Consider the following 55902-nt stretch of genomic DNA (forward strand, 5'->3'; position numbering starts at 1 on the left):
TCCGACCGCGGGCCCCGACGAGCTCTACGAACTCGTCGGCTCCGACTGGCTGTTCCGCATGCCGTCCCTCCACCTCGCCGAGGCCCAGACCGCCGGGGGCGGCCGTGCCCACGCCTACGAGCTGACCTGGCCCGCCCCGGGCATGGGCGGAGTCCTCGGTGCCTGCCACGGCCTCGACGTGCCGCTGGTCTTCGGCAACCTGGATCGCGGTCAACCCGCCGTGCTCATCGGCGAGAGCCCGTTCCCGGAGGCGGAGGAGCTGTCCGCACGCATGCGGGGCGCGTGGACGGAGTTCGCCGCCCACGGCGACCCCGGCTGGCCCGCCTACGACACCGGGCAGCGCCTCGTACAGCTCTTCGGCACCCGCACGACCCTCACCGCCTACCCGGAGGAGGCCTCCCGCCGGATCTGGCAGGACCACACCTTCCCCGCCCTGCCGCTGCTCGACACACCTTAGGCCGTGTCCGCAAAGTCCCGCCTGCCCCGCGACGCCTGGCACCGCACCTCGCTGCGTTGTCGGGCACGTCCGAGTACGTCCAGTACACGGACGGCCCTCCGCCTTGCGATGCACGGCGCCAGACGCCGCGTGGCCCGCCCTTCGGGCGGCCGGCGCTACTGTGCGGACACGGCCCAGTCCGATTCCTGAGGATCATCCGATCGTTGGTTGACGTGTGTCGTTGACCGACGCCCAGTGGGCCCGCATCGAGCCGTTACTGCAGGATCGGACGCCGAAGCGGGGTGGGCGGTGGCGGGATCACCGTCAGGTGCTTGACGCGATCGCGATCAAGTACCGCACCGGGACGCCGTGGATGGACCTGCCCGGGCACTTCGGGTCATGGAAGGGCGTCCACAACCGGCTTCGGGCTGGGCCGCCGACGGCACCTGGGCGAAGGGTGTTCACGGCTCTGCTCGCCCAGGCCGACGCCGAAGACGGCCTGGACTGGGTCGTCGCGGTCGATTCCACGATCGTGCGAGCACATCAGCACGCTGCCGGGGCCCGTCAAAGGGGGCCCCGGCCGACGGCCGTTGCCGGCCATTGCGGACACGCCCTAGCCGCTCGCGGGATGGGGGGCGACGACGCAGTTGGACTTCGCGGACTCCAGGGTCCCGTTGACGGCGGTGACGCAGAACTCGTAGTTCCAGGTGCCGGGGAAGAGGTACGCGATGTCACGGTGCGTGGTGTCGACGATGAACTCGTCGGCGGAGGACTGGCTTCCGTTGTTGATGTTGCGGACCCAGACGCGGTATCCGGCCGCCTGCGGGGAACCCGACCAGGTGAGTTGCACCGTGGTGGCGTCGGTTGAGGTCACCTGGAGGCCGCCAGGCGCAGGCGGGCTTCCCGCCCCGATGGTGACGGCACGCCCTGCGCCCGGCAGGCCGCCGCCCGCGGCATTCCACGTCACGACGGAAACGGCGTAGTGGTGGCCGGGTGTGAGGCCGTCGATGTGGACGGACTTGCCGGTGACCGAGGTGCTGTCGATGAAGGCCCCCGGGGTGTCCTTGTCGAAGGTGATCACCTGGTAGCGGTCGATGGTGTCGGTGTACGGGCCGGTGGGTGCGCCCCACACGACATCGACGCCGGTCGCCGTGGCCGTGGTGACGATGCCCACGGGCGGTGGAGCGGTTTTGGGATGTGCGGTGGCCCTGACGGTCGGCGACCAGTCCGACTTCACCCTGCCGCCGTTGTCGGTGCGGACCTGGTACTCCCACTCCATTCCGTCCTCGGTCCAGGTGGTGTCGAAGCGGTTCACCGAGACAGGGAAGTCGGTCCAAGCGGTCACGCCGACCAGCCGGTAGCGGACTTGGTATCCGATGGCCCCGTAGACCGCGTCCCAGGTCACCTTGATGCCGCTGTCCTCGGAAGAGGCGACGACGTTGCCCGGCACGGGTGTCGCCCGGGCGGGCATGTCCGCTGGGACGGCCGGTACGGAGGTGCCCAGGTGGTAGCGGTCGTGCAGGGTCTTCTCGAAGGCGCGGGCGATCTGGTATTCGCCCAGCGCGTTCGGGTGCAGGCCGTCGTAACCGGCGGGGCATCCGTCCGGCTCGCAGGAGTACTCCCCGCGCCAGTCGACCAGCTCGACCGGGGACCGGCCGGTTTTCCACTGCGAGATCGCGTCGCTCAGCAGCAGGTTGTAGGTGTCGGTGTTGGCGATCAGGTCGTCCCGTCCGCCGATCCTGGTGCGCTGCGGGACGTTGGCCAGCGCGAACTTCAGGTCGGGATCGGCGGCGCGGGCCTCGTCGACCAGCGCCTTCATGCTCGCCAGCGTGCCGTTCGCATCGCTGACGAACCAGCCCATGTCGTTGAACCCGAGCCCGACCAGCAGCAGGTCCGGCTTGAACTTCTTGACCTGCTCACGGATCAGGGTCTTGTCCTGGGCCGCCTGCCTTCCCCACACGGCGAAATGGTCACTGTCGAACTCCTCCGCGCCCTTGGCGTACCCGCCGGACGTCCGTGGCGGTCCCGTGACCGGTTGCTGCTTGCCCTGGAGCGGGGGAGGCTGCGGTGCCGACGCGGCCTCGGGCGGCATGGTTCCCGTGTACGGCCCCACGAAGTCCACCGATACGTCCTGGTCCCTGAACCACTGCCACAGCCGGTATCGCCAGGTCCAGTCGCCCTCATGGCCCTGCGTCATCGAATCGCCCACCACCATCACCTTGAGCGGATCGGTGGGCCGCGGCGGTTCCGGTGGCTCGACGGGCGGGTTGGGGTCGCCCGGTGCGTTCTCGTCGCGGCTGTAGTCGAACGGGAACATCGGGTTCTTGATCTCGCTACAGGTCGTGCCGCCTTGCGAGTTGGACTTGCATTCGGTCGTCACGTAGAAGGGCATGGCGCCTTTGAGATCGCCCGGGTGGCTCGAGTCCTTGATGGCGATCGTGGCGTGGTCGAAATCGTGGGCGAAGAGCTTGTCGCGCAGCCCGCGCGGGAAACCGTTGTACGACACCAGAGGCGAGCGTATCCACCGGTGGTAGTGGTTCTCCGGCGGCTCGTCGCCTGATGACGCGAAGCGGAAGTTGTGCGTGGAGGCGCCGTCCTTGTGATAGACGAGCTTGGGGTGGGTACCGTCCCACAGGACGTCGCCAGCCGCTTTGATCTCGTAGTTGCCGTGCTGGGACGCGGAGACCCATTTCGCCTGGTCGTTCTGGACCCAGACGGCGATGTGCTCCCAGTCGTGGACGTGGCCGCCGGCGTCCTGCCAGAGCTCGGTCGCCACGTCTTTCTCGAAGTAGTAGTCGTAGAGGTAGACACACCAGCCGGAATTGCACCGCTGACGTGCATAGGCGTTGCTGTTGTCCAGGTCGGACTGGTCACGGCAATGCGCCGAAGCGGTCGTGCCGTTGTGGTCGAGGCCCTGAGCGATGGTCCCGTCGGGCCCGATCGCCGGAACGCTGTAGCAACCGTCCGTGTCGTAATCCAGGGCAGGCTGCCATTTCGCATCGTTGGCGGTGGCGTTCTGTGGCAGTGCCCGCGGCGGGTCGGGTTCGGCCGCGCTCGCCTGCGAAGGCGCGGCCAGCAGGCCGCACACGACCAGGACGATCGTGAGACCGGCGGCGATCAGACCGCTGGGACGACGGTTGCCGCCCAGGGGGAAGGGCCGTAACCAGGAGGTTCTCAGAACATGGGGAAGGCCGGACATCAAGTGACGTCCTCTCGTGGAGGCGGATTGGTTTCCTGCCCGCGCGGCACGGCCGAGCGCGCCGCGCATCATCGGCGGGGTTGCGGGACCAGGGGGGATCGCAAGCGGTCGCTGCGGGGTCTCACCGTGCGATTCCCGCGCGCCCGCCGCTCCGAAGCCTCAGACCGGTGCGCCGGTGTCGTAGAAGGCGCGGGCGGCGAGGCCGATCCATTCGGGGCGTTCCCAGGACGGCCAGCGGGTACGGGCGTTCTCGTCGACGGTGGCGGCCGTCTCGTCGGCGGTGGCGCCGCGCTTGCGCAGCCGCAGGGCCTCGTCGCGGACGTAGACGAGGTAGTCGCGGACGTCGTGGATGAGCGAGGCGTCGGTGACCTCGCCGTGGCCGGGAACGACGGTCTGCGGGGCGAGTGCGGCGAGCCGGTCGAGCACGCCGATCCAGCCTTCGCCGTCCACATCGGTGTCGTGGGGCGGGAAGTACGGGGCGATCGGGAAGATACGGGTCTCCAGCAGATCGCCGGCGAACAGCACCCGGCCGTCCACCAGGACGATCTGGTCGGACCGAGTGTGCGCGGGACCGACCTCGCGCAGCAGCACGGTACGGCCGCCGAGGTCGATCTCTGCCTCGCCCTCGTAGACCAGATCGGGGTCGACCAGTTCGGCTCCTTCGAGTTCGGCGGCGACTGCGGGGCTCAGGCCCTTGAACATGTCGAGGTAGCCGGCCCCCTTGCGCCGAAGTTCGGCGCGCTGACCGCGGTTGTAGACGATCGTGGCGGCGCCCTTGAACGCCTGCGCGCCGAAGCCGTGCTCAGGATGGAAGTGGGTGAGGGTCAAGTACAGGTGGCGGCCGCCGGCCAGGCGCCGGGCCTGCTCCAGCACCAGTGCACCGTTGCGGGGGCCGAGGCCGGTGTCGATGACCAGCGCGGCCTTCTCCCCGAGGACGATGCCGACGTTGGGGACCAACTCGACGCGCTGGTCCGGGATGACGAAAACGCCCTCGGACACTTCGACGGGAGGTCCCGTCACGACGGGCGGGGGGCTGCGCAGGACATCCGGCGCGCCGTCGGAAGTGAGGGGCGCGGGGTCGGTGGCGCACATGACACAACTCCGAATCTGAGCAATGTTGAGATCTTGGCCGCGACTGTAACACCCGATCTGAGCAGAGTTAAGATGAAGTCATGACGAAGGAGCGATATCACCACGGGGACCTGCGCGGCGCGTTGCTCGACGCGGCAGAGACCCTGGTACGGGAGCGGGGGGCCGATGGCTGGTCGCTGCGTGAGGCATCGGCGCGGGTCGGTGTCAGCCCCAGCGCGGCCTACCACCACTTCGGGTCGCGTGACGCACTCGTATCCGCCCTGTCCGAGATCGTGCTGGCCCGGCTGGGGCATCGCCTGCGCGACGCCGTGGAGGCGGCGCAGGAGCAGGGTCCCGAACGTCTCGCCGCATGCGGGCGCGCCTATGTCACCTGGGCCGTCGAGGACCCGGCCGTCGCGCGGCTCGTCTTCCGCGGCGGCGCCACAACGGCGCAGTCCGCCATCTCACCCCACCCGCACGACGTGCTCACGAGGGAACTCGACCGCTTGACCGAGTCGGGGCACCTGCCTCCGGGAGCCCGCCCGGGCGCCGAATTCGTCGTCTGGGCCGCCATCCACGGCCTGGCCGTCCTGCTCATCGACGGGCTCGTGCACATCGACGACAGGGCAGGCGTCGAAGGCCAGACCGACCGTCTGGTCTTCGCCACCTTCCACGGCCTGGCTCGAGAAACCGCCCCCGAGCCGGACCGGCCCACGCCCACCACCACGCACACGCGACGCCTCACCCAGAGCACGGCCTAGCCTGGCACCGCACGCGTCCTCGCCCTCACCTTCACCCTGAAGCGCCCGCGGAAGAGCTTTGACGGCCCGGGTGGATCCGGGGCGCACACAGGGGGCGATCGGATGATCCGCCGGAAACGGCCTAAGGGAGTGCGCCGGTCACGCCGTCGACGATCATCATCCACATGGGCTGGGCGCCCGTGCCGAACGCCGAGGCCAGCGCGTACCCGATCGCCGCGTCCGCCGGCCTGATCTCGCGGTCCTCCCGCCATTCGGCGATGACCGTCTCGTCACCGTCCGAGGAGAAGTCGCCCAGGTGCACGCCGTCGCGGGTCAGGCGGCTGCTGGGTACGGAGTCCGGGACCAGGCGGTAGTCCGCCCCGTCGTACTTGACCTCCACCCGGTAGGAGTGCCTGCTCAGCCGGCCCTTCGCCGGCAGCAGCCGGGCCGTCGCGCCGCCGACCCGCATCGTGAGGTGCGCCGGGTCGCGGGTGCCGATGGCGATCTGGGGGTCCGCCTCCGTGGCCGGGTCGCGCTCCAGGGTCACGCCGGGGATCGCCTCGCCGTCGACCTCAAGGCGGATCTGCCCGTCCTGGCGGACGGTGATCGCACCGAAGAGGGTGTCCTCGATGGGTGCTCGGTCTGTCTCGTTCACAGGTGCGCGTCGCTTCGGTGTGGGATGAACTACGGCAGGCATAAGGGACTTTCCACATCACCCTACCGGTAGCGATCATGGTTCGTGCCGGGGGATCCGTCGCGCTTTCTGCGGGCGTACGGGCCACGGCCGCGCCCGGTGGCGGGACTCTCAGGTGAGGCTCCACGACCATGTCCCGTCGGCGGTGACGAGGCACGCGAGGATCGCGAGGTCGGCCAGGCCGAGAGCGATGCCCAGGCGGGCCCGGCCGGGCCGGGTGGTGTGCCGGTGCAGGGCGAGGGCGCCGAGTACGACGGCGGTCGGACCGAGGATCAGGTTCATCACGAGCAGGCCCACAAGACCCAGCACGAAGGCGGTGACGGCCATCGCGTCGGCGTCACGGGTGCGGGTGCGGGGCGTACGGGTACGCGTGCGGGGCGGGGTCGTCCCGCCTCCGGTACGGGCCCGGGTACCGGATTCGGTCCGCCGGCTCATCGCAGACCTCCCCGGCGGTGGCCCGCGAGTCGCTCGCGTGTGGCGAAGAGGGCGAGCCAGAGGGCGATGGCGAGAGCGGCGACCACGCTGACGGGCCCGGGTACGTGCGCGACGGCGCCCAGGACGACGCCGAGCACCAGCAACGCACCTACGAGGAAGAGCATGAGACGTCCTTCCATTCAGGTAACAGTTGTTCACTGACTACCCAGTTCAGTTGCCCTCATGCTGGCGGCGCACAACTGTGACGCGGTTGACTTCGCGTCATGAGTCCGCACACCGGCATTCGTGAGAACCAGCGCCGCCGTACCCGGCGCGCCCTCCTCGACGCGGCCTTGTCCGAAATGGAGGAGCGCAGCCTCGGCAGCCTCGGCCTCAGGGAGGTGACCCGGGCCGCCGGAGTTGCCCCCACCGCCTTCTACCGGCATTTCCGGGACATGGACGAGCTGGGGACCACCCTGGTCGAGGAGGCGCTGGCCAGCCTGGACGAGACGGTCCGGGGCATCCTCGCCGCGACCGGCGACGCCGACCGGCGCGGCGACGCCGTGGTGCGGCTCGTCGCCGACCTGGTGCGCGGCCGGCCCGCGCACGTGCGCTTCCTGGTCCGCGAACGCCACGGCGGGGTTGCGGCGGTGCGCGAGGCCATCGCCGGGCAACTCGACTTCCTCGCCCACGAGATCGGCGGCGCGCTCGCGGCCGATCCGGTGAGCGCGGGCTGGGACGCCGACGACGTGACGATGCTGTCCCGGCTGCTGGTGGACCACATGTTCATGACGGCGTCGGCGTTCCTGGCCGCCTCGCTCCGCGGGGAGGACTGGTCGGCCGCCACCCGCACCGCCCGCGCCCAGCTCCGCCTGATCCATCTCGGGCGCGTGCACTGGACGGGGTGACCGCGCCATCGCCGTCACCCCTGCCCGGACCTCAGCTCGGGCGGCGGCTCAGCCGGCCGGGCCACCAGGCCGCGGGGCCGATGTCCAGGACCAGGGCGGGAACCAGGAGCGAGCGCACGACCAGGGTGTCCAGGAGGACACCGAAGGCCACGATGAAGGCGATCTGCACGAGGAACGCCAACGGGATGACGCCCAGCGCGGCGAACGTGGCGGCCAGCACCACGCCCGCGGACGTGATCACTCCGCCGGTGGCCGTCAGCCCCCGGACCACCCCCTCGCGGACGCCGTGCCGCAGCGACTCCTCGCGGACCCGTGACATGAGGAAGATGTTGTAGTCCACTCCCAGCGCGACGAGGAAGACGAACCCGTACAGCGGCACGGACGAGTCCGTCCCGCTGAACCCGAACGCGTGGCGGAACACGAGGGCGGACACGCCCAGGGTGGCGAAGAAGTTCAGGGCCACCGTCGACACCAGCAGCAGCGGCATCACCAGCGAGCGCAGCAGGGCCACCAGGATGACGAGGATGATGGCCAGCACCACCGGGACGATGACCTCGCGGTCGCGCTCGGCCGTCTTCTGGGTGTCATGGGCCTGTGCGGTGTAGCCGCCCACGAGGGCCCCCGCGCCCGGCACCGGATGGACCGCCCCGCGGAGCCTGACCACCGTCCGCTTGGCCGCCGCGCTGTCCACCGGGTCCTTCAGCACCACGTCGATCCGTACCAGGCCGTCCTTCTCGCCCCGCACGACGGCCGAGTCCACGCCCTGAGTTCCTGCGGCGCGCTCGCGTACCTGAGTCTGCCGGTCGGCGGCGGCGATCACGACGGCCGGATTGCCGGCCCCTCCCGGGAAGTGCCGCCCGAGTTCCTTCTGCCCCGTGACCGACGGGGCCTCGTTCACGAAGATCTCGTCCAGCGGAACACCGCCCGAGTGCAGCGCGGGCGCGAACGCGGCGCAGGCGAGGAGACCCGCCAGAGCCATGGCCCATACCCGCCTGGGAGCCCCGCTGACCAGGGTGGCGATCCGGCTCCAGACCCCTGCGGCGCTGCTGCCGGAGGTGGTGACGTGCGCCGGCCAGTAGGCCCTGCGCCCCAGCAGGACCAGCGCCGCCGGCAGGAAGGTCAGCGCGCTCGCCACCGCGCAGACGATCCCGATCGCCCCGACGGGCCCGAGCGCCCGGTTGTTGGTCAGGTCGCTGAGGAACAGGGCGAGCAGGCCCAGGGCCACGGTGCCGGCGCTGGCCACGACCGGACCGCAGGACTGCCGCAGAGCCGCCCGCATGGCCGCGTACCGGTCGTCGACGTGGCCCAGTTCCTCACGGAAGCGGGCGGTCAGCAGCAGGGCGTAGTCGGTGGCCGCGCCGATGACGAGGATCGAGAGGATGCCCTGGACCTGCCCGTCCACTCTGACCAGGTCCGCGCTCGCCAGGGCGTAGACGATCGCGCATGCCAGGGAGAGGGCGAACACCGCCCCCATGATGATCAACAGCGGCAGGAGGACGCTGCGGTAGACCAGCAGCAGGATCACGAGGACGGCCGCCAGCGCCACGCCCAGCAGCAGCCCGTCGATACCGGCGAAGGCCTCCGACAGGTCGGCCCGGGTGGCCGCCGGTCCCGTCACGTGGAACATGGTGGCCGCGACCCGGGAGCCGGCCTCCCGGATCTCGGCGACCGCCGAGGGCAGTTCGTCGCCCAGCGCGGGGTTCAGCGGGACCACCGCCTGCATCGCCCTGCCGTCGCGCGACGCGACGACGGGGGAGGGCGAACCCGCGATCCAGGGCCGGCCCGCCAGCCCGGCCAGTGCGGCCTGCGCGGAGGCCGTCTCGGCCGGGGTCACCCGCGTGGCCCCGTCCGTGGTCCAGACCACCACCGCCGGCAGCGACTCCTCCTGCCGGAAGGAGCCCTGGGCCTGGGCGACCCTGGTGGATTCGGCGCTGCGGGGGAGAAAGGCGGCCTGGTCGTTGGTGGAGACCTCGCCGAGCTTGCCCGCGTAAGGGCCGAGGCTCCCTCCGATGCCGAGCCAGACCGCCAGGAGGAGCGCGGGCACCAGCCACCGGGCGGATCGTGGCGAGGTGCGCATGATGCTCCTGAAGCAGATACGGAGGACGGCCCGAGGTCCCGTGGGCCCGATGCCCAAGAGGGGCCACGGACCGCACCGGAAAGCAAACGGACACGCCGCGGTGAGGGCGCCCACCCTTCCCGCGACGCTGCCCCAGGGGCAACATGCAGCGTTTCTGCATCACTTCCGGCCCCGGGCCGCACCGCCCTGAGGATCCGCACAGCGGCGGATCCTCAGGGCGGTGCGGCCTCAGGTCTTGAGCAGGCGGTCGAAGAAGGAGCGGTACTGCTGGAGCGCCAGCCGCAGCTCTTCCGTGGCGACCTGTTCGCCCTGGTCCCACTGGCCTTCCAGGCCCTGCTTGCGGGTCGAGAAGGTCTGGGCGAGCGCCTGCATCACCTCGGCCACCAGCGCGTCCGCCGACTTGACCGCCTCCTGCGGATCATCCACGAACCGGCCCTGGATCTCGCTCCACGACCTGCGGTAGCCCTCCGCCTCCTCGCCGCCGAGCAGCGGTTCGTCCGCTGCCGGGGGCTGCGTGCCCTCGTGTCCCCGGGTCTCCTCCTCCGTGGCGCTGCCGTCGCCGCCCCGGATGTCAGCCGTCGCCTCACCCGGGTACGTGGGTACCTGCCGTTCCGCGTCGAGCCGGGTGTCCGGCGCGGGCGCCGCCGTCCCCGGGTTCGCGATGTCCTCCGTCGTCAGCTCGACACCGGCGGTCCGGTCCTCTTCCCTGTCCGTTCGGTTCTGCATGGTCACCTGCTCCTCTGGTCGTCGAGCAACTCCTCGAAGAGCGCGCGGTAGTGCACCATCGCTCCGCGGAGTTCCTCCGTCGTCGTCTGGCCCGTACCGCTGCGCACCTTGACGTCGTGCGCGGCGCGGTAGTGCTCCAGGGTCCGTCCGTGTTCGACCGAGAGATCTCGCACCTGACGGTCGAATCCCTCCGCGGGATACCCGCGCTCGCGCATCAGTCGCGTGATCAGCTCGTCGGCATCGCCGACGGAGCCCTCCGGCCGGTCCACGAATCGCTCCTGGACGCCGCTCCACTCCTGCGCGTACTGGTGACGCCGCTCCGTCGGGAGTTCCTTGAGTTCGAAGTCGGCGTGCCGCTCCTCGCGGCGGCGCAGCTCGCGCTCCGCCGACATGCGGCCTCCTGCGGCGTCCACGGTGCGGTCGTACTCGGGTCCGAACCTCTGCTGCAAGCGGCGTCGGCGGGACATCATCCACAGCCCGACGCAGAGTGCGACGACCACGACCGCGGCGATGACGATCACGGTGATGAGCATGCTGTTCGACATGGCTCGCCTCCATCCGGGCCCCATCGGCCCCTGCCACGCGGATGCCCGGCGCGCCGGGGGCCAAACGTAGGCCCCGGCAGGCGGTGCGAGGCCGTGGCTCAGCGGCTGGTCAGGTATCCGCCCATGGTGGTGAAGTAGTCGGTGGCGGGCATCTCCGCGCCGTCCTCGGTGCGTACCCGGGTGATGGCGAGGCCGTGGTTGCGCCCGGTGCGGGCATCGGCTCCGGCCACGATCACGACGCCTTCGCCTTCGCGGTAGAAGACGCGGCCGGGCGTGCCCCCGTACCGGCCCTCGGAGACGACGGCGGCCAGTACCTCCAGACGCTTGCCGCGGTGGAAGGTGAAGGCGGCCGGGTAGGGGGCCGACTGGGCGCGGACGAGTCGCTGGAGATCCTCGGCGGGCCAGTTCCAGTCGATGCGGATGTCCTCGGCCGACCGCTTGTGGAAGAAGCTGGCCTGCGACCGGTCCTGGCGGGTGAAGTCGGTCTCGCCGGCCGCGATCCGGCCGAGGGCGCCCACGGTGACCGGGGCGATCAGGTCGACGGTCTTGTGGAACAGGTCGGTGGCGGTGTCGGCCGGGCCGACCGGCACGGCGCGCTGGACCACGATGTCACCCGCGTCGAGCTCGTCGTTCATCAGGTGAGCGGTGACGCCCACTTCGGGCTCGTCGTTGATCAGGGCCCAGATCAGAGGGGAGAAGCCGGCGTACTTCGGCAGCAGCGAGTCGTGCACGTTGAGGGTGCCGTGCCGGGGCAGGTTGAAGATGCGCGGCGGGATCCACGTGCGCCAGTTGTTCGCGACGATGATGTCCGGTTCCGCCTCCTTGAGCCGAGTGAACAGCTCCTCGTCGTCCGGGCGGTTGCGGATGAGCACCGGGACCCCGTGATCGTCGGCGAGGTCGGCGACCGAGTCGCTCCAGATCTTCTCGTACGCGTGCTCGCTCTTCGGGTGCGTCACGACCAGAACGACATCGTGTTCGGACTCCAGCAGCGCCTGCAGGGTGCGGTGCCCCCACGTCTGATAGCCGAACATGACGACCCGCATGGGGTTCCTCCTTGGAGCGGCGACAGATTTCAAAATGAGTAAAGCAAGCCTTACCTAAGTGCGCAACGGCCCCTTTTTTGAAGACGGTTCGGCTCGAAATCGTGGAAGGCTCGATCTGATGTGCCCATCGACAGGCCCATCATGTCAGGTTAGCCTTGCCTAAGTTCTCCTCGGGTTCCGCTCCTTCGGCGTGCCCTGCCCCCGGTTCCCCCCATGCATGACAATCGGCTGCCCCCGCACGCTTGGGAGTGACATGTCACAGGATCTGCCCGATGATGCGCCACTGATCCACGACCTCATCGGCATCGGCTTCGGCCCCTCGAACGTGGCGATGGCGATCGCGCTCAGCGAGCACAACGCCGGCGTCGGACCGCAGGAGGCGGTCACCGCCCACTTCTTCGAGCAGCAGCCCCGCTTCGGCTGGCACCGCGGCATGCTCATCGACGACGCCACGATGCAGGTGTCCTTCCTCAAGGACCTGGTGACACTGCGCAATCCGGCGAGCGAGTACAGCTTCCTCTGCTACCTCCAGAGCAGGGGCCGCCTGATCGACTTCGTCAACCACAAGAACCTGTTCCCGCTCCGGGTCGAGTTCCACGACTACTTCGAGTGGGCCGCGGCCAAGGTCGACGACATGGTCTCCTACGGCTCCGAGGTCGTCGCCGTACGCCCCGTCCTGCGCGACGGAGCGGTCGAGTACGTCGACGTGACCGCCCGCTCCGGCTCCGAGCTCGTGGTCCACCGGGCGCGCAACCTGGTGATCGGCACCGGCCTGCGGCCGCAGATGCCGGAGGGCGTGGACCGTACCGAGCGGATCTGGCACACCTCGGAACTCCTCACGCGGGTCGCCGCGCTGGGCGGCGCGGACCCCTCCCGGTTCATCGTCGTCGGGGCCGGTCAGAGCGCCGCCGAGAACGTGGCCTTCCTGCACCGCACCTTCCCCCGGGCCGAGGTGTGCGCCGTCTTCTCCCGCTACGGCTACAGCCCCGCCGACGACAGCGGCTTCGCCAACCGGATCTTCGACCCCTCGGCGGTCGACGAGTACTTCACCGCCCCCGAGGAGGTCAAGCGCAAGCTGATCGAGTACCACGCCAACACCAACTACTCCGTGGTGGACATCGACCTGATCGACGACCTCTACCGGCAGGAGTACCAGGAGAAGGTCCTCGGGACCGAACGGCTGCGCTTCCTCAAGGTGTCACGGCTCGCGGACGTCACCGAGACCCCCGACCACGTACGCGTCACCGTCGAATCGCTGGTCACGGGGGAGAAGGAGGCCCTGGCGGCCGACGCGCTCGTCTACGCGACCGGATACCGCTCGGCGGACGGCCTCGGACTGCTCGGGGACGTGGAGAAGTACTGCCGGCGCGACGGCCTCGGCCGCGTCCGCGTGGCACGCGACTACCGTGTCGTCAGCGATCCCGGACTGCGCTGCGGCATCTACCTCCAGGGAGGAACGGAACACACGCACGGCATCACGTCCTCCCTGCTGTCCAACACCGCCGTCCGGGTCGGCGAGATCCTCCAGTCCATCGTCGCGCACGGCCGGGTACCGGTACCGGCCTCCCGCCCGGCGCCCACCCCCTGAGGACCCGCATCCATGCTCTGCACCAGGCTGACGAACGCCACCTTCCTCACCATGGACCCCGGGCACCCGGTCGCCCACGACCTGGGCATCTGGCACGGCCGCATCGTCGGCCTGGACGAGGCCGTGACCGCACTGCCCGCCCGCGAGGTTGTCGACCTCCAGGGCGCCACCGTGCTGCCCGGATTCATCGACTCCCACGTGCACCTGGCCTGGGCCGGACTCAAGGGGACCACCCCCAGCGTGGCACCCTGCGAACGCGTCGAGGACGTGCTCGCCGTCGTCGCGGAGGCGGCCGCCCGGAAGCCGCGGGGCGCGTGGGTGGACATCGGGGGCTACGACCAGCGGTCCCTCGGCCGCCACCTCACCGCCGCCGAACTGGACAAGGTCGCCGACGGCCGCAAGGTGTTCATGCTGCACGACTCGGGACACGGCTGCGTCGTCAACACCACCGTCCTCGACCTGCTCCCCGGCGAACTCGCCCACGGCGAGGGCTTCCTCGCCGAGAGTGCCATGACCGCCGCCCGCAGGCTGCGGCTGCCCTACGCCCAGGAGGAGATCGCCGACGCAGTCGAGCACGCCGGACGCGCCTGCCTCGCGGAAGGCGTCACCGCCTGCGCCGAGGCGGGCATCGGCGGCGGCCTGCTCGGCCACAGCCCGGTCGAGCTCGGCGCCTACCAACTCCTGCGCGACCAGGGGAGGCTGCCGCTGCGGGTCCAGCTCATGGCGTCCGCCGACACCCTGCGGCCCGTGGCCGCGCACGCCTCCGACGGGATCCCCCGCGCCCTGGACCTCGGCCTGCGCAGCGGCTTCGGCGACGACTGGCTCTCCCTCGGCGCGCTCAAGGTCTACACCGACGGCGGCATGATGGCCCGTACCGCCGCACTCACCCGCCCCTACGAAGGAACGGACCAGGCGGGGGAGTTCCAGGACAGCCCGGAGCGGATCACCGGCGTCATCGTCGACGGGCACCTCGCCGGCTGGCAGCTCGCCGTGCACGCCATCGGGGACCGCGCCGCCGACCTGGCTCTGGACGCCCTGGAGCGCGCCCAGCGGCTGCGCCCCCGGCCCACCGCCCGCCACCGGATCGAACACGCCGGTCTGATCCGCCCCGACCAGCTGGCGCGCTTCGCCCGGCTCGGCGTGAGCGCGGTGGTCCAGCCGAACTTCCTGCGTTCCTTCGGCGACGACTACGCGGCCGTGATGGGTCCGGAGCGGGCCCCCTGGATGTACCGGGGGCGGGGATTCCTGGACCACGGCGTCACCCTGGTGGGCAGCTCCGACCGCCCCGTCACCGACGGGTCACCGCTGCGGGCCGTCCAGTTCATGGTGGAACGGGCCTCCGCCTCCGGCCGCCTCATCGGGCCGGGCGAAGGCATCACGGTGGAAGAGGCCCTGCACGCCTACACCGTGGCGGGTGCCTGGGCCTGCCACTGGGACGACGAGGCGGGCACCCTGGCCCCGGGCCGGCGCGCGGACCTGGCGGTCCTCGGCGACGACCCGAGGCGGGTCGACCCCTCGCGGATCGGAGCCGTCGAGGTCGTCGCCACGTACGTCGACGGCAGGCCCGCCTGAGCTCTGCCGGCCGGCCGGACGCCTCAGTGCCGCCGCCCGCGCAGGCGGTTCAGCAGCCGGCCGGCCTGCGCGCGCTTGCGGGGGTCGGCGGCGGCCCGCCGGACCGATGCGACCGCCCGCCGGCCCTGCGGGCCGCGCGCGAACTGCTTGATTCGGGTCAACAACGCGGACATGACGCCTCCTTGGGGTTCTCACCGGCTCATGTACCCGGAGGCGGGACGGACATGTGCGCGCGGCCCCGCGGGTGCTCAGGCGGGCTGCGGCGTGAGCCGCTTGAGGCCCTTGCGGTCGTAGTAGGTGGTCATGGCGAAGCCGAACAGCAGGGCCAGGACCGTACCGACCGCGATCATGATCCAGGAGCGGGTGAGACCCGCGTCGCCGCGGGCGTCGAAGTAGAGGATCGCGCGGACTCCGTCGCTGAGCTGGCGCATCGGTTCGAAGTGGGAGAGGAAGCGGTAGAAGCCGGGGACCGCCTGCAGCGGGACGGTCGCACCCGACGACGGCAGACCCAGCACGATGAACACGAACATCGACACGAGCTGGCCGATGCCGCCGAACGCGGCGTTGATGGCCTGCACCCCCAGGCCGACGGCGAGGGCCGCGCAGTAGGAGTAGACCCACAGGAGGGGCAGGTGAGACGCGTCCATCCCGAGGATGCCGACGCAGGCCAGCATCACCAGGGAGACGCTGACGAGCGTGATGCCCGCGGTCATCAGCATCTTGAGGAGCAGCGTCTGGGTACGGCTGATCGGCACCGTCGGGCGGCGGGTGTGCCAGGGTCCGATCTCGTTGTCGGCGTAGCCGAGGGCGGTGTCGACGCCGTTGCTGATGACGTTGCCGCCCATGAATCCGGCCAGCACCAGCAGCAGGGTGTAGTAGAAGGCCGTCAGACCGAGTCCGCTGTGCGCGCCGATCGGGTGGCCGACCTGGGTGACGACCTCGACGGGGTCGGCCAGGAGCAGCTTCGCGGTCGGGCTCGCCTGGGCGCCGGCGGCCGCGGTGAGCTGTTCGCCGACGGTGCGGGACGCCCGGTGGGCGGCCTGCGTCGTGATCTGGCTCGCCAGCGAGGATCCGAGGCTGCCCTTGCCGGGGTTGGTGAGCACGGTGATGGCGGGCCGCTTCGTGGCGCCGGAGGTGGGGAGCGCCGCGACGGAGTCGGTGAAGCCGGCCGGGACCACCAGCGCGCCGTAGACCTTGCCGGAATCGAGCTGGTCACGGGCCTGGGCGAGGGTCAGCTCGCGCCAGTCCGCCTTGCCGCCCGCGGGGTCGGCGGCGATCGCGGCGGTGATCTGCGTACCCAGGTTCCGCTGCTGTCCCGGCGGCGGCTTGCCCGTGTCCTCGTTGACCAGGGCGATGGGCAGGTCGCGCAGTTCCGCGTTGGGGTTCACGATGCCGCCCATGTAGAGCAGCGACAGCAGCAGGGCGAGCAGCCCCGTCAGGATCGTGGGGACCAGCCACAGCTGGGGGCGGCGTACCAGGGCCGCGGCGGTGGCTTCGGGGGCGGCGGTCGGGGACATCGGTCTCCGTAGCTTCCCGGCGGGCCGGGATCGGGGGGTGGCGGGAGCGGCGGGGCCGCACGGCACCCTCAGGATGGTCTCCGGACCCGGGAAGGCCGCCGTACCCCTCGCGCTCCGGACGCGAACCCGCGTACGGGACCACCGGAACGGCCCACCGCCGGGGTCCGCCCACCGCGCGCCGGGCCGCTGCGGGGTCAGCCGGTGCAGGTGATCGAGAAGGGGACCGGGTTGGAGGTGGAGCGGACGGGGCTCTGGAGTTCCACGGCCATCCCGGTCGTCAGGGTGCCCGTCTTCGCGTATGCCGACAGGCGCACGGTGTCGTGCCTCTCGGGGTTGTCCCTGTCCCCGACCGTCAGGGTCCGCCAGTGCGGATCCACCACCGAGCCGTCGCCGGACACCCACCGGTAGGAGATCAGCGTCGGCTCGGACGCGGTGAAGGTCGCGGTGAAGGCCGGGGCCCGGCCTTCGGGGATCGGACAGCCGCCGGTGTAGGCCGTGTTGGCGCCCACCACCGACACCTGTACGCCCGCGCCACGGGCGGTGCCGTCACCGTCGCCGTCACCGGCGAACGCGTAGGCGAGCCCGCCGCCGATCAGTACGCACGCGGCCGTGCCGGCCGCGACGAAGGCCGCCGTACGGCGCTTGCGGCGCGGGGCGGCGACCGCGGCGGGCTCCCCGGGGGCCGCCAGGACGCCGGCCGCGCTCGTGGTGGCACCCGGATCGTGGGCGATGTCCCGCAGGGACGCGCTGACTTCGGCGGCGGGGGTCCGCTCCGCGGGCTCCTTGCGGAGCAGCCCGGCGATCACCGGGGCGAGCGGGCCGGCGCGGGTCGGTACCGGCGGTTCCTCGTCCACGACGGCCCGAAGGGTGCTGAGCGCGGTGTCCTGCCGGAACGGCGAGAGCCCCTCCACGGCCGCGTACAGCAGCACGCCGAGGGACCACAGGTCGGACTCGGGGCCCGAGAGGCGGCCCAGCGCCCGCTCCGGCGCCAGGTACTCGGGGGAGCCGACCAGCTCGCCCGTCATGGTGAGGGCGGTGCTGCCCTCGACCATCGCGATGCCGAAGTCGCCGAGGACCACCCGCCCGTCCTCGGCGAGCAGCACGTTCGCCGGTTTCACGTCCCGGTGCTCCACCCCGACGGCGTGGGCCGCGCGCAGCGCGCTCAGCACCTCCGCGCCGACGTGTGCGGCCTGGCGTGGGGTCAGCGGCCCCTCGGCCCGCAAGCGTTCGGCCAGCGATCGGCCGCGGATCAGCTCCATCACGATCCAGGGCCGGTCGTCCTGCATGACCACGTCGTGGACCGTGACCACGTTGCGGTCGGGTATCCGGGCCGCGGCCCACGCCTCCCGCTCCAGCCGGCCGTACATCCGCGTGATGTCACCGGCCCCCAGCCCGGCCGGTGGTCGTACCTCCTTGACGGCGACCTCCCGGTGCAGGGTCTCGTCGCGGGCCCGCCACACGGTGCCCATGCCGCCTTCGCCGAGCCGGGACAGCAGCCGGTAGCGGCCCGCGATCAGCCGTTCCGCGCCTGCCGTACCCGGCGCGGCCACGGCGGTGACCGGGTTCGTGGTGGTGCCCGCGGCCGCGCCTGCGGTGGTGGCCGTGAACGCGGTCTCCGTCACGGTCTCGGGATCTTCGTTGTACATGGGGGCGGTTCTCCCTCTGATGGCCAGCCGACGCGAACATCACGTACGGCCCCGACACCCGGTTCAGGGGGACTCAAAAGATTCTCAGAAATGGTTGAACCGAACACGTTCTCGATGGCGTGTTGCTGGCGTACGGGAAATCAGCGGCATCGTTTTCAAGGGGTGTGGAGTGCCATCGGTCATCGTGGGGCGCACGGGTCCGTTCACCGGGCAGAGCGTGGTCCTGGGCGGCGAGCCCCTCAGTTTCGGGCGCAAGAGCGACAACGGCGTCGTGATCGTGAGTCCCAGCGCCTCCCGGCTGCACGCCGAGATCCTCACGGAGGACCCCGGGTTCGTCCTCTACGACCGGGACAGCCGCAACGGCACGTACGTCAACGGCCAGCGCGTCACCCGGCATGTGCTGCGCCCGAACGACTGCATCCGGATCGGCGATGAAACGTTCCTTTATGAGGCGCAGGACTCCATGGAGACGGTCATGGACCTCTCCCTCCTGGACGTCCCCCGGGTCGCCACCGCGGACCCCGGCGTGCTGCGGGTCACCGTCACCGGCGGCGGCCCGGTCGGCCTCGCCTTCGCCCTGGCGCTCGACGAGATGCTGCCCGGCCGGACGGCCATCACCCTCTACGACGGGCGCTGGACCAGAAAGGGCTCCGCGGTCGTCTGGAAGGACGAGACCCAGGGCAACTTCCGCCGCCAGCAGGTGGTGACCGTCCAGAGCCGGCAGTACCTCGCCCTCTCCGAGGAGGTCCTCGGCGCCCTGTTCGGCGACGACGGCGCCTACTCCGAGATGTGGCCCGTCGGCCCGGACTCGGTCGACGGCCACCCGCCCCGCAACATCCGGATCGCCCACATCGAGGACCGGCTCCTGGAACTGGCCGGCCGGCGGCCGGCGATCCGTCTCGTCCCCGAGCGCTTCGACGTGACGGAGCAGCAGAACCGGCTCACCCGGGAACACGTCCTCGTGGTCTGCGAGGGCGGCCGCTCCCGCACCCGCGAGCACTACGCCGACCGCTTCGGCGCGGCGGACGCCTCGATCTACTCCCTCGACGGCGAACACCTTCAGGACGTCGTGCTGGGACTGCGGGTCAAGTCGAGGCTGCCGGACCCGATGAGCGTGCTGCTCACGGTGTCGCAGAACCGCTTCCTGCTCAACTCGCTGCGCGGCGAGGGCTTCCTGAACATGCGGCTCACCCGGGAGGAGGCCAGGAACGTCATCGGCATCGACCCGGTGCGTCACGTCTTCGAGGAGTGCATCGCCGCCCGCCCCTGCCTGATGAGCCGGCAGCAGGAGGACGGCGAGTTCCGCTGCCCCACCCACGGCACCCTCTTCCTGCCCGCCCTGCTGCGCGGTTCCCCGCTGTGGAAGGAGATCCGGCAGGGCCTCGGCCTCTTCGGCGTGGCCGAGGAGGACCTGTCGGCGATCACCTCGTTCCGGCTGGACATGGTGCAGCGCCCGCGGTTCACCGCGCAGCTGTACCGGCCGACCGCGACCAGCCCCGGTACCTTCGGCTTCCTGCTGGGCGACGCGGCCAACGCCATCCACTTCTGGCCCGGCCGCGGCCTCAACAGCGGCCTCGCCTCGGCCAGTTCGCTCGCCCGCTCGCTCAGCCGCGCCTGGCAGGGCAGGCCGCTGCGGGATGCCGACTTCATCCGCCACGAGGCCGCCATGTCCATGCTCCAGTACCGGCACAAGAGCCGGGCCTGGAACGCCATGGTGACCACCGACGACCAGGGCGTCACCCGCGCCATCAAGGACGTCATCGCGCGCAGCACGGAGGCCGGTGCCGGTGCCGGTGCCGACGGCGGCGGTGGTACCGGCGCCGGCGCGGACGGGAGTGACCTGGACGCGCTGCTGGAGCGGATGGCCGGTATCCGAGACCGGCTGGAGTCCCGGCTGCCAGGCCTGCCCACGGACGCGGAACTCCGCTCCCACCTCTCCTCCATCGCCCCCGCCACCCTGCGCACCCTGCGGGAGAGCGGCGCCTGGGACACCCTGATCGTCGGCGGGGAGGAGGCCGACATCGACCTCTTCTACCAGTCGGACTCCCCGGTCTTCGTACCCCGCCCGGCCGACCCCCGGAGCGCACCGGCCCCGGCCGCCGTCCGGCCTGAGCTGGGCGTCAGCCTCGGCAGATGACTCCTGCCCGGCTTCCGGAGGAACAGCCGCCGAAGGTCGTCACCCGCCACCGCGACGGGGTGATCCACGCCTACGTGCTGGACCCTCACACCCTCGGGGCGGTGGAGCGGTGTTCCGGCCGCGCGCGGGCGACGAGGCCGAGGAGGAGTGGTTCCGCCACCACCTGGTCGACGGGCGCACGGGCGCACCCGGCGGCGAGATCACCCTCGGTGTGACCAACCCGTACGAGGGGACCCCCCTGGGCGACGGCTCCTGGCTCACCGGAGGTCACGACGGCCATCCCGTCCGCCGGTCCCGCACGTCGCCGCCGTCCGCGCAATCCGGTGACACGTTCCCGTCGGGCGTGGAGAATCGGACGCAGTGACGTAGGGCCGAGGGGCGGGGGGCGCTGATGGGTCGGGCACTGCGCGTGGGGATCGTGGTTCTGCCGGTGGGGTTCGTACTCTGGTACGCCTCGTACTACACGACGATCGCGGTCTGGGAGTTGCGCAAGCTCTTCGCCTGGTTCGCCCTGCCCCTGCTGGCCGCGGCGGCGGTCCTGGTGGGCCGGCTGCTGGTGGGATGGCTGCGGCGGCGGGCGGGGCACGGCACGGGCGGCGGCGACACCGCCGTCGTCCTCGGATGCCTGGGCGCCGTCGTCGGGCTGGGCCTCACCGTCGGCTGGCTGGTGTACGGCTCGTACCTGCAGGACCGCGCGTACATGGCCACCGCGCAGGTCGTGACCGAGCCCGTACCCGCTCTGGCGGCCCGGGTGCCGTATGTGGCGGGCAAGGCACAGGCGGCCCCGCATCTGGGCGATGTGACCGGCGAGATCTCGGACATCACGTACCTGCCCGACTCGGACCGGTTCGCCACGCTGGTGGAACGGCGCGGCTGGCTGGCCGGGTACGAGGTCGGCCTCGTGCAGGACGTCCCCCTCGGCGGTGAGAGCCGCAGCCAGGAGCGCTGCCCCTTCGACGTGTCACGGGCGGACGCGCGGATCAGCGGCTGGTTCACCCACAATCTCGGCAGGAAGATCTCGGCCGAGAGGCGCTGGGTGCGGTTCGAGGCCGACGACGCCTACGTGACCTGCTCGAACGGCACACCGGTCGTGGTCGTCCCGCTCAAGCGGCAGACCGGAATCCTCGTGGTGACCGAGCGGCCGGCCGGGGTCGCGCTCTACGACGGCCGGACCGGAAAGCTCACCGTCACCACCGATACCGCCGCCGTCCCCGGCCCGTCCTATCCGATCAGCCTGGCCGCCCGCCAGCGGGAAGGAACCGCCGCGGTGGGCGGCTTCAGCGACTGGTGGTTCGAGCGCAGCGGATGGGACGCCTCCGAGGACGGCGCCAACGAGGGCAACGAGTCCGAGTTCACCCTGCGGTACGGCGAGGAGCCCGGGCGCAGCGCGTACGTCACCCCGCTCACGCCGCAGGGGGAGGCCAGTTCGGTCGTGGCCGTGTCGACGGTGCCCACCCGTCACCAGGGCGGCGGGCTGGCCCCGATGACCGTCCACCGCCTCGACCCGGCGTGGTCGTCCCCGAAGGCGCTCGTCGCCCTGATCAAGGCGGAGTACCGGGACGTCTGCTGCTACAACGACGACCAGGTGTTCGAGGTCGTGCCCACCGGGGGCGGAACGTGGACCGCGACCGTCGGCAGCGAGCAGAACGTCCGCTACCGGGTGGAGGGGAAGGGCCAGGTGGGCGGCCGTGAGGCGACCTGCCTGAAGGCCGCCGACGGAGCGCTCATCCGGTGCGCGTACGTGGTGCCGGGATCGCCGGAGGAACAGGAACTGGCGCGCCGGGAGCAGCAGAAACGGCAGCAGGCGGACGCGAAGCCCCCGGGGGATCCCGGCGATCTCACCGGCTACACGAACGAGCAGCTGGCCGAACTCCAGCGCCGGATGACCGAGGAGATCGGCCGTCGGCTGAAGACCGGCTGAAGGCCGGCTGAGACCGGCGGACCGGTCCGATCCGGGAGGCGGGCAAGGCACCGCAGCGATCCGGTCACCCTGACGGGCCGTTCGGCGCACCAGGCGTGTCCGCCACCTGGGCAGCAGGTACGGCACGTCGCGTCACGCGGGACGGAGTGCGGCCCTCCCGCGTGCCGCGGGCCTGCGGGAGGGCGGCGGGAGTCGCGCGAACTCCCCCCGGGCGACCGGCATGCGAACGGGCTGTCCGTAAATCGACCGCCCATGTGCGACGGACCTTCATGCCTGGCAGGCTCTGGCCCAGTTGAGCGCCACATGCAAGTTCTGGTGCGCCCAAAGGCCTTCGAATCGAAAGCGAGTCCTTCCATGCGTCACCGCTTAGCCACCGTGTCCGCCGCCGCTCTCCTCTGTTTCGTCGGCACCGCGGGCCTGGCGCAGGCGAGCCCCGGAGCCGGCCTGTCCGGGCCCTCCGCCATGGTCCTCACCATCGCCCACGGGGGCGACGCCGCCACGGGCACGGCCCTGCGGGCGGTCGTCCTCAGCTGCGCCTACACAGCCGAGGGCACGCACCCCGCCCCCAGGGCCGCGTGCGACGCCCTCAACGCCACCGGCGGCGAGCTCGACCGACTGCTGGCCGCCCCGGATGCGGGCCGGGCGTGCCCGAGGCGCTCCGACCCCGTCACCATCACCGCGGACGGCGTGTGGCAGGGCGACCGCATCGAGTGGAAGCACACCTTCCGCAATGCGTGCGTGATGTCCGCGACCCTGAACGGCAACGCCCTCTACGCGTTCTGACGCGACGGCACGACGGCACGACGGCACGACGGCACGGCGGCACGACGGGCGCGGCGGTCGGACGTGGGGGTGGGGGCGCCGGCCGCCGTGCCAGGGACACCCCCGTCGCGGGCGTACCGTTCTCTCCCCGGATCGGCGGACGGCGGCCCGTATGGCGCGTGGGTCAGTTCTGCCAGGGGGTCCAGCTGCCGCTGTTCAGGCGGTGCCGGGACCAGCGCTCACCGTCCATGCCGACGATCGAGATGGTCGGGTTCCAGGTGTTGTTGCCCTCGATGCGGACCCCGCTGCGCACGGTCCCGCCCATGGAGGTCCACTCGCTCCAGGAGCCCCCGGCGTACTGCCAGCGGGTCCACACCGCGAAGTCGGTGCCGACGATGAAGACCTGCCGGTTTCCGGCCGGGTACGTCATCCAGGCCTCGCCGTACTCGCAGATGTAGTCACCGCCGAGGCCGGACACGTGGCAGAAGCCGGCGGCGGCGGGCGCCGCCGCCTGCGCCGGGGCGGCGGTGACACCTACGAGGGCGGCCCCGGAGAGCGCGAGGGTGGTGACCGCGAGGGCGGACCGGCGAAGCATGGCCGAGGTCATGTGGATACTCCCCAATCGGAACGACGGAACGACGGAACGGCTTGACGCTCCGAACCCTTCCAGCGGCCGCCAACGATGCTCTAACGGCCCGCTAACGCCGCGCCCGTCCACGATTGGCCGAGGGCGCACTCGTACCGCCGGAACAATCCGACTTATCCTCGGGCGGGGGCTGTCACCAAGTGAGCAGAACGGTACGAAGCGGTATGGATCGACGAGGGTGGGGTTCGTGCAGTTCCGCGTGCTGGGGCCGGTCTGCGTGACGACGGCGGGCGGAGTCCCGCTCCCGCTCGGCCCCGCCAAACGCCGGAGCCTGCTGGCCATGCTGCTGGCCCATCCGAACACGCCCGTCGGGGTCGAGCGACTCACCGAGGCGCTGTGGGACGAGGAGCCGCCGAAACACGCGCGCACCGTGCTGCAGGGCCATGTCTCCCGGCTCCGGGCGGTCTTCGCGCAGCACGGCGCGGCGGCACACGGCGTGGAACTCCTCACCCAGGGAGCGGCGTACCGGTTGTGCCTGCCCGGGGAACTCGTGGACGCACACCGTTTCGAGGAATCCCTCCGGCTCGTCCGGCAGGGCTCGGACCCGGCGCAGACCGTGGCCGTGCTCCGTGCGGCACTGGGGCTCTGGAAGGGGCCGGCGTTCGCCGGGACCGTGCACGGCGCACCGCTGGAAGCCCCCGCGCACGCGCTGGAGGAGCTGCGGCTGGCAGCCGTGGAGACACTGGCGCGCGCGTACGGGCACCTGGGGGACCACGGCGCGGCCGCGTCCGTACTGCACGCCGAGGCCGCCGCACACCCCTTGCGGGAGCAGCTCGTGGCCCAGCTCATGCTGGCCCTGGCCCGGGCGGGACGCCAGGCGGACGCACTGGACCGGTACCACCGCACGCGGAAGCTGCTCGCGGACGAGATGGGCGTGGGCCCCGCAGCGGTGCTCACCGACGCGTACCGGACCCTCCTGCGCACGGACGCCGACACCCACGCCCACGCCCATGCCGACGCCCGGGCCGCCGCCGGAACGGTCCGCCCGGCGGGCGCCCGGCAGCCGGCCGTCGCAGGGCCCGCCGACGCGCCCCAACTGCTGCCCCGCCGGCCGCGCGGCTTCATCGCCCGCCAGGACGAACTCGCCACCCTCGACCGCGTCACGGCCGCGGCAGCGGGGCCTGTCGTCACCCTCACCGGCAGCGCCGGCGTCGGAAAGACCGCGCTCGCCGTGCACTGGGCGCACCGGCGCCGCGCCGACTTCCCCGGCGGCACGCTCTTCGCCGACCTGTGCGGCTTCAGCCCCACCCCGGCCCGCGACCCCTGTGCCGTGCTCCGCGAGTTCCTGCTCGCGCTCGGCGTCCCGGTCGAGCGGATGCCGGGCTCGCCCGCCGCCCTCGGGGCCCGCTACCGTGAACTGACCGCCGGACGGCGGCTGCTGGTCCTCCTGGACAACGCCGCCGACTCCGAGCAGATCCGCCCGTTACTGCCCGGCGGGGACGAGTGCGTCACCCTCGTCACCAGCCGTGACCGGCTCGACGGCCTGGTGGCCACCGACGCCGCCCGCCCGGTGGCGGTCGGCGCGCTGCCCGCCGCCGACTCGACGGCACTGCTGGCCGCCGTGCTGGGCCCGGAAGCGGTGGCCGCCGAGCCGGAGGCAGCGGCGCGACTGGCCGGGCTGTGCGACGGACTGCCGCTCGCCCTGCGCGTCGCGGCCGCCCGACTCGCCACCCGCCCGCACCGGGGTCTGGCCTCCTTCGCCGGTGAACTCGCCGACGAGCAGCACCGGCTGGACCTGCTCAAGGCGGAGGACACCGGCGTCGCCGCCGCGCTCGGCCTCAGTCTGCGGCAACTGCCCGAACCGGCACGGCGGTTGTTCCACCACCTCGGCCCGCTCACCGGTGCCGCGCTCGACACCGGCACCGCGGCCGCGCTCGCCGACTGCACCCCGTCCCGGGCCGCCCAGGCGCTCGATCAGCTGGCCGCGGCCCAACTGGTCGTCGAGACGGGCCCACGGGCGTACGTGCTGCACGACCTGGTCCGCCTCTACGCCCGCAGCCTGGCACCCGATCACGAACCCGCCGGGCTGCTGCGGCTGCTCGACCACTGGGTGCAGACCCTGCTCGCGGCATGCGCGGCCGCGGAGCCCGGCGGCGAGCCGTGCTGCGGCCCGGCCCCCGGGGCCCGGCGCTCGGCCGAGATCCGCCGGTTCGGCGACCGGGCCGGCGCGCTCGCCTGGTACTCCGCCGAACGCGGCACCCTGCGCGGGGCGTTCGAGGCCGCCGTCGCGGCGGGCCTCCACGACCGGGCCTGGCGGCTCGTCCTGCTCCAGTGGCCGCTCATCGTGTGGCAGGTGCGCGACGGCTGGGTGCCGCTGCTCGAACAGGGCCTGGCCTCCGCGGAACTGGACGGCGATCCGGCGGCCCAGTCCCGGGCGTCGGCGCTGCTCGGCTGGGTGCTGTCCGAGGAGGGCAGGCCCGAGGAGGCCCTGGCGCGGCTGGAACGAGCCCCCGGTCTCGCCGTCCTGGCGGGGGACCTCGCCGGGGAGGCGGTCGCCCGGATCAACCTGGCCGTCGCGCTCGCACGGCACGGCGACCGCGAGCGGCCCGGCGGCCTGTTGGCCGAGGCCCTCGCCCTGGCCGAGCGGGAGGGCCTCACCGAGACCGCCACCCTGGCGCACCAGCATCTCGCCCAGCACCTGCTGTCGGTCGGCGCGGCCGACGATGCCGCCGAACACGCGGCCCGCGGACTGGCTCTCGCCGCGCCTCCGCTGGCCGCACCGCGGCGAGTGGTCCTGCGTACCCTGCACGCCGAGGCACTGGCCGCCGTCGGGCGTACCGGCGAGGCCGTACGACACCTCCGCGAAGCCGTCCGCGAGGCCCGGGCCAGCGCCTACGAGGAGGGCGAGGCCGCCGCGCGGGCGGCACTGGACGGGCTGGCGCGCCCGGATCGGGCCCGCGGGCCGGCGAACGGTTTGTACGTACCGGGCTCGGACCACCGGACCGGGCGATACCGTGGTGAAGTCACCGCCAGTTCGGCTTCCTGGAGATCCCCATGAGCGAACAGCCGGCCCACCCCGCCCGGCAGCAGCTGGAGCCCGCGGCCGCGGACGCCGTGCGCGCGTACGCCGCCCGCACCCGGGCCGACGCGGACCGGTTCGCCGCCGTCCTGGAGGACATCGCCGCCAACGGCCTGCCGTCGGCCGAGGACTGCACGCCCTGGGAAGACCTGCGGGAGGCCCAGCTCTCCCGCCTCGCGGCTCAGCGCCCGGCCGTCGCCTGAGGCCCGCGCGGTCCGGCCGCCGCCGGGGCCGCCTCACCGTCCCCGAGCGACCGGCGGGAGCGCTCGGTGGACGGCGCGGATGGCGAACGAGTCCGGCGGCCGCCAGACGTGCCGGTCGTCGAACGACCACGCGTAGACGGGTGATCCGTCGCGGACGCAGTCGAGCAGGCCGGGGGCTTCGAGTTCGCGGGCCGACCACGTGTAGAGCTGCCGCAGTCCCGGCGCGATCACACCGAAATCGAGGAGGCGGCCGAAGCCGATCTCCCGGTCGAGGTGGGACCGCACCGTGTCGTGGAGCGGATACTCGTCGGGGAGCACGCGCGACAGCTGCAGGAAGATCCCGGTCATCTCCACCCTCGGATCGCCGAGGAACGGGGCGAGCGGGCGCAGCCGGCCGAGGGCGAGGCGAGGTGCCGCGACGAGGGCGTGGGCGTAGAGCACGCGGCAGAGGACGACGTTCATGAAGAACCGCTCGGTCTCGTGCTCCGCCTCCGCGAGGCCGCGGTTCTCCAGGTAGGCCGCGACCACGCTCCCGTTGTGGGCCCGGTACCAGGCGCGGGCGGTGGGGCGGTCGGCGAAGGCCAGCCAGTGGTCGACCGTGCGTGCGGAGGAGGGCCCGGGGAGTCCGCCGCTCAGGCCCACCGCCTCGCACCCGTCACGCAGGATCCGCTCGTTCACCGCCCGCCACCACGGACTGCCGGGCCGGTCGGCGAACGGCGGCTGCAGCACGCCCCGCCGCACCTGCCAGCGCATGAACGACATCGCCGCCCGGCGGAACGGCAGGTGCCGGGGCGCCTCGCCGAACGGACCGTGGTAGCAACGCTCCATCAAGGACATCCGCCCGGCGGGGTCGTCGCGGACCGCGGCGACCTGCTGCCCGGCCCAGGCCGCAGCCGTGACCTCAGCCGTCACGACGACAGACTGGCACAGACCAGGGCAGATCCATGCTGGGCCGTGCCGTTGCCCGAGGCGCCGAGGACGTCCACCGCCGACCAGTCGTAGGACCGTTCCGCCTGGACCGTCCCCTCCGAACGGGGGAGGAGCCGACGGACGGGTATACCGCGGAGCGCGGGGCGCCGCGTCCACCACTGCCCTAGCCTTGCGCCATGAGTGCGCCAGGGGACGTGATCGACGGACGGTTCGAGCTGATCGGCCGGATCGGAAGCGGGGGGATGGGCACGGTCTGGCGGGCCCTGGACCGCATACTCCACCGTGAAGTGGCCCTCAAGGAAGTGCGGGCGGCGGCCGGGCAGGACGACCCGGAATTCCGGCGGGTGCTGCGCGAGCGGGTGCTGCGCGAGGCCCGCGCCCAGGCCCGGATCAGTCATCCGAACGTGGTCACCATCCATCACATCGTCGACGAGGGCGAGCACCCCTGGCTGGTGATGGAACTGCTGCCCGGCCACTCCCTCGGTGAGCGACTGGAGCAGGGACCGCTGACGCCCGCAGAGGCGGCGCGGACCGGCCGCGAGGTGCTCGCCGGACTGCGGGCCGCGCACGCGGCCGGTATCCGCCACCGGGACGTGAAACCCGCCAACGTGCTGGCACGGGCCGATGGTTGCGCCGTGCTCACCGACTTCGGTATCGCCGCCCTCCAGGACGCCGCCTCTCTCACCATGACGGGGGAGGTCATCGGGACCCCCGAATACCTGGCGCCCGAGCGGCTCCGCGGCGCCGACCTGCCCGAGTCCGACCTGTGGTCGCTGGGCATGGTGCTCTACGTGTGCGTGGAAGGGGTCAGCCCGATGCGCCGTTCCACCACGCTCGAAACGCTGGCCGCGGTCCTCGACGAGCCGGTGCCGCCACCGCGCCGGGCCGGACCGCTGACCGCCGTACTGGCCGAACTGCTGGTCCGCGACCCGGCCGCGAGGCCCTCCGCTGCGAGGCTGGACGGGCTGCTGGCCGCCGTGGCCCGGGACGCCGACGGCGCCGCGGTGCCGGAGCCCACCCGCCTGGACCGGGCGCCCGCCTCCCCGCCGGCTCCCGCCCCCGTGCCCGACCGGCCGCCGTCCGCCGGCCGGTTCGGCCCGCCGCCCCCGCCCCCGCCCCCGCCGGTGCCTGCCCCGGCTCCGCGGCCGGACCGGCCCGCACCCCTGCCCGCACCCACGCCCCGGGACGCCCTGCCCACCATCGGCCCCCTGAACGGCGGCGGTGCGCAGCCGAGCGGACCGGACCGCCGACGCAAGGCCACCGTGCTCGCCGCAGCGGCCGCGGTGACGGCCCTGGCCGTGCTCGGCATCGGCAGGTCCGCCCTGTTCGGGCCGGGAGCGGACGGGCGCGACGACGGTAAGGGCACTGCCTCACCCACGGTCTCGGCGGTCCCCACACCCCTGGGTCCGCCCCCGGCGACTCCCACGCCGGGCGCCGCCCGCACCCCCGACGCGCCGGGCGTGACGCCCACCTCCGCCGCTCCGCAGCCGGGCACCCCGGCGGCCGTCGTGCCCGGCGGAGACGATCCGGCACCCGGCGCGGGCTGGATCGCCCAGCTCTACTCCGAGCCGGAGAGCACCGGCATCAGCACCCGCGACCGGCGGTTGGCGACGATCCGCGCCACGGTCCCCGAGGCCCGGGTGCTGCGCAGCCGGGACTACGCCTCGCTCAGGCCCGGCTACTGGGTGATCTACGCCCCCGGTCCGTTCGCCGACGGCCGGGCAGCCGTCACCTTCTGCGCGGACAAGGGCCGGACCACCGCCGTCGAGTGCATCGGCCGCTACCTCAGTGACGACCAGGGAGACTACGGGTACCAGTGCACCCCGCCCGCCGGCTCCCCCGGAGGCCGCTGCCGGCATTCATGACGCGGGCGGACACGGCGGTCGATCGGACAGGCGCACCCGATCAGCCTGCCGTCTCCCCGCCGGGGAACACGGCGAGCGGGGCGTCCTGCGCGAAGAAGGTCTTGGCGCGGACCATCGCCCGCTCGTCGTCGCGTACCTGGCCCGGCCGGGAACCGTTGCCCAGCAGCACCCCGCCGAAGCGCATCCGCATGTAGGCCGCGGTGTGGTGAACACTGGTCACCAGCCCCTGGGCGCGGGCCTCGTCGGGGTCCGCCATGGCGGTCACACCCCACAGGGTCCGGCCCGCCATCCGCTTCTTGAAGTCCGAACCGGGCGCCGTGAGCCAGCCCGACCAGTAGTCCAGGTAGCGCTTGGTGTGCGCGGACAGCGCGTACCAGTACAGGGGCGAGGCTATGACGACGTCGGTCGCCTCCAGCGTGGCCCGCCGCAGGGTCTCCTCGCTCTCCCCGCCCGCCCAGTCCCCGGCCTCGTGCCGCCCGTCCTGGAAGTCGGGCAGGGCCAGCCCGGCCAGGTCCACCCACCGCTGCCGGACCCCGGACGCCAACTGCTCCGCGGCCGTCCTCGCGAGGATCTCGGTGTTCCCGTCGGACCGGGAGCTGCCGAGGACGAAGAGGAACGAGCGGTCGGTCATGAGGATCACTCCAGCGGTCCGGCGCGGTCGAGCCGGCGGAATGCCGCTCGTAGGGGCGACGTTAGACGTTGACATCAATGTGAAGGTCAACCGGATTCCGAGGTACGGCACATGCTGATCGGCGAACTGTCCCGGCGCACCGGAGTCAGCTCCCGGCTGCTGCGCTACTACGAGGCGCAGGGGCTGCTCGACGCGGAGCGCGGCCCGAACGGCTACCGCGACTACACCGCGGACTCCGTGGCCGCCGTACGGAAGGTCCGCGCCCTGCTCGCGGCGGGCCTGTCCACCGAGATGATCCGCTCGGTGCTGCCGTGCGTCCGGGGCGAGGGGGTGCGCTTCGCCTGGTGCGAGGAGATCCGAACCGTCCTCGACGGGGAACTGGCCGCCATGGACGCGCGCATCGAGGGCCTGTTGAACAGCCGCGCCGCCCTCGCCTGCTACCTGGAGCAGCCCTGAGCCCCCGGCGGCCGTGCATCCGTACGCCCTCCTGCGTACCCTCCGTACGCGTTCGGGGGCCGGGCCGGAGCGAGCGCTCCCGCCCGGCCCCGGGATCGCGTCAGCTCCTCGCGACGAGGCTGGCGGGCCGCATGTCGGTCCAGTGCGTCTCCGTGTACGCGGCGCAGCCCTGCCGGCTGTCCTCGCCGTGCACGACGGTCCAGCCCGCGGGAACCTCCGCGAAAGCGGGCCACAGCGAGTGCTGGTTCTCGGCGTTCACGAGCACGAAGTAGCGGGCGTCGTCGTCCTCGAAGGGGTTGGTGGCCATGGTGTGTCTCCTTGGGTGATGACCGGGACGGTCGGTTCGGAAACGAAGGCCCCGGGGCGTTGACCGCTCCGGGGTGTGGTGGTGGGGGAGGGGCGCGGCAGGTCGACCCTCCCCGGCTCGGCGGGGGAGGCACTCCCGGTCCGGCGCCGGGTCCGGAGACCGCGATCGGGCGCTCAGTCCCGGCGTCCGGCGCGGTCGCCCAACCCGCCTGCGGGATCCTCCGGTTGGCTTTCCGGGGACAGGAGGGGGTCGTCGAGCTGCACGATCCGGTACCCGACCCGGCGGCTCGCCGTCTTCGGCGGTCTGCGCCGACGGCCCGCACCGGCGTTCGCCGAGCGCGCCCGCTGCGCCGCCGCGATCAGCGCCCCGACCGGCGGAGCCTCGGCGCGCAGACGGTTGAACCCGCGCACGGAGATGCCGACGAGGGTCGCCGCGGCCGGCCAGGCGGCCCCTTTGCGGATCGCGTTCAGCATCAGCTGCAGCGCGGCAGGGGTGGGCGCGGCCCCGGGTCTCAGTCCGTGCGCCTCGGCCAGCGCGTGGGCGGCGCGGAGCGCCGTGTCGAAGCTGGCGTCGATCTCCAGCCACTCGCGCAGAATGCGCTCGGGAACGCCGGCCGCGGCCGCGCATCCGGGGATGGTCAGTCCCTGGGCCGCCCCGCGGAGGGCGTCCGCCATCCGGGCGATCGTTTCCTCGCGCTGACTGGGCGTGCGGCGCAGTGCGTCGCGCAGTACCCGGTCCATCTCCTCCTGGGAGCTGATCCAGGCCAGTACCTCGTCGGCCCACTCGTCCTGCTGCGCTTGGTCTCGCGCGTCGTCCTGCATCCCCACACCCCCACTCTTAGGTAAGCCTAACCTAATAGTGGGGGTGCAAGGGGGGATATGCGACCACAGTCGAGGGATTCCCGGAGTGTGCCCATTCTACCCAACCCGCAGGCTCCGCAAGGTAGTTGAACGATTGACAGGACTCGTCGGCCGAGTCCACGCGGGACCTCACCACCGAGCCGCTCTCACAGGCATGCGATAGGTTGCCCGTCATGATCGAACTCGGACCCGTCCCCTGGCCGCCCGCCCCGATACGCACCGAACGGCTCGTGCTCCGCCGGTCCGAGGCCCGGGACCGTGCGGCGTTCATCGAGCTGTTCGCGTCGCCGGAGGTGGGTACCTACGTCGGTGGCCCCCGGCCGCGCGCCGAGCTCGAAAACGCGCCCGAGGTGCCCGGGCGGCGCCCCGGCTTCTTCGTGATCGAAGCCGACGGAGCGATGATCGGCATGGTCACGCTCGATCGGCGCGACGCGCAGCGTCCGGGTCACGTCCGGCCGGAGGGCGAAGAGGCCGAGCTGGGCTACATGTTCCTGCCCCGGGCATGGGGACACGGGTACGCCGCCGAGGCGTGCGCGGCGGCACTCGACTGGTTCGCCGGCGCGCTTCCGGGCGAGCGGGTGGTCCTCTGCACCCAGACCGCCAACGGACGCTCGATGCGCCTCGCGGCGAGACTGGGGTTCACCGAGGTGGCGAGGTTCGAGGAGTACGGCGCCGACCAGTGGTTCGGCGTGTGGTCCCCGGTCGCGGCGTCAGACTGAGTGCTGCCGGACGGCCCCGGCGGCCGCCCGCTCGGGCGAGCGGGCGACGCCGCGTCAGGCGACGGCGGTCCCGTCGAGCTCCACGAGCTGGCCGGGGATCGCCAGTCGCGTCACCCCGAGCATCGTGGTGGCCGGTGCCACCCCGGCGGCGCCCAGCCGCGCCGCCAGCCCGCCGTAGTGCTGGAAGAGCAGGTCCACATCGGTCGTGTAGACGTTGAGCCGCACGAGATTCGCCAGAGTCATGCCGGCCTTGCCGAGCACGGCCTCCAGGTTGTCGATGCTCAGTGTCAACTGCGCCGCCATGTCCCCGTCATGCCGGGGCCTGCCCTCGGCGCTCATCGCCGTCTGCCCCGAGATGTACAGGGTCCGGGTGTGGCCGGAGACGACCTCACCCTGGTTGAACCCCATTTCCACGGACCACGGCACCGGGTTGACCGCTGTGCGTTCCATCGCCACGTCAGCTCCATTCGGTTCATCGGGAGTACGTACGTCCGGCGGCCCGACGGCCGCCGGTTCGACGTCATGCCGAGGAGCCTCCCAACAAATCACGACACCCCCGGTCATGTATTTCGTTAGGGTTCCCGCATGCGCGCCGACCGACTGATCTCGCTGGTGCTGCTGCTGCGCCGGCACGATCGGCTGACCGCGGACGCGCTGGCCCGCGAGCTCCAGGTGTCCACCCGCACCGTGCTGCGCGACATCGAGGCACTGTCGGCCGCCGGTGTCCCGGTCTACGCGGAACGCGGCCGGCACGGCGGATTCGCGTTGCTGCCCGGCTTCCGGACGGAGTTCACCGGACTCAACCACGACGAGGCCCTTGCCCTGCTGGCTGCCGGATCGGGGCGCGGCGAGCACGTGTTCGGCCTCGGCCAGGCGCTCGCCTCGGCCCTGCGGAAGGTGCTCGACGCCCTGCCCGAAGGTCACCGGGCCACCGCGAGCGACGCGGCACGGCGCTTTCTCGTCGAACCGGAGACCGACCTGCTCTCGCGGCGCCCGGTCACCGACGACGTGCCCGGCAGCGCGATGATCGAGGTCCGCCGTGCGGTGCTCGCCGGACGCAGACTGCGCATCCACTACGCGGCCACGGGCCGGCCGCCGCAGTGGCGCACGGTGGACCCGATCGGACTCGTGACCGTACGCGACCGGGTCTACCTGCTGGCCACGAGATCCGGCGAGGACCGTACCTACCGGCTGTCACGGGTCCTGGCGGCCGAGGAACTCCCCGAAGCGGCGCAGCGGCCGGACCGCGTCGATCTCGACCGGATCTGGCGGGAACGCTCCGCGCGGTTCCTCGGCGGCGACCACATCACCGTGCTGGTACGGGTGGACCCGGCACGGCGGGAGGAGCTGCTCGACACCGCGGTGTCCGTCCGCGCGGAGGAACCCGAACCGGACGGCCAACTCCGGCTGGAGCTGACCTTCCAGGACGCGCGGCACGCCGAATGGGCGCTGTGGCAGCTCGGCACGGACGCGGAAGCCCTGACCCCGCACGCGCTGCGCATCTCCCTGCGCGACCGCGCCGCCGCGCTCGCCGCCCGCTACGAGGACCCGGCCTGAGCCCGTGCGCGGCGTCAGCGGCGGTGGAACACGACTTCCGGGTCGGCCGCCGCCGGACCGTCCAGGCGGGGCGCCGGCCTTCCGCGCAGGTGCAGGTCGAAGAAGTCGCCGACGTACGCCCGCGTGATCTGCTGCGAGCGGGTGCCCGACAGCGGTGTCTCCGGGTGCGGGTACCCGGCCTGGTCGCCCAGCACGGGCCAGTCGGTGAATCCGGGATGCCCCGCCCCCGTGACGGTCAGCCAGCGCTTCCAGCCGTCCAGCCGGGGCCAGTTGTCCTCCCAGGAGGTGTCGGGGAAGTCGGGCGGCAGCAGGGCGGGGTCACCGGCCAGCATCAGGAAGGGCCGCCCGCCGAGACCGGACTGGGGTACGGGCGTGAAGAAGGTGCCGTCCATGTTGACCCCGGCGTCCACGCGCGGGTCCACGGCCATGGTGGCCGACGCGGCCGCACCGCCGATCGAATGCCCGGCCATGCCGATGTGCCGGGCGTCGATCAGCCAGGAGTACCGCCACGCCGGGCGCGGGCCGGTCAGCCGGTCCAGGACGAACGGGATGTCACGGGCCCGGCCGTCCGAGACCCGGTGCAGCGACCCGTCGGGGAACACCTGCTCGCACGCCTTGCACCCGAGCAGCCGCCCGCCGGGGAAGACGGTGCCGTCCGACTCGTAGGCGTGGTCGACCGCCGCCACGACGTACCCGCGGCTGGCGAGGTCCTCCGCCAGGGTGGTCAGCGAGGCGCGCGGCATGGTGAAGCCGGGGGAGAGCACGATCAGCGGGTAGTGGTGCGCGGCGGGCCGGGGCAGCGCGCCCGTGCGCGCGTTGGTCCGGGTGGCCGCGAGGCGCTCGGGGGTGACGTACTCGCCGAGCTGCCCGCGGTCGGTCAGCAGCGCCTTGGCCTCGGAAGCGGCCAGGTAGGGGGCGGGAGTTCCGGTGTGCGCGAGGGCCGGGTAGTACAGCGACAGGAGTAATTCCCGGTCGGCCGTGGGCACCCAGGGATCCTTGCGCTCCCGGTCCACGAGGTGGAGGGTGTCGCGGCCCACGGCGAAGTCGCCGGTGGGTCGTGGGAGTTCGAGTCCGGAGAGGGCGGCCGGAGCGGGCGCGGCCACGGCCGGGGCGGCGAGCGTGCCGGGCGAGGTGAGGACCAGACCGGTCGCCACCGCGGCCAGCACGCGGATGATCTTCTTCATGCCCGCATCCTAGATCTAGTTAGGCAAGCCTTGCCTAATAACTCTGGGGTGATCGCGGGGCCGGGTCGCCTCGGAGCGGTGTTTCCCGGGTTCGAACGCGCATATCCGGTCAAGCTGGGTGGCCGGCCGGTGAACCGCGCGCGGACGGCGGCAGGTCAGCGGGGGTGCGCGTGCACGTCGCGGTCGGCGCGGCCGTCCCGGGACGTCGATTCCGGGGGGCGCCGCGCCCCTCGTGAGCTGCCCGAACGACCATTCGGTCGTCGGTATGCGAACGCAGTGTCCGTAAATCGGTCGTCGATATGCAACTCGCCTTCAGGTCGGACAGTCTGGTGCTGCAACGACGCGATATTGAAACCAAATATCGCGTTCAACCTTTGAATCGAAAGCGAGTTTCGTCGTGCGTCACCGCATCGCAGTTGCCTCCGCCGCCGCCCTCGTCTCTCTGGTCGGCACCACCGGCGTGGCAGCCGCTCAGCCCTCCAGCCTCTACGCCCCGTCCGCTCTGGTGCTCACGGTCGCGCAGGGCGACGACGCCGCCACGTCCACCGTCCTCCGGGCCTCCACCCTCAGCTGCGCCCCGACCGCGCTGGGTACCCACCCGGACCCCCAGGCCGCTTGCGCCGCCCTCAACTCGACCGGCGGAGCACTGGACCGCCTGCTGGCCTCGCCGAACCCGGACCGTGCCTGTCCGATGCACTACGCCCCGGTCACCGTGACCGCCGACGGCGTGTGGAAGGGCAGCCGCGTCGCGTGGAAGCACACCTTCTCCAACTCCTGCACCATGTCCGCGACCCTGAACGGGAACGCCGTCTTCTCGTTCTGAGTCCGCGTCGCCGATCCTCCGCCGGACGCCCCGGCACACGCGGTGCCCCGCTTCCGGACCGTTCCCGGTCCGGAAGCGGGGCACCGTCCCCGTACGCCTACACCCTCCCCGCTCGGGCCGATACGGTGACGTGGTCCACCCGCATCGCATGACCGGGCTCGGTCGCCGGACCCGCGCCCGCGCCGTCGGCGAGCGGCAGACCGCCGCCGACCGCCACGTTCAGGATCAGGAACAGACCGTGCTCCACGGCCGCCTTCCACGTTCCGGGGTCCATCAGGCCGGCGGTCACCCGGTGGTACATCCGCCCGTCCAGATACCAGCGCACCTCCTCCGCGCCCGGCGCGAGGTCGACTTCGACGGCGTACGAGTGGAACGCCGTACGGCAGCCGCCGCACGGCTGCGGACCGGACGTCAGCCCCGCGGGCTCCCGGCAGGGCCCGCCGTCCACGACACCGCAGTGCATCGTGGCGAAGACCGTGTCCCGTCCGTTGACGGACTCCATGACGTCGAGCTCCCCGACGCCCGGCCACCCCGTGTACCCGTCGCGCAGCGGAGCGCCCAGGGTCCAGAACGCCGGCCAGTACCCCGCCGCCTTCTCCCCGGTCACGTCCGGCAGGGCGATCGACGCCTCGATCCGCAGCACCCCGCCGGGTGGCGGCGCGAAGTCGGAGCGCCGTGTCTCGATCCGCCCCGAACTCCACTGCCCGTCCTTCCGCGTGGGCACGATCTCCAACGCGCCCTTCCCGTCCAGGCGGACGTTGTCGGTCGAGTCGGTCATCGTCTCGATCTCACCGGTGCCCCACCGCGGCGCGGGGCAGCCCGGGTAGCAGGTGCCGACGTCGTGGATCCAGTCGGCGGCGGACGCAGGCGCACCCGCCGGGCCGTCGAAGTCGTCGCGCATCAGCCGCGTCCACCCGTCCGCGCCCGGTGCGGCCACGTCCGCCGCCGCCGCGTCCGCGGCGGGCAGCAGCCCGGCCTCGTCGAGCAGCCGCTCCAACCGGTCGGTCAGGACCACGGCCGCCGTATTGGTCAGGTGCGCGTCGTCCCGGTAGAGCAGGATCCGGTCGAGCACGGCCGGGCACGTCGGCCCGTCGCCCGGGCACAGCACCCGGTTGACCCCGACGCTCCGTACGCCGGGCAGCGCGCCGGACGCGATCCGCCGCGCCAGCGGATCCGGCAGCCAGGCGTCCGCGCGGCCGAACGCGCAGTCGGCGGGGGACCCGGGACTGCCGGAGACGCACGCCGGGACGTCTCTCCCGGGTACGGGCGTGTCCTCGATGTAGACGATCGGCGCTCCCAGGGCGCGCAGCGGCGTCAGCGTCTTCTCCCAGGCCTCGGAGAGCAGCTTCGCGTCGTCGGTGTACCGGTTCAGCGAGGCGATCACGATGAGGCGCGGCTTCGGCCGCTGCCGCAGCCGCTCCAGGGAGTCGGCCCGCCAGGTGTCGCACTCCCGGTAGGCGCGCCCGAGCTGCGGGCTGTCCACCGTCAGCTCCGGCAGCGGGCAGCCCTGCTTGACCAGCTCCTCCAGTGCCCAGCCCCGCCGGGCGGCCGTGGCCAGCACCGGGGAGAACCACTGCCCGGCGTGCGAGTCGCCCAGCAGCACGATCCGGTCCGGACTGTCCACCGCGCCGAACAGGCAGTCCGGGCTCCGGGTCCCGGCCGGCGCGACCTCGCACGCCCCGTCCGGCGGGAAGTCACCGCGCGCCTGCGCGGGAGTCGGCACCACCGGGCCGTCGACGAGAGGCGTACCGGCCGTGCGGGCGAGCAGCGTGGGTCCCGACACCGCACCCGGGGGCAGTCCCTGCGTGTCGACCGGGCCGGCCGGGCCCAGCAGGCGCAGTGTCGTCGTACCCACCACCAGCGCGAGGGCCACCGGCAGCACGATCGCCGAGACGCCCACCGACAGTCCGCGGCGGGGCAGTTCGGAGACCGTACGGCTGCGGCGCAGCGGCTGCTCGACCCAGCGCGTGGTGGCGAGGGCGGGCAGTGCGGCCGCCAGCGTCAGCGCGGTCCGCGCGGGCCAGCCGAGCGTACCGAGCCGGGCCTCGGCGAGGACGAGCAGCGGCCAGTGCCACAGGTACAGGTTGTAGGACAGCCGCCCGACGGCCCGGGGCGCCCGCCCCGACAGCAGCCGCCCCACGTCCCACCTGCCCTGGGTGTGCCGCTCGCCCCGGCCGGGGATCGCGGCGAGGATCACGGCGGCGGTGGCCAGGGTCGGTACGAGCGCCGCGTGACCGGGGTACGGGGTCCCGGCGTCGTACGACACGACGCACCAGGCGATCGCCGCGGCCCCGGCCCAGCCGCACAGCAGCCGCAGCGGTCGCGGACCGCGCATCAGGTGCCAGGGCAGCAGGGCGAGCAGCGCCCCGACGCCGAACTGCCAGACCCGCGGGGGTGTTCCGAGGTAGGCGAGCGACACCGAATGCCCGGTCCAGTACACCGCGAGGGCGAAGGAGCCCAGGGTGAGCGGCGCGGTGGCCAGCAGCACGACGAGGCGCACGGCCCGGCCGCGCCGGACCGCACGCGCCGCGCCCAGTACCAGGACCGCCAGCAGCGGGGCCCAGAACAGGTAGAACTGCTCCTCGACGGCGAGGGACCAGAAATGCAGCAGCGGGCTCTGGTCGTGCCCGGCGGCGAGGTAGTCGGTGCGCTGCGACACGAACCGCCAGTTGGCGAAGGAGAGGGCGGCCGCGACGACGTCGTACTCCATGTCGGTCCGGCGCAGAGGTACGGTCAGCCAGGCCCCGGCGGCCGCCACCCCGACGAGCACCACGGCGGCGGAGGGCAGCAGCCGCCGGGCGCGCCGCGAGAAGAAGTCACCGAGTCGGATCCGGCCGGTGGTGATCGCCTCCCGGACCAGCAGGCCGGTGATGAGGTACCCGGAGATGACGAAGAAGACGTCCACGCCGACGAAGCCGCCGGTCGCCCAGGGGATGCCGGCGTGGAAGGCGAGTACGGCGAGGACGGCGACCGCGCGCAGGCCCGCGATGTCGGGCCGGAAGGCGGACCGGTGCGGGCTCGGCCCGGACTCCGTGCCGGAACGGGATCCGGACGGCAGGTCCACGGCCCCGGGGGCGGCGCCCCTGCGGGGCCGGCGCCGGCCGGGTGTGACGGGGAAGGACATGCGGAGGGTGCCTTTCAACTCAGCCAGGGAAGCATCGGGTCGACCCACCCCGACGCCAGCAGGCCGGTCAGCAGGAGGACCGCGGAGGCGGCGACCGTCTCGGGCCAGCGACGCGGCAGCACGCCACCGCGCGAGCGCAGGGCGGCCCGTACCCGGACCCGTACCGGTCCCGCGGCCGGGTGCAGTTCGGCCACCAGGTCCCGGATCAGCGGGACGTTGATCTGGCACTGCACCAGGAGGTAGAGGAGCAGCCCCCAGTTGGGCTCCCAGCCGTTGCGGGCCACGGCCAGCGCGAGCCCGGTGGCCGCGGCGCCGTTGGAGAGGACGAGCCAGACCAGGGAGACGGCGACGACCCGGCGGGCCATGCCGCCCGCCGGCCCCGCGCTCCGCGCACCGGTGGGCACCCAGGCGGCGCCGCGCCCCCGCAGCGTGTGCACGAACGCGGTCGCGGCGGCCACGCTGGTCAGGACGTTCGCCCGGATGACCTCCACCCGCCAGCGGGTGCGGCTGATCCGCGGCAGCAGCACGTGCCACAGCCACAGCGGGGCGAGCAGGGGCAGTACGTGCCAGGGCCGGATGTGGTCCGGGAACCAGAACATCATGACCAGCGGCGGGAGCGGTGCCGCGAAGGTGTTCACCGCGGTGGTCAGGTAGCCGACGATGCCCTCGTAGAAGCACAGCCGCATCCGCCAGGGGGCGCGCATCCGCCGCAGCACGGGCGTGCCGAGCAGGTGGAGGTTGCCCATCGCCCACCGGTACTGCTGGTTGACGAAGGAGGTGACCCGGTCGGGCGAGGTTCCCTTGGCGACGAGCACCGGCACGTACAGGGTGCGGAACCCCTGCTCGTGGAGGGCGAGCCCGGTGTACAGGTCCTCGCTGTGGTCGAGCCGGGCGAAGCCGCCGGCCAGGTCGATCGCGCTGCGCCGGTACACGGCGTTGCTGCCGCAGCAGATGGCGGCGTCACTCGCGTCCCGGGAGGGCTGGATCCAGCGGAAGAACCACTCCTGCGCGGAGCCGGCGGCCCGCTGGACCCACCCCATGGTCGCGTCGGTGTCGAAGCACTGGGGGCTCTGCACGATGCCGACGGCCGGGTCGGCCAGGTACGGCACGAGGTGGTGCAGGAAGTCCGGCCGCGGGGCGAAGTCCGCGTCCAGGATCGCGATGAACTCGGCGCCGCTCAGGGTGAGCGCGTGGTTGAGGTTGCCGGCCTTCTTCAGATGCCCCCGGTCGGGTCGTACGACGTACGCGTAGCCGTACGAGGAGGCGAGCGCGGCGACCTCGGGCCGGCCGGCGTCGTCCAGGACCCAGACGTTCAGCGCGCCGGGCCACTCGACGGCCGCGACCGCGCGGTAGGCGTTGGCGAGCACGTCGAGCGGCTCGCCGCAGGTCGGCAGGTACAGGTCGACGCCGGGGAGCGCGGCCGGCTTCCAGGCGTGGACGAGCACCTCGTGCGACTGCCGGGTGAGCCGGCGCTGGCGCAGGCTGTTGACGGACGACAGGGCGAGGGCGACGACGTTGAGCCCGAGGACGGCGAGGAACGCCCACAGGGCCGGTGTCCGCAGGGCGAAGGCGAACATGGTCGCCGCCGTGAACACGAAGGCCAGCGAGGTACTGACGAGGACCCAGCGGCGCTGCGGACCGAAGTACCAGTAGAGCTCTTCGTCGGATGGTGGTTGCGGAAGATGATGAATGGTCATAAAGCCCCCCACAGCTGTGCATGTACCCGTTTCAGGCGGCCGATCCTAGTGGTAAAGGTATAGACCAACTGTTGCGGGAACGTGGCGCCGGGACCAATGCGCCACGAATTGGCGCGACTTCAATGGTCCAGACCTCTCGCGGTCGCCATTCGACCGGCAGCGCCCGGTGCATTCGGGAAGGCGTGGGCCACAGGGGGATGAACAGTCCTGGAACTGCGTGCACGACGCCCGGCCCGCGCGCGATGTTGCCAGGCGGGCGGTGAGGGGCGGTGGCGGGCGGTCAGGAGGCCCGGAAGGGATTCGTCCGGTTCGTTCGGTTCGGGTCAGGGCGGTCTCGGGCACGCCGTGGCGAGCACCCCCGTGGTTCGCCACGGCGTGTGCGAGGCCGCCCTGCGTCAGTGGGCGGGGGCGGGCGGGGCCGTCTCGGGCGTGCCCGTGGGATCGAATCGGGTGATGCGCTGCGGGGGGACGATCGTGGGGAGGAGGAAGTTCCACAGGTCGGCGACGCGCGTGTGGAGGTCTTCACGGCGGGTTCGGACGTACGAGGTGACCTGGATGCCGGTGAAAGCACCGACGAGCAGGGTCGAGAGGTCCCGGACATCGAGCGACGGGTGTATGTCACCGCGCTGCTGAGCGGGGGTCAGGCAGCTGCGGCAGGTGTCGATCCAGGCGTCGTAGGGAGCCGGGTCGGGGTGGGTGAAGGAGCCGAACTCGATGACCAGGCGGATGCCGGCGCGGATGCGGACGTTGGTGCGCAGCCCGTGGGCCATCTGGTGGGTGAGGTCGATGACGGTCTGCAGGCCCGGGTTCGCGAGGGAGGGGACGTTCTCGGCGACCTGGAACTGCTCGTCCATCAGAGTGCGGGCCAGGGCTTCCTTGGACGGGAAGTGGAAGTAGAGGGCGCCCTTGGTGACTCCGGCGTTCTTGACGACGTCGCTGAGGCTGGTGCCTTCGAATCCGCTGAGGTCGAAGGCGGTCGCCGCGCCGTCGAGTATGGCTTGGCGGGTGATCTCGGCCCGCTCCTGTCTGGCCCTCGCCACGTTCCGGTCGTCCTCCTGGTCACTGCCCGAGCGCTGTTCGCCGCGGCGTGCCGTCAATCTAGTCGGGTAAACGGAAAAGAAACCAGTCGGCAGGTACTTTTTTGCGAAGGCGGTGAGCGGTTCGGGGAGTTGTGTGGCTCTTTGCGTGATTCTTTTTCGGCGGTGAACGTGTCGGCACGCTCAAAGAACCTGCTGTGTCAGTGAGTTGACCGACCCTGACAGAACCGGCAAGTGAAAAAACACGGTGGGCGGGAGCCCGGCCGGATGTGATGATCGCCCGGTGATCGATGAACAGCGAACCCGGCCCGTGCTGGTGGGCGACGAGCGCGCCACCCTGACCAGCGTCCTGCAGCGGCAGCGGGACACCCTGATGATGAAGTGCGCGGGGCTGAGTGATCAGCAGCTGCGGATGCGGGCGGTGGCCCCGTCCGGGCTGAGCCTGCTGGGGCTGGTGCGCCACCTCGCGGAGGTCGAGCGCGGATGGTTCCGCAACGTCCTCGGCGGGGAGGACGTACGGGGCTACTTCACGAAGAACGAGGCGGGGGAGTGGACGGAGTTCCACGTCGAGGACGCGGACGTGGCCGACTCGTTCCGGCTCTGGGAGGAGACGTGCGAGCGGTCGCGCGCGATCGTGGACGCCGCCGAGTCCCTTGACGTGACGGGGCACTTCGGCGACCGGTCGTACTCCCTGCACTACATCCTGGCCCACATGATCGAGGAGTACGCCCGCCACAACGGGCACGCGGACCTGCTGCGCGAGGCGATCGACGGGACGACCGGGGAATGAGCGACATGCGGATCACGAAGTACACCCACGCGTGCGTCCGGATCGAGCAGGACGGGCGGGTCCTCGTCATCGATCCCGGTACCTGGAGCGAACCGTCCGCCCTGGCCGGCGCGGACGCCGTGCTGGTGACCCACGAGCACGCCGACCACGTCGACGTGCTGCGCCTGGCCGGACTCGGCGTGCCGGTCTACGCCCCCGCCGAGGCGGACCTGCCACGGCTGGACGTCATCGGGGTGTCCTCCGGTACGGAGTTCACCGCCGCGGGCTTCCGCGTACGGGCGGTCGGCGGCCGCCATGCCTTCATCTACGGCGGCGAGCCCGACTGCGCGAACCTCGGCTACGTCGTCGACGACGCGGTCTACCATCCGGGTGACTCGCTGCACGTGCCCGAGCAGGAGATCGAGACGCTGCTGGTGCCGGTGCAGGGGTCGTGGCTGAAAATGGTGGAAGCGATCGATTTCGTCAAGGCCGTCGGCCCGCGGCGGGCGTTCGGCATTCACGACGCCCAGATCAACGACCGCGGCCTCGGCAGCGTCAACGGCTGGCTCGACGAGGAGACTTCCCACGGCTACCGGTATCTGAGGCCCGGCGAAACGCTCTGAGGCGAGGGCTCCAGCAGGAGTCCCGCCCGACCTGCTCCCGGCCCCGCCACCTGCGGAGGGAGCAGGATAGTCTCCGTCGAATGGTTCGACAGGGATCCCTCTCCACGCTGCGGCACAAGCCATTCCGGTTATTTCTTCTGGCACGTCTCATCTCGATGAGCGGAACGGCGATGGCCCCCGTGGCCCTGGCCTTCGCGGTGTTCGGGTTCGACAGCAGCCCGGCATCGCTCGCGATCGTCCTCGCCGCCAACACCGCACCGCAGTTCGTCCTCCTGCTCGTCGGTGGAGTGATCGCGGACCGGTTCTCCCGGCGACGGGTCATCGTGATCGGCAATGTGGTGCCCGCCGTCACCCAGGGCTGCGTCGCGCTCCTCGTGGTGTCGGGAACGGCCACCACCGGGCGGATCGCCCTGTTCGCGGCGCTGGCGGGCTGTGCGTCGGCGCTGACCCAGCCCGCCCTGAACAGCCTGCTGCCGCAGCTCGTCGGTCCCGGCGAGCTGCAGCAGGCGAACGCGCTGATGCGGTTGCCCGGCCATGTCATCCGCATCATCGCGCCGGCGGTCGGCGGCGCCCTCGTCGCGTTCGTCGGTCCGGAACTGACCCTGGGCTGGGACGCCGCCAGTTTCGCGGTAGCGGCGGTGCTCTGCAGCCGTCTTGACGTGTCCGGACCCGTCAAGACGGCTGCTTCAGTCCTCCGCGACTTCAAAGACGGCTGGAAAGAGTTCTCCCGTCTCTCCTGGGTATGGGCCTACACGCTGTCCGGCACCGTGGTGGTCGCCCTCTGGCTCGGCGGATATCAGCTTCTCGGTCCCGTGATGGCCGGCAGTAGTCATCTGGGTGCTCCTTCATGGGGAATCGTCCAGGGGGCCTTCGCGGCGGGCCTGCTCCTGGGCGGGATCGTCTCGCTCAAATGGAAGCCGTCCAGGATCATGGTCGTGTGCGTGTGCGCCAACCTGCCGCTCGCGCTGCCCTTCCTCGCGCTCGCCTGGGGCGCGCCGCTGGCCGTGCTGGCCGGGGCGGCCGTCATGGCGGGCATCGGCCTGGACATCGCGATCGTCTGCTGGAACACAGCCGTGCAGGAACAGCTTCCGTCCGAGGTGCTCGGGCGGGTCAGCTCCTTCAGCTCGGCCGGTGAGCTCATGTCCGTGCCGCTGGGCTACCTCGTCGTGGGCGCCGCGGCGACCTCGCTCGGTACCGAGTCCGTCCTGGTCTGGAGTGCCGTACTGATGACCGTGGCGAGCCTGGTGCTGCTGCTCGCCCCGGGCGTGTGGGCGGTACGCAGGCTGCCCGCGGACCCGGGTCCGGCCGCGGTGGCGGCGGGAGATCGGGGCAGTCGGGGCCGTACCGGCCGGGCGCCCGATCAGGTGGCCCGCCCGTAGCGGACTGCTGAGCTCCAGATCCGCTCCAGGCGCACCCGGGTGCCGGGGCGCGGGGCATGCCAGATCCGGTCGTCGCCGGCGTAGATCCCGACGTGGGTCATGGTCTCGCCGCTGGGGAAGAAGACGAGGTCCCCGGCCGCGCGATCGGCCTCGGGGATGTGGCGGGTGTGCTCGTACTGCTGCTCGGCTGTGCGTGGAAGCCGTTTGCCCGCCTTCTTGAAGGCGTAGAGGGTCAGGCCCGAGCAGTCGAAGCGTTTGGGTCCGGTGGCGCCGTAGGCGTACGGCGAGCCCTGTTTGGAGGCGGCCACCGCGACGGCTCTGGCGCCATAGGCGGCCTCGGCGTGCGCCGGGGCCGCGGGGCCGGTCGTCACGGCGGCCGTCAGGAGCAGCAGGGAGAGGACGGCGCGGGCTCTGGGGCAACAACAGGTGGTGAGAAGGCCCTTTGGGGCCTTTCGGAAGTCGGTCCTGAAGCAGGACATCGTGATACCTCCGCAGTCGGTTGGCAGATGACAGTCAGATCAGCGGTCGGGGTCCTGTTCTCGGTCGGATACGTCATGGGTCTGACGGCGGACCAGTTTTCTCCGACGGGATCGGCCGGACGGCATCGGACACAGTCTGATTTGTCTCGATTTTGCATTCGATTCGAGATGATAAGCCTGAATGATTGCCATATGGGTGCGCCCGACATGCCGTTGCGCGGCTCCGGCGCGGCCCGCCCCGGATAATCGACGCGAGGACGGATCCGCCGACTTCTATGATCATCCGATGGAGATTCCCCGCTATCCCGCGAAGCCCCGCCCCGGCGACCCGGTCGCCGTACTGTCGCCCTCGTCCGGCCTCCCCGGGCTGTTCCCGCTGCCCTACGAGTTGGGGCTGAGCAGACTCCAGGACGACTTCGGGCTGAAGGCGGTGGAATACCCGACGACCCGGACGATGGGTGCGACGCCCGAGGCGCGTGCCGCCGACATCCACGCGGCGTTCACGGACCCCGACATCAAGGCGGTGATCGCCAGCATCGGCGGCGACGACCAGATCACGGTCCTTCCCCACCTCGACCGCGACCTCCTGCGCGCCAACCCCAAGCCCTTCTTCGGCTACAGCGACAACACCAACCTGCTGCTGTTCCTACGGGACTTGGGCATCGTCGGCTACCACGGCGGATCGGTCATGGTCGGGTTCGGACGGCCCGGCGCGATGCACCCGGCGACCGCCGCCTCCCTGCGGGCCGCCCTGTTCACCCCGGGCGAGTACGAGCTCACCGCGGCGAACGCCTGCGGGGACGTCGACCGCGCCTGGGACGACCCGCGGACCTTCGCGTCCGAGCCGCAGATGGAACCCGCCGACGGCTGGTCCTGGCACAACGCCGACCGGGTCGTCGAGGGCATCGGCTGGGGAGGCAACCTGGAGATCATCTCCTGGCTGCTGATGGCCGACCGCGTGGCGCGGCCGGTCGACTCCTACGCCGGCAACGTGCTGTTCCTGGAGACCTCCGAGGAAATGCCGCCCGCCGAAGAGGTCTACCGGATCCTTCGCGGCATGGGCGAGCGCGGGCTGCTGCAGCAGTTCCCCGCGCTGCTCATGGGCAGGGCGAAGAGCTGGTCCTTCGAGAGCCCGCTCGACGCCGGGGCCAAGGCGCACTTCCGCTCACAACAGCGCGAGGCCGTCCTGCGGGCCCTGCGCCAGTACGCTCCCGACACCATGGTGGTGTTCGACGTCGACCTCGGCCACACGGACCCGCAGCTCGTGATTCCCGTCGGAGGCCGGATCCGGGTGGACGGTCCGGCACGCCGGATCACCGTCACGTACTGAGCCCGGGCTCAGCGGCCGTCGCAGCGGTGGGCGTGCATGCGGTGACGCCCGCCGCCCGGGACCGCGACCCGGGGATCAGGCCGCCCTCCGGAGCGCCCGGCCGCAACTCCCGGAACGCGTCCGGCAGATGGGTCACGGGGCCAGGTCGGCCACGACGTGCCCCACCACGGAGCCGAACGGGCGATCGGCGAAGGATCGTCCTACGACGCGACGCAGGCTGCCGGAACGGCGGCCCGGGGCGCGATCCGTATCCGGTTCCGCGCGTACTCCACGGTCTCGCCCGGTAGGATCAGCAGTCCGGGCTCCCCGTCCTGACACGCCCCGCCGATCGGCTGCACCTGGACGGCCGACCCCAGCCCGCCGGCCATGAACACCGTCGGGTCGACCTCCCAGCCGTGCACGGCGAGCCACAGCTCCAGCGCTTCCGTGTCCCGTGCCCCGGCGCCGCGCGGCCACTCGAACCTCGTGCTCCCCATCCCTGCCCCCTGTAGGTGGTCGGATCACCGCCGATGATCCTGCCACTCCCCTCTGACACTCGCCTCCCGATAACGAGGCGCGCCCGCACCCCCGCCGTGCGGGGAGTGCGGGCGCGCGTCAGGCCGGTGGCCCGTCCGGGTCAGCCGTTGCGGTGGTGCCGACGGCCGTTCCAGGAGTCGCTGTCGACGACGTTGCCGCGGTTGTCGCGGAGGGTGGCGGTGTCGCGCTCGTCCCAGATCTGGTGGCGGCGGTCCTGGTACACGTCGTGGCGGGTGTCGCGGCCCTGGCCGGTGTGGACCTTCACGCTGGACCGGCCGTCCAGGCGGAAGTCGGAGAAGCGGTAGCGGTTGCCCTGCCGGTCGGTGAGGGTGAAGCCGCGCAGGTTGACGGCGTGGCGGCCGGTGTTCTCCACCTCGACCCATTCACGGTTCAGCGCACGGTCGGAGCGGTCCCGGCCGCCGGTGCCGTACTGGACGTCGCTGATGACGACCGACGAGTGCGGAGCCCGGTGGTCGCGGTCGCGCCCGTGGTCGTCGGCGGCGGCCGGCAGGGCGGCGGCGCCGACGAGGGCGCCCGCGGCCAGGAACGCGGCGACGAACCGACGGGTGGCGAGAGAAGCAGACATGGAGACGACCCCTTCAACAGACAGCAGCCCGGTCCGCCTCGTGCGGGGCGGGTGGGCCTGGAACAGTTCCCGGCGTCCTGCCGAGGAGCCACACTCTGGCCCTCGAACACCAGCGAAAGCCACTCAATCGGGGCGTGTTGCGAAATGCGGATGTATCGGTGACTCTCGCATGTATCGGACACATGTCAACGCCGTGCTGACGCGAACGGCGGGAGCGTGCCGGACGGGCCTTGGCGGGCCCGGGGACCGGGCCCTTCCCGCGTGGACGCGCTGCCCGCACGACCCGCCCCCGCTCTGCGCCGAACGGGTTCAGGGCGCTGTAACGGCCGCTCCAACCGTTTCTTCGGACGTGTTCGCGTGAATGGTTCCGGTGTTCGTGCGCCGCCGCCGTCAGGACGCGGGGCCGCCGATCGAATCGAGGAGCAGGAGGTCGTCCCGCGTCAGCCGGAGTGCGCCCGCCGCCACGTTGTCGACGAGGTGCTCCGGGTTTCCGGTCCCGGGGATGGCCAGGACGTGGGAGCCCTGCCGCAGGATCCAGGCGAGCCGTACCTGCGCCGGTGACACGCCGTGCGCCCCGGCCACGGCGAGGACCCCGTCGCGCTCGGCGCGGACGGCGCCGGCCTCGCACCCCTCTCCCGCGATCGAGAAGAAGGGCACGAAGGCGATACCGCGCTCCGCACAGGCGCGGAGCATCCCCGCCCGGTCGGGCGCGTCGATTCCGTAGCGGTTCTGCACGCACACCACCGGCGCGATCGCCTCGGCCTGGACCAGGTGCTCGTGGCGGGCGTTGGAGATGCCGAGGTGGCGGATCAGACCGGCGTCGCGCAGCTCGGAGAGGGCCCCGAAGTGCTCGCTGATCGACTCCTGGCGGCCCGTGATGCGGAAGTTCACCACGTCGAGGTGGTCCCGGCCGAGTTGGCGCAGGTTCTCCTCGACCTGACCGCGCAGCTGGTCGGGCCGGGCGGACTCGGCCCACCCGCCGCAGGCGTCCCGGGCGGGGCCGACCTTGGTGGTGACGACGAGCCCGTCCGCATACGGCGCCAGAGCCGAGTTGATCAGCTCATTGGCCGAACGCAGCCGGGAGAAGTAGAACGCGGCGGTGTCGATGTGGTCGACGCCGAGCTCGACCGCCCGGCGCAGCACGGCGACCGCCCGGCCCCGGTCGCTGGGAGTGCCCTCGTGGAAGGCCGAGCTGCCGGTCAGGCGCATGGCGCCGAAGCCCATCCGGTTGACGGTGAGGTCACCGAGCACCCAGGTGCCGGAAGCTGCCGCGGAGACCACGTGCGACGTCATCTGATTGATCAACTCCATCCGGTCGGCCATCGCCCCCCGATGGCTCGGGGCGAGGCGGGTCCTGGAGTATGCGCAGGTGAGGGCCGTGCCGCATAGGCATGCAAGGGCGGGAGAAGATCACATCGCGAGCTGGAATCCCGGGTGCGAACGGGACGTTGTCCCTACTGGACCCGCCACCCCGGCGGCCCCCGCCCGGGCAGCGCGCGGGACGGTCCTGCGCCCTCGTCAGCGCGGGCGGCTTCGCCCCGTTGCCCGATAATGGTCCCCGGGGGCATACGCGCACTGGTGGACCCATTCGCCCGCATTCATCGGGCGCAGAGGAGGCCGGAATGGGACGGGACAGCACGTACGAGTTGGTATTCACCGGCCCTGACCACGCGGTACCGGGTGCCGAGGAAACGGTTCTCGTGCACCGCACCGACCGGACCGGCCCCGGCGGCCACCCCATCTACGCCGACGACACCGGGATCGTCCAGGCGGAGATCAGCGACCAGGACGACGTGCGCATGATCGCGAGTGGCGGGCACCAGGAGCCCGCCACGCGGGTGAGGGTCCGTTCCGTGCCCGGTGCCTGAACCGCGACCGGCTCCCGCCTCCTAGGGGGCGGGAGCCGGTCGTCGTCGGAGGCCTCAGCTGCCGGTGGTGAGCTCGGCCAGGTCGTCGACCACGTCCCGCAGACGGTTCGCGCGGCGCAGGGCAGCACGCTGACGAGCCGCTCCGCTGCCCTTTCGGCGGAGCGCGTCGAGCAGGCGGTGGACCTCCGGCTCGTCGCCCGCCGCCCGGAGCCCCGGGGACGCCGCCCTGAGCAGGGCGGCGATCTGCGCCTGGGCGGGCACGTGCTCCCCGGTGAACGGATCGAGGGCGTATCCCGCCGGACCGTAGCGGGCGGCGTACCGGTGCGCCTCGCGCAGGCACGCCACGGAGATGTCCGGCGGCGGCCGGCCCTCTTCGGCGTGGGCGAGGAGCGTGGCGCACAGGCCGCGCAGGACGAGCGCCACGAGGAGGGTCGTGTCGAGGTCGGCGTTGGTGTCCGCGACCCGGAACTCGATGGTCGGCTGGTGCTCGGACGGGCGCGCGAACCAGTAGATCATCCGGCGGTCCATGAGCGTGCCCGAGGCCACCAGGGCCTCCGCGGTCCTCTCGTACGAGACCGGGTCCAGCAGCGGGGAGGGTGCCACCGTGGGCCAGCGGCCGAACTCCAGGGCCCGCCAGCTCGCGAAGCCCGTGTCCAGTCCGCCGGCGAACGGCGAGTTCACGGCGAGGGCCTGGACGGCCGGGAGCCAGGCGCGTACGTGGTTGGCCAGGAACAGGGCCTGCGCGCGGTCGGCGGTGCCGATGTGGATGTGGCAGCCGCACACGACGCCCAGTCGGCCGTCGACCAGGGCGTCGAAACGCCGCGCCATGCGCCGGTAGCGCGGCGTGTCGGTCACGGGGACGGGGGCCGCCGGCGGCACCACGGCGGTGCCGGAGGCGACGAGCAGGCAGTCGGCGGCACGGGCCGCGTCGGCGACGGCGGCCCGCAGCGAGCGGAGCTGGGCCCGTACGTCGGCGGCGCTGGTGGCGGGCCGGGTGCAGACCTCGACCATGCAGCGGTAGAACTCCTCCTGCACGAGATCGCCGAGCACGGGCGACGCCGCGTCGATCACCGGGCCCGCGCGCGCCACCGGCGCCCGGGTCAGCCGGTCCACGAGGAGGAACTCCTCCTCCACCCCGAGGGTCGAGACCACCGGTCGGCCGGTCATGGCGAGGGCTGCCATGGGGGCGTACTCCGGGCCAAAACCCGGGACGTCGACCGAACGGCTGCGCGGCTCAATTATGGTCATGTAGTGCGTTTACCCCGAAATCACCCTCGAAACAGCATCGGGACCCGAGCGAACTGAGGGGAGCGACGATGTCCGCAATGTTCTGCCTGCCCTAGTACACTCGATGCGGACCTATTCCTCGCGGGGTCGGCGCCGTCCCCCCGGGCCATCGGAGCCGACATGGACGAGCCCGCCGACGGACCGGCCACCCAGCCTCCCGGCGATCCGGACGGTCTCCGGCGCGCGGTGCGTGCCCTGACCGCCGAGATCGCGGAGCTGCAGGCCGAGCGCGCCGACCGCCATCTGCTCGACCTGGCCACCGGAATCCTGGTCGCCCAGCTGTCCGCGCCGCCCTCGGCGGCGGCCGGCCACCTGAGCCGGCTCGCCGCGAGCACCCGAGTGAGCGCGCCCGACGTCGCCGCGGACATCGTGAACGCGGCCGCCGGAATCACCGTCGCCGAAGGCCGCCGGGCACCGGCGCGCCGGCTCCGGCGCACCGACGCCGCCGTGGGGGCGGCCACCTACGCGGGGCAGGCGGCCACCGCGCTCCTGGAGAGCGGGCTGAGCCACCTGGGCGTACAAGCCGTGTGGCTGTGGCGGCGGACCGCGACGGACTGCCTGGAACTGGTCGCGCACGCGGGTGGGAGCGCCCTGCAGGCCGTGCACTGGCAATGGCTGCCCGCCCACATGGACGGCCCCCTGCGCACCGCACTGGACACCGGTGAGCCCGGCTGGCTGCCCGGCGGTCCGCCCCCCGGTCAGCCGCTGCCCGGCGCCGCACCCGACACCGGGCGGGCCGTGCTGCCGCTGCGTGACCAGGGCGCGGTCGTCGGAGCCCTGCTCGCGGCCTGGCCGGGACCGGTGGCGTTCGACCCGCCCATGCGCAGGGCGGTGGAGGCCGTCGCGGACAGTGCGGCGCGCATCGTGGACGCGGCTCCCGACCCGGACGGCTCCGGCAGCCCGTTGACCCTGCGGGTCCTGCTCGACTGCGTCGCCGACGCCGTGCTTCTCCTGTCCCGCACCGGGGGACCGGCCGCCGGTGAGTGGGTCGTCGGCCACGCCAATCCGGCGGCGGCGCGCCAGCTCGGCGGTCTGCCGAAGCCGGTCGGCCGCTCCCTGGGCGAGGTGCTCCCGGTGTACAGCACGGACCTGCTGCGCCTGGTCGACGAGGCGCGTACGGCGGCCGCACCGCGCCGGGTGGACCGGCTCGCGGACAAGGGCGCCGGCGCGCTGACCGACGTACGGGCGCTGCCGCTCGGGCCCGAGCGGGCGGTGGTGCTCTGGCACACCTCCGACGACCCCGGCCTGATGCTGCCCCAGGTGCTGGGCCGGCTGGACCACCTGGCCCTGTTCGAGGACGACCTGGTCACCGGGGTCTCGGAATGGAGCGAGCGGGCCTACTCGATCTTCGGCATGCAGCGAGGGGCCCCGGGCGTCCCGCTGCGCGACCTGCTGTCCCGCACCCACCGGGACGACAAGGGGCAACTGGCCGCGCTCCTGGAATCCCTGACCGTACGCCAGGAAGGCGCGCACGCCCTGATCCGCATCGTTCGGGACGACGGCGGGATGCGCCACGTCCGGATCAGCGCCGAACCCCTGCTCAAGGGCGCGGTCACCGTCGCGGTGACCGGCGTCTTCCAGGACGTCTCCGCCCAGCACCGGACCGAGCTGGCGCTCGGCGCCACCTACGACGAGCTCACCGCCGCGCACGCGCAGGCCGCGGTGCGCCACCAGTTCGTCCTCCAGCTCCAGCAGGCCATCCTGCCCGAGGTCCCGGAGTCGGTGCGGCTGCCCGGGCTGCTCGTCACCGCGCGCTACCGGCCCGCCGCACAGGAGTACCGCGTGGGCGGCGACTGGTACGACCTGCTGCCCCTGCCCGACGGCCGGGTGATGCTGGCGGTCGGGGACATCGCGGGGCACGGGCTCCGGGCGGCGACCGCCATGGTGGCGGTGCGCAACGCGCTGCGCGGCCTGGCCTTCACCGGCGCCTCCGCCGGGCAGCTGATGGGCTGGCTCAACGCCGTCGCGTCGGCCGATCCCCAGCACTCCACCGCGACGGCGGTCTGCGCGCACTACGAGCCGCGCGAGGGGGTGCTGCGGTGGTCCAGCGCCGGCCACCTGCCGCTGATCCTGCTGCGGGAGGGCCGCGCCGTGCTGCTGGAGACGCCCCGGGACCTCCTGCTGGGGGCCGTGAAGGCGGTGGAGTACACCGAGACGGTGACCCCGCTGCGGCCCGGGGACCTGCTGGTGCTCTACACCGACGGCCTGGTCGAACGACGCCACAGGTCGCTGGACCACGGGGTGGAACGGCTGAGGCGGGCGGTGGAGGGAGCCGAGCGTCCGGGGCTCGACGAGATGGCCGATCTGCTGCTGGCGGAGGTGCGCGGGGACACGGACGACGACACGAGCCTGGTCCTGCTCCGCGTGCTGCCGCAGCCGTAGCCGCAGGGGTGGGCGGGGGAGGGGGCGGTCAGGTCAGCCAGGTGTGGATGCGCGCCGCCAGCTCGTCGGCGTCGACGGGCTTGGTCACGTAGTCGTCCGCCCCGGCGGCCAGCGCCTTCTCCCGGTCCCCCGGCATCGCCTGGGCGGTGACGGCGACGATCGGGACGTTCGTGTAGCCCGGCAGGGCGCGGATGGCCGCGGTGGTGGCGTAGCCGTCCATGCCCGCCATCATCACGTCCATCAGGACGAGGTCCACGTCGGCGTGCTCCGCCAGCAGTGCGAGGCCGGATCGGCCGTCCTCGGCCCGCAGGACCCGCATGCCCTCGCGGCGGAGGATCTCGGTCAGCGCGAAGATGTTGCGGGCGTCGTCGTCGACGACGAGGACGGTCGGCCCGGGCCCCGTGGGGAGCTCCGTGGGTACGTCGGCCGTGCCGGCCGGCGCCGTGTCGCCGGCCGGGAGCGGCACCGGTGCGGCACTCTCCTCCGCGCTCTCCACGTGGCCCGTGAGGACGTCCGCCACGGTCGGCGCGGCGGTACTCGCCGTCGGTGCGGCGAGATGCGCGGCCATTTCCGGTGTCCGCATCGGCAGGAAGAGGGTGAAGACGCTGCCCTCCCCGGGCGTCGACCGGACCTCGATGAAGCCGCCCAGCAGGTGGGCCACCTCCCGGCTGATGGACAGGCCCAGTCCGGTGCCCCCGTAGCGGCGGCTGGTCGTTCCGTCGCCCTGCTGGAAGGCGTTGAAGACCGTCTCCAGGCGCTCCTCGGGGATCCCGATGCCGGTGTCGGACACCTGGAAGGCCGCCACGGGCACGTCGCCCTGGCGCAGCGCCGCCGGCAGCGCGGCCGGGGGCGCCACGTCCACCCGGAGCTCGATGTATCCCTGCTCGGTGAACTTCACCGCGTTGCCGACCAGGTTGCGCAGCACCTGCCGTAGCCGGGCCTGGTCGGTGAACATCGTCTCGGGGAGCCCCCTCCCGGTGACCACCCGCAGATCCAGGTCGCGGGCGGCCGCGACGGGCCGGAAGGTGGCGTCGAGCGAGGACAGCAGGTGCTGGAGCGGGAAGACCTCCGGGTGCAGGTCCATCTTGCCCGCCTCGACCTTGGAGAGGTCGAGGATGTCGTTGATCAGCTGGAGCAGGTCGGAGCCGGCGGAGTGGATGACCTCGGCGTAGTCGACCTGCTTGTCGGTGAGGTTCCCGTCGGGATTGCGTGAGAGCAACTGGGCTAGGATCAGCAGGCTGTTGAGGGGGGTGCGCAGCTCGTGGCTCATGTTGGCCAGGAACTCCGACTTGTACATGGAGGTCCGTGACAGCTGCTGGGCCCGTGTTTCGAGCTCGCGCCTGGCCTGCTCGATCTCCAGGTTCTTGCGTTCGATGTCCCGGTTGCGGTCGGCCAGCAGGGCCGCCTTCTCCTCCAGTTCGGCGTTCGACCGCTGCAACTCGTCCTGCCGCGACTGGAGTTCCTGCGACCGGGAGCTCAGCTCGGCCGTCAGTCTCTGGGACTCCTCCAGCAGTTCGTCGGTACGGGCGTTGGCGATCAGGGCGCTCACGCTCACCCCGATGGCCTCGACGAACTGGTCGAGGAAGTCCCGGTGGATGGCGGTGAACGGGGCGAACGAGGCCAGTTCGACGGCGCCGAGCGTCTGGTCCTCCACCACGATGGGCAGGATGACGAGGACGGCCGGATCGGCGGCGCCGGCCCCCGAGGCGACGGTGGCGTACCCGGCGGGGAGCCGGTCCACGGTGAGGGCACGGCGCCCGGCGACGGCCTGGCCCACCAGCGACTGGCCGAAGCGGAACCGGCGCGGCGGTGCGGCGGGGTCGTCCGGGCTTCCGTAGGACGCCCGCATGATCAGGTACCTGCCCTCCCGGTCCTCCTCGGCGAGGAAGAAGGCGCCGTACTGGGCGTCCACCAGCGGGGGCACCTCGTTCATGATCAGCTGAACGAGGTCGGTGAGGTCACGGGTGCCCTGCATCAGGCCGGAGACCCGCGCGAGGTTCGTCTTGAGCCAGTCCTGTTCCTGGTTGGCGCGGGTGCTCATCCGCAGGGACTCGACCATCGCGTTGATGTTGTCCTTGAGGTCCCCCACCTCGCCCGGGGCCCCGACCGTGATCGACTGGGTGAGGTCCCCCTCGGCGACGGCGCTGGTCACGGCCGCGATGGCACGCACCTGGCGGGTGAGGTTGCCCGCCAGCCCGTTGACGTTCTCGGTGAGCCGTCTCCAGGTGCCGGAGACGCCCTCGACCTCGGCCTGGCCGCCCAGCTTGCCCTCGCTGCCGACCTCGCGTGCGACCCGGGTGACCTCGGCGGCGAAGGACGAGAGCTGGTCGACCATCGTGTTGATGGTGGTCTTGAGCTCAAGGATCTCACCGCGGGCGGAGACGTCGATCTTGCGGGTGAGATCGCCCTTGGCGACAGCCGTGGTCACCTGGGCGATGTTGCGCACCTGGTTCGTCAGGTTGTCGGCCATGGAGTTGACGTTGTCGGTCAGGTCCTTCCAGGTGCCCGAGACCCCCTGCACCCGGGCCTGACCGCCCAGCTTGCCCTCCGTACCGACCTCGCGTGCTACCCGGGTGACCTCCTCCGCGAAGGAGGAGAGCCGGTCGACCATCGTGTTGATGGTCTCCTT

At 72.2% G+C, this 55902-nt stretch carries 50 protein-coding genes and 1 pseudogene (2 of these 51 running past the window's edge); 23 read left to right on the forward strand and 28 right to left on the reverse strand.

The window, feature by feature from the left end:
• Both Sspor_RS39250 and Sspor_RS41700 read left to right on the forward strand, forming a co-directional pair.
• Window positions 1-457, forward strand: partial view of a carboxylesterase/lipase family protein gene (locus Sspor_RS39250; protein ID WP_202203381.1) — the end only. 1085 nt of this gene lie to the left of the window's left edge; 457 of the gene's 1542 nt are visible here — the last part of the coding sequence; its start codon lies beyond the left edge, outside the window; the stop codon is at window positions 455-457.
• A gap of 214 nt (window positions 458-671) precedes the next feature.
• Window positions 672-1010, forward strand: a pseudogene (locus Sspor_RS41700) (IS5 family transposase); the annotation flags it as partial.
• Window positions 1011-1049: 39 nt separating this feature from the next.
• Here Sspor_RS41700 and Sspor_RS39255 read toward each other — a convergent pair.
• Both Sspor_RS39255 and Sspor_RS39260 read right to left on the reverse strand, forming a co-directional pair.
• Window positions 1050-3635 carry an NPP1 family protein gene (locus Sspor_RS39255; protein WP_202203382.1) on the reverse strand — a complete coding sequence of 862 codons (2586 nt, stop codon included), beginning with the start codon at window positions 3633-3635 and terminating at the stop codon, window positions 1050-1052.
• A gap of 159 nt (window positions 3636-3794) precedes the next feature.
• Window positions 3795-4727 carry an MBL fold metallo-hydrolase gene (locus Sspor_RS39260; protein ID WP_202203383.1) on the reverse strand — a complete coding sequence of 311 codons (933 nt, stop codon included), beginning with the start codon at window positions 4725-4727 and terminating at the stop codon, window positions 3795-3797.
• Window positions 4728-4807: 80 nt separating this feature from the next.
• On the opposite strand from Sspor_RS39260, the gene Sspor_RS39265 reads away from it, so the two are divergent.
• On the forward strand, window positions 4808-5467 hold the full coding sequence (locus Sspor_RS39265; RefSeq protein WP_202203384.1) for a TetR/AcrR family transcriptional regulator: 660 nt from the start codon (window positions 4808-4810) through the stop codon (window positions 5465-5467).
• A 121-nt stretch (window positions 5468-5588) separates the two neighbouring features.
• Here Sspor_RS39265 and Sspor_RS39270 read toward each other — a convergent pair whose 3' ends face one another.
• The 3 genes from Sspor_RS39270 to Sspor_RS39280 form a co-directional block, all read right to left on the reverse strand.
• On the reverse strand, window positions 5589-6101 hold the full coding sequence (locus Sspor_RS39270) for a hypothetical protein (protein ID WP_202203385.1): 513 nt from the start codon (window positions 6099-6101) through the stop codon (window positions 5589-5591).
• Window positions 6102-6251: 150 nt separating this feature from the next.
• Window positions 6252-6575 (reverse strand): DUF4190 domain-containing protein, encoded by a 324-nt coding sequence (locus Sspor_RS39275; protein ID WP_237404239.1) that lies wholly within the window; start codon window positions 6573-6575, stop codon window positions 6252-6254.
• A complete protein-coding gene (locus Sspor_RS39280) occupies window positions 6572-6739 on the reverse strand; it encodes a hypothetical protein (protein WP_202203386.1) in 168 nt (55 codons plus the stop codon). The genes Sspor_RS39275 and Sspor_RS39280 overlap by 4 nt, the downstream gene beginning before the upstream one ends.
• Before the next feature lie 99 nt (window positions 6740-6838).
• Between Sspor_RS39280 and Sspor_RS39285 the strand changes: the two genes are divergently transcribed.
• Complete coding sequence (locus Sspor_RS39285; protein WP_202203387.1) at window positions 6839-7462, forward strand: TetR family transcriptional regulator; 624 nt, start codon at window positions 6839-6841, stop codon at window positions 7460-7462.
• 31 nt (window positions 7463-7493) lie between these two features.
• Here the strand turns inward: Sspor_RS39285 and Sspor_RS39290 are convergent, their stop codons facing one another.
• From Sspor_RS39290 to Sspor_RS39305, 4 genes are all read right to left on the reverse strand, one after another.
• Window positions 7494-9539, reverse strand: coding sequence for an MMPL family transporter (locus tag Sspor_RS39290; RefSeq protein WP_202203388.1), 2046 nt, complete (start codon window positions 9537-9539; stop codon window positions 7494-7496).
• Window positions 9540-9767: 228 nt separating this feature from the next.
• Complete coding sequence (locus tag Sspor_RS39295) at window positions 9768-10265, reverse strand: hypothetical protein (protein WP_202203389.1); 498 nt, start codon at window positions 10263-10265, stop codon at window positions 9768-9770.
• A 2-nt stretch (window positions 10266-10267) separates the two neighbouring features.
• On the reverse strand, window positions 10268-10810 hold the full coding sequence (locus tag Sspor_RS39300; protein ID WP_202203390.1) for a hypothetical protein: 543 nt from the start codon (window positions 10808-10810) through the stop codon (window positions 10268-10270).
• A 98-nt stretch (window positions 10811-10908) separates the two neighbouring features.
• Window positions 10909-11853 carry a methionyl-tRNA formyltransferase gene (locus Sspor_RS39305; protein ID WP_202203391.1) on the reverse strand — a complete coding sequence of 315 codons (945 nt, stop codon included), beginning with the start codon at window positions 11851-11853 and terminating at the stop codon, window positions 10909-10911.
• A 253-nt stretch (window positions 11854-12106) separates the two neighbouring features.
• On the opposite strand from Sspor_RS39305, the gene Sspor_RS39310 reads away from it, so the two are divergent.
• Window positions 12107-13441, forward strand: coding sequence for a lysine N(6)-hydroxylase/L-ornithine N(5)-oxygenase family protein (locus tag Sspor_RS39310; RefSeq protein WP_202203392.1), 1335 nt, complete (start codon window positions 12107-12109; stop codon window positions 13439-13441).
• 12 nt (window positions 13442-13453) lie between these two features.
• Window positions 13454-15013, forward strand: a complete 1560-nt coding sequence (locus tag Sspor_RS39315; RefSeq protein ID WP_202203393.1) for an amidohydrolase — start codon at window positions 13454-13456, stop codon at window positions 15011-15013.
• A 23-nt stretch (window positions 15014-15036) separates the two neighbouring features.
• Here Sspor_RS39315 and Sspor_RS39320 read toward each other — a convergent pair whose 3' ends face one another.
• From Sspor_RS39320 to Sspor_RS39330, 3 genes are all read right to left on the reverse strand, one after another.
• The gene (locus Sspor_RS39320; protein ID WP_202203394.1) at window positions 15037-15186 is read right to left on the reverse strand and encodes a hypothetical protein; all 150 of its coding nucleotides are present in this window, start codon (window positions 15184-15186) and stop codon (window positions 15037-15039) included.
• Window positions 15187-15261: 75 nt separating this feature from the next.
• The gene (locus Sspor_RS39325; RefSeq protein WP_202203395.1) at window positions 15262-16530 is read right to left on the reverse strand and encodes a YhgE/Pip domain-containing protein; all 1269 of its coding nucleotides are present in this window, start codon (window positions 16528-16530) and stop codon (window positions 15262-15264) included.
• 194 nt (window positions 16531-16724) lie between these two features.
• Window positions 16725-18176 carry a serine/threonine-protein kinase gene (locus Sspor_RS39330; RefSeq protein ID WP_202203396.1) on the reverse strand — a complete coding sequence of 484 codons (1452 nt, stop codon included), beginning with the start codon at window positions 18174-18176 and terminating at the stop codon, window positions 16725-16727.
• Window positions 18177-18345: 169 nt separating this feature from the next.
• Between Sspor_RS39330 and Sspor_RS39335 the strand changes: the two genes are divergently transcribed.
• The 4 genes from Sspor_RS39335 (at window position 18346) to Sspor_RS39350 (ending at window position 23017) form a co-directional block, all read left to right on the forward strand.
• Window positions 18346-20313 carry an FHA domain-containing protein gene (locus tag Sspor_RS39335; protein WP_202203397.1) on the forward strand — a complete coding sequence of 656 codons (1968 nt, stop codon included), beginning with the start codon at window positions 18346-18348 and terminating at the stop codon, window positions 20311-20313.
• Window positions 20314-20422: 109 nt separating this feature from the next.
• Window positions 20423-20677 carry a hypothetical protein gene (locus Sspor_RS39340; protein ID WP_202203398.1) on the forward strand — a complete coding sequence of 85 codons (255 nt, stop codon included), beginning with the start codon at window positions 20423-20425 and terminating at the stop codon, window positions 20675-20677.
• Between the two features lie 66 nt (window positions 20678-20743).
• Window positions 20744-22234: a hypothetical protein gene (locus Sspor_RS39345; protein ID WP_237404240.1), complete on the forward strand. Its 1491-nt coding sequence runs from the start codon at window positions 20744-20746 to the stop codon at window positions 22232-22234.
• 354 nt (window positions 22235-22588) lie between these two features.
• A complete protein-coding gene (locus Sspor_RS39350; protein WP_202203400.1) occupies window positions 22589-23017 on the forward strand; it encodes a subtilase-type protease inhibitor in 429 nt (142 codons plus the stop codon).
• Window positions 23018-23180: 163 nt separating this feature from the next.
• Here Sspor_RS39350 and Sspor_RS39355 read toward each other — a convergent pair whose 3' ends face one another.
• Window positions 23181-23603 carry a DUF8189 domain-containing protein gene (locus tag Sspor_RS39355; RefSeq protein WP_202203401.1) on the reverse strand — a complete coding sequence of 141 codons (423 nt, stop codon included), beginning with the start codon at window positions 23601-23603 and terminating at the stop codon, window positions 23181-23183.
• Window positions 23604-23829: 226 nt separating this feature from the next.
• Between Sspor_RS39355 and Sspor_RS39360 the strand changes: the two genes are divergently transcribed.
• Complete coding sequence (locus Sspor_RS39360; protein ID WP_237404241.1) at window positions 23830-26640, forward strand: AfsR/SARP family transcriptional regulator; 2811 nt, start codon at window positions 23830-23832, stop codon at window positions 26638-26640.
• Window positions 26637-26864 carry a hypothetical protein gene (locus Sspor_RS39365; RefSeq protein ID WP_202203402.1) on the forward strand — a complete coding sequence of 76 codons (228 nt, stop codon included), beginning with the start codon at window positions 26637-26639 and terminating at the stop codon, window positions 26862-26864. The genes Sspor_RS39360 and Sspor_RS39365 overlap by 4 nt, the downstream gene beginning before the upstream one ends.
• A gap of 33 nt (window positions 26865-26897) precedes the next feature.
• Here Sspor_RS39365 and Sspor_RS39370 read toward each other — a convergent pair whose 3' ends face one another.
• Window positions 26898-27776, reverse strand: a complete 879-nt coding sequence (locus Sspor_RS39370; RefSeq protein ID WP_202203403.1) for a hypothetical protein — start codon at window positions 27774-27776, stop codon at window positions 26898-26900.
• A gap of 194 nt (window positions 27777-27970) precedes the next feature.
• Between Sspor_RS39370 and Sspor_RS39375 the strand changes: the two genes are divergently transcribed.
• Window positions 27971-29659: a serine/threonine-protein kinase gene (locus Sspor_RS39375; RefSeq protein WP_202203404.1), complete on the forward strand. Its 1689-nt coding sequence runs from the start codon at window positions 27971-27973 to the stop codon at window positions 29657-29659.
• Between the two features lie 40 nt (window positions 29660-29699).
• On the opposite strand, the gene Sspor_RS39380 is transcribed toward Sspor_RS39375, so the two are convergent.
• The gene (locus tag Sspor_RS39380) at window positions 29700-30290 is read right to left on the reverse strand and encodes a flavodoxin family protein (protein ID WP_202203405.1); all 591 of its coding nucleotides are present in this window, start codon (window positions 30288-30290) and stop codon (window positions 29700-29702) included.
• A gap of 111 nt (window positions 30291-30401) precedes the next feature.
• Here Sspor_RS39380 and Sspor_RS39385 point away from each other — a divergent pair, with 111 nt between their 5' ends.
• Window positions 30402-30746 (forward strand): MerR family transcriptional regulator, encoded by a 345-nt coding sequence (locus tag Sspor_RS39385; RefSeq protein ID WP_202203406.1) that lies wholly within the window; start codon window positions 30402-30404, stop codon window positions 30744-30746.
• 100 nt (window positions 30747-30846) lie between these two features.
• Here the strand turns inward: Sspor_RS39385 and Sspor_RS39390 are convergent, their stop codons facing one another.
• Window positions 30847-31053: an MbtH family protein gene (locus tag Sspor_RS39390; RefSeq protein WP_202203407.1), complete on the reverse strand. Its 207-nt coding sequence runs from the start codon at window positions 31051-31053 to the stop codon at window positions 30847-30849.
• A 173-nt stretch (window positions 31054-31226) separates the two neighbouring features.
• Window positions 31227-31880 (reverse strand): serine/threonine-protein kinase, encoded by a 654-nt coding sequence (locus Sspor_RS39395; RefSeq protein ID WP_202203408.1) that lies wholly within the window; start codon window positions 31878-31880, stop codon window positions 31227-31229.
• Window positions 31881-32086: 206 nt separating this feature from the next.
• On the opposite strand from Sspor_RS39395, the gene Sspor_RS39400 reads away from it, so the two are divergent.
• The gene (locus tag Sspor_RS39400; RefSeq protein WP_202203409.1) at window positions 32087-32632 is read left to right on the forward strand and encodes a GNAT family N-acetyltransferase; all 546 of its coding nucleotides are present in this window, start codon (window positions 32087-32089) and stop codon (window positions 32630-32632) included.
• Window positions 32633-32686: 54 nt separating this feature from the next.
• On the opposite strand, the gene Sspor_RS39405 is transcribed toward Sspor_RS39400, so the two are convergent.
• Window positions 32687-33082: a RidA family protein gene (locus tag Sspor_RS39405; RefSeq protein WP_202203410.1), complete on the reverse strand. Its 396-nt coding sequence runs from the start codon at window positions 33080-33082 to the stop codon at window positions 32687-32689.
• Between the two features lie 135 nt (window positions 33083-33217).
• Here Sspor_RS39405 and Sspor_RS39410 point away from each other — a divergent pair, with 135 nt between their 5' ends.
• The gene (locus Sspor_RS39410; RefSeq protein ID WP_202203411.1) at window positions 33218-34189 is read left to right on the forward strand and encodes a helix-turn-helix transcriptional regulator; all 972 of its coding nucleotides are present in this window, start codon (window positions 33218-33220) and stop codon (window positions 34187-34189) included.
• 14 nt (window positions 34190-34203) lie between these two features.
• Here the strand turns inward: Sspor_RS39410 and Sspor_RS39415 are convergent, their stop codons facing one another.
• Window positions 34204-35373 carry an alpha/beta hydrolase family protein gene (locus tag Sspor_RS39415; RefSeq protein ID WP_202203412.1) on the reverse strand — a complete coding sequence of 390 codons (1170 nt, stop codon included), beginning with the start codon at window positions 35371-35373 and terminating at the stop codon, window positions 34204-34206.
• A 397-nt stretch (window positions 35374-35770) separates the two neighbouring features.
• Here Sspor_RS39415 and Sspor_RS39420 point away from each other — a divergent pair, with 397 nt between their 5' ends.
• Window positions 35771-36196 carry a subtilase-type protease inhibitor gene (locus Sspor_RS39420; protein WP_237404242.1) on the forward strand — a complete coding sequence of 142 codons (426 nt, stop codon included), beginning with the start codon at window positions 35771-35773 and terminating at the stop codon, window positions 36194-36196.
• A 97-nt stretch (window positions 36197-36293) separates the two neighbouring features.
• Here the strand turns inward: Sspor_RS39420 and Sspor_RS39425 are convergent, their stop codons facing one another.
• From Sspor_RS39425 to Sspor_RS39435, 3 genes are all read right to left on the reverse strand, one after another.
• Window positions 36294-39320 carry an acyltransferase family protein gene (locus tag Sspor_RS39425; RefSeq protein WP_202203413.1) on the reverse strand — a complete coding sequence of 1009 codons (3027 nt, stop codon included), beginning with the start codon at window positions 39318-39320 and terminating at the stop codon, window positions 36294-36296.
• A gap of 14 nt (window positions 39321-39334) precedes the next feature.
• Window positions 39335-41017 carry a glycosyltransferase family 2 protein gene (locus tag Sspor_RS39430; RefSeq protein ID WP_202203414.1) on the reverse strand — a complete coding sequence of 561 codons (1683 nt, stop codon included), beginning with the start codon at window positions 41015-41017 and terminating at the stop codon, window positions 39335-39337.
• A gap of 395 nt (window positions 41018-41412) precedes the next feature.
• On the reverse strand, window positions 41413-42114 hold the full coding sequence (locus Sspor_RS39435) for a ScbR family autoregulator-binding transcription factor (RefSeq protein ID WP_308445570.1): 702 nt from the start codon (window positions 42112-42114) through the stop codon (window positions 41413-41415).
• A 223-nt stretch (window positions 42115-42337) separates the two neighbouring features.
• Between Sspor_RS39435 and Sspor_RS39440 the strand changes: the two genes are divergently transcribed.
• The 3 genes from Sspor_RS39440 to Sspor_RS39450 all read left to right on the forward strand — a co-directional run bounded on the left by Sspor_RS39440 (window position 42338) and on the right by Sspor_RS39450 (window position 44825).
• On the forward strand, window positions 42338-42844 hold the full coding sequence (locus tag Sspor_RS39440; protein WP_237404243.1) for a DinB family protein: 507 nt from the start codon (window positions 42338-42340) through the stop codon (window positions 42842-42844).
• A gap of 5 nt (window positions 42845-42849) precedes the next feature.
• Complete coding sequence (locus tag Sspor_RS39445; RefSeq protein WP_202203415.1) at window positions 42850-43446, forward strand: MBL fold metallo-hydrolase; 597 nt, start codon at window positions 42850-42852, stop codon at window positions 43444-43446.
• Between the two features lie 80 nt (window positions 43447-43526).
• Entirely contained in the window at window positions 43527-44825 is a 1299-nt protein-coding gene (locus tag Sspor_RS39450) for an MFS transporter (protein WP_202203416.1), read from the forward strand.
• Here the strand turns inward: Sspor_RS39450 and Sspor_RS39455 are convergent.
• Window positions 44807-45304, reverse strand: a complete 498-nt coding sequence (locus tag Sspor_RS39455; protein WP_202203417.1) for a C40 family peptidase — start codon at window positions 45302-45304, stop codon at window positions 44807-44809. The genes Sspor_RS39450 and Sspor_RS39455 overlap by 19 nt on opposite strands.
• A gap of 286 nt (window positions 45305-45590) precedes the next feature.
• On the opposite strand from Sspor_RS39455, the gene Sspor_RS39460 reads away from it, so the two are divergent.
• A complete protein-coding gene (locus Sspor_RS39460) occupies window positions 45591-46634 on the forward strand; it encodes a S66 family peptidase (RefSeq protein WP_202203418.1) in 1044 nt (347 codons plus the stop codon).
• 200 nt (window positions 46635-46834) lie between these two features.
• On the opposite strand, the gene Sspor_RS39465 is transcribed toward Sspor_RS39460, so the two are convergent.
• The 3 genes from Sspor_RS39465 to Sspor_RS39475 form a co-directional block, all read right to left on the reverse strand.
• The gene (locus Sspor_RS39465) at window positions 46835-47110 is read right to left on the reverse strand and encodes a hypothetical protein (protein ID WP_202203419.1); all 276 of its coding nucleotides are present in this window, start codon (window positions 47108-47110) and stop codon (window positions 46835-46837) included.
• A 140-nt stretch (window positions 47111-47250) separates the two neighbouring features.
• Window positions 47251-47736: a lamin tail domain-containing protein gene (locus tag Sspor_RS39470; protein WP_202203420.1), complete on the reverse strand. Its 486-nt coding sequence runs from the start codon at window positions 47734-47736 to the stop codon at window positions 47251-47253.
• A 390-nt stretch (window positions 47737-48126) separates the two neighbouring features.
• The gene (locus tag Sspor_RS39475) at window positions 48127-49029 is read right to left on the reverse strand and encodes an aldo/keto reductase (RefSeq protein ID WP_202203421.1); all 903 of its coding nucleotides are present in this window, start codon (window positions 49027-49029) and stop codon (window positions 48127-48129) included.
• Window positions 49030-49358: 329 nt separating this feature from the next.
• Here Sspor_RS39475 and Sspor_RS39480 point away from each other — a divergent pair, with 329 nt between their 5' ends.
• A complete protein-coding gene (locus tag Sspor_RS39480) occupies window positions 49359-49604 on the forward strand; it encodes a DUF6296 family protein (protein ID WP_202203422.1) in 246 nt (81 codons plus the stop codon).
• A gap of 54 nt (window positions 49605-49658) precedes the next feature.
• Here Sspor_RS39480 and Sspor_RS39485 read toward each other — a convergent pair whose 3' ends face one another.
• The gene (locus Sspor_RS39485) at window positions 49659-50852 is read right to left on the reverse strand and encodes a carboxylate-amine ligase (protein WP_237404245.1); all 1194 of its coding nucleotides are present in this window, start codon (window positions 50850-50852) and stop codon (window positions 49659-49661) included.
• Window positions 50853-51011: 159 nt separating this feature from the next.
• Between Sspor_RS39485 and Sspor_RS39490 the strand changes: the two genes are divergently transcribed.
• On the forward strand, window positions 51012-53273 hold the full coding sequence (locus Sspor_RS39490) for a SpoIIE family protein phosphatase (protein ID WP_202203423.1): 2262 nt from the start codon (window positions 51012-51014) through the stop codon (window positions 53271-53273).
• A gap of 28 nt (window positions 53274-53301) precedes the next feature.
• Here the strand turns inward: Sspor_RS39490 and Sspor_RS39495 are convergent, their stop codons facing one another.
• Window positions 53302-55902, reverse strand: the 3' portion of a protein-coding gene (locus Sspor_RS39495) for a HAMP domain-containing protein (protein ID WP_237404246.1). Its footprint extends 411 nt past the window's final position; 2601 of the gene's 3012 nt are visible here — the last part of the coding sequence; its start codon lies off the right edge, out of view; it ends in the stop codon at window positions 53302-53304.

Source organism: Streptomyces spororaveus (genome assembly GCF_016755875.1).
Lineage (GTDB): Bacteria > Actinomycetota > Actinomycetes > Streptomycetales > Streptomycetaceae > Streptomyces > Streptomyces spororaveus.

Coding starts and splice junctions, on each gene's coding strand:
- Sspor_RS39255 (WP_202203382.1), bottom strand. CDS start 3,635: ATGTCCGGCCTTCCCCATGTTCTGAGAACCTCCTGGTTACGGCCCTTC.
- Sspor_RS39260 (WP_202203383.1), bottom strand. CDS start 4,727: ATGTGCGCCACCGACCCCGCGCCCCTCACTTCCGACGGCGCGCCGGAT.
- Sspor_RS39265 (WP_202203384.1), top strand. CDS start 4,808: ATGACGAAGGAGCGATATCACCACGGGGACCTGCGCGGCGCGTTGCTC.
- Sspor_RS39275 (WP_237404239.1), bottom strand. CDS start 6,575: ATGAGCCGGCGGACCGAATCCGGTACCCGGGCCCGTACCGGAGGCGGG.
- Sspor_RS39280 (WP_202203386.1), bottom strand. CDS start 6,739: ATGCTCTTCCTCGTAGGTGCGTTGCTGGTGCTCGGCGTCGTCCTGGGC.
- Sspor_RS39285 (WP_202203387.1), top strand. CDS start 6,839: ATGAGTCCGCACACCGGCATTCGTGAGAACCAGCGCCGCCGTACCCGG.
- Sspor_RS39290 (WP_202203388.1), bottom strand. CDS start 9,539: ATGCGCACCTCGCCACGATCCGCCCGGTGGCTGGTGCCCGCGCTCCTC.
- Sspor_RS39295 (WP_202203389.1), bottom strand. CDS start 10,265: ATGCAGAACCGAACGGACAGGGAAGAGGACCGGACCGCCGGTGTCGAG.
- Sspor_RS39300 (WP_202203390.1), bottom strand. CDS start 10,810: ATGTCGAACAGCATGCTCATCACCGTGATCGTCATCGCCGCGGTCGTG.
- Sspor_RS39305 (WP_202203391.1), bottom strand. CDS start 11,853: ATGCGGGTCGTCATGTTCGGCTATCAGACGTGGGGGCACCGCACCCTG.
- Sspor_RS39310 (WP_202203392.1), top strand. CDS start 12,107: ATGTCACAGGATCTGCCCGATGATGCGCCACTGATCCACGACCTCATC.
- Sspor_RS39315 (WP_202203393.1), top strand. CDS start 13,454: ATGCTCTGCACCAGGCTGACGAACGCCACCTTCCTCACCATGGACCCC.
- Sspor_RS39320 (WP_202203394.1), bottom strand. CDS start 15,186: ATGTCCGCGTTGTTGACCCGAATCAAGCAGTTCGCGCGCGGCCCGCAG.
- Sspor_RS39325 (WP_202203395.1), bottom strand. CDS start 16,530: ATGTCCCCGACCGCCGCCCCCGAAGCCACCGCCGCGGCCCTGGTACGC.
- Sspor_RS39330 (WP_202203396.1), bottom strand. CDS start 18,176: ATGTACAACGAAGATCCCGAGACCGTGACGGAGACCGCGTTCACGGCC.
- Sspor_RS39350 (WP_202203400.1), top strand. CDS start 22,589: ATGCGTCACCGCTTAGCCACCGTGTCCGCCGCCGCTCTCCTCTGTTTC.
- Sspor_RS39355 (WP_202203401.1), bottom strand. CDS start 23,603: ATGACCTCGGCCATGCTTCGCCGGTCCGCCCTCGCGGTCACCACCCTC.
- Sspor_RS39365 (WP_202203402.1), top strand. CDS start 26,637: ATGAGCGAACAGCCGGCCCACCCCGCCCGGCAGCAGCTGGAGCCCGCG.
- Sspor_RS39375 (WP_202203404.1), top strand. CDS start 27,971: ATGAGTGCGCCAGGGGACGTGATCGACGGACGGTTCGAGCTGATCGGC.
- Sspor_RS39380 (WP_202203405.1), bottom strand. CDS start 30,290: ATGACCGACCGCTCGTTCCTCTTCGTCCTCGGCAGCTCCCGGTCCGAC.
- Sspor_RS39385 (WP_202203406.1), top strand. CDS start 30,402: ATGCTGATCGGCGAACTGTCCCGGCGCACCGGAGTCAGCTCCCGGCTG.
- Sspor_RS39390 (WP_202203407.1), bottom strand. CDS start 31,053: ATGGCCACCAACCCCTTCGAGGACGACGACGCCCGCTACTTCGTGCTC.
- Sspor_RS39400 (WP_202203409.1), top strand. CDS start 32,087: ATGATCGAACTCGGACCCGTCCCCTGGCCGCCCGCCCCGATACGCACC.
- Sspor_RS39405 (WP_202203410.1), bottom strand. CDS start 33,082: ATGGAACGCACAGCGGTCAACCCGGTGCCGTGGTCCGTGGAAATGGGG.
- Sspor_RS39410 (WP_202203411.1), top strand. CDS start 33,218: ATGCGCGCCGACCGACTGATCTCGCTGGTGCTGCTGCTGCGCCGGCAC.
- Sspor_RS39415 (WP_202203412.1), bottom strand. CDS start 35,373: ATGAAGAAGATCATCCGCGTGCTGGCCGCGGTGGCGACCGGTCTGGTC.
- Sspor_RS39425 (WP_202203413.1), bottom strand. CDS start 39,320: ATGTCCTTCCCCGTCACACCCGGCCGGCGCCGGCCCCGCAGGGGCGCC.
- Sspor_RS39430 (WP_202203414.1), bottom strand. CDS start 41,017: ATGACCATTCATCATCTTCCGCAACCACCATCCGACGAAGAGCTCTAC.
- Sspor_RS39445 (WP_202203415.1), top strand. CDS start 42,850: ATGCGGATCACGAAGTACACCCACGCGTGCGTCCGGATCGAGCAGGAC.
- Sspor_RS39450 (WP_202203416.1), top strand. CDS start 43,527: ATGGTTCGACAGGGATCCCTCTCCACGCTGCGGCACAAGCCATTCCGG.
- Sspor_RS39455 (WP_202203417.1), bottom strand. CDS start 45,304: ATGTCCTGCTTCAGGACCGACTTCCGAAAGGCCCCAAAGGGCCTTCTC.
- Sspor_RS39460 (WP_202203418.1), top strand. CDS start 45,591: ATGGAGATTCCCCGCTATCCCGCGAAGCCCCGCCCCGGCGACCCGGTC.
- Sspor_RS39465 (WP_202203419.1), bottom strand. CDS start 47,110: ATGGGGAGCACGAGGTTCGAGTGGCCGCGCGGCGCCGGGGCACGGGAC.
- Sspor_RS39470 (WP_202203420.1), bottom strand. CDS start 47,736: ATGTCTGCTTCTCTCGCCACCCGTCGGTTCGTCGCCGCGTTCCTGGCC.
- Sspor_RS39475 (WP_202203421.1), bottom strand. CDS start 49,029: ATGACGTCGCACGTGGTCTCCGCGGCAGCTTCCGGCACCTGGGTGCTC.
- Sspor_RS39480 (WP_202203422.1), top strand. CDS start 49,359: ATGGGACGGGACAGCACGTACGAGTTGGTATTCACCGGCCCTGACCAC.
- Sspor_RS39485 (WP_237404245.1), bottom strand. CDS start 50,852: ATGACCATAATTGAGCCGCGCAGCCGTTCGGTCGACGTCCCGGGTTTT.
- Sspor_RS39490 (WP_202203423.1), top strand. CDS start 51,012: ATGGACGAGCCCGCCGACGGACCGGCCACCCAGCCTCCCGGCGATCCG.